This window comes from Sphingomonas phoenicis (assembly GCF_047238005.1).
In the GTDB taxonomy this organism is placed as follows: domain Bacteria; phylum Pseudomonadota; class Alphaproteobacteria; order Sphingomonadales; family Sphingomonadaceae; genus Sphingomonas.
On the sequence record NZ_JBDFMC010000002.1, the window covers coordinates 2,468,631 to 2,523,234 of the forward strand.

Annotated in this window: 60 protein-coding genes and 1 tRNA gene (2 of these 61 only partly in view); 24 read left to right on the top strand and 37 right to left on the bottom strand. The window is 69.3% G+C overall.

Features of this window, described 5'->3' with window-relative positions:
- Positions 1-237, top strand: the 3' portion of a protein-coding gene (locus ABC319_RS12940) for an HpcH/HpaI aldolase/citrate lyase family protein (protein WP_413070622.1). 624 nt of this gene lie to the left of the window's left edge; 237 of the gene's 861 nt are visible here — the last part of the coding sequence; the start codon falls outside the window, past its left edge; the stop codon is at positions 235-237.
- A gap of 8 nt (positions 238-245) precedes the next feature.
- Here the strand turns inward: ABC319_RS12940 and ABC319_RS12945 are convergent, their stop codons facing one another.
- Entirely contained in the window at positions 246-1,355 is a 1,110-nt protein-coding gene (locus ABC319_RS12945) for a helix-turn-helix transcriptional regulator (RefSeq protein ID WP_413070623.1), read from the bottom strand.
- A 269-nt stretch (positions 1,356-1,624) separates the two neighbouring features.
- On the opposite strand from ABC319_RS12945, the gene ABC319_RS12950 reads away from it, so the two are divergent.
- Positions 1,625-2,437, top strand: a complete 813-nt coding sequence (locus ABC319_RS12950; protein ID WP_413070624.1) for a DUF72 domain-containing protein — start codon at positions 1,625-1,627, stop codon at positions 2,435-2,437.
- Positions 2,438-2,442: 5 nt separating this feature from the next.
- Here the strand turns inward: ABC319_RS12950 and ABC319_RS12955 are convergent, their stop codons facing one another.
- The 3 genes from ABC319_RS12955 to hemC are packed head-to-tail and all read right to left on the bottom strand — an operon-like array spanning position 2,443 to position 5,120.
- The gene (locus tag ABC319_RS12955; protein ID WP_413070625.1) at positions 2,443-3,525 is read right to left on the bottom strand and encodes a hypothetical protein; all 1,083 of its coding nucleotides are present in this window, start codon (positions 3,523-3,525) and stop codon (positions 2,443-2,445) included.
- Between the two features lie 33 nt (positions 3,526-3,558).
- Positions 3,559-4,212 carry a uroporphyrinogen-III synthase gene (locus ABC319_RS12960; protein WP_413070626.1) on the bottom strand — a complete coding sequence of 218 codons (654 nt, stop codon included), beginning with the start codon at positions 4,210-4,212 and terminating at the stop codon, positions 3,559-3,561.
- Entirely contained in the window at positions 4,209-5,120 is a 912-nt protein-coding gene (gene hemC, locus ABC319_RS12965) for a hydroxymethylbilane synthase (protein WP_413070627.1), read from the bottom strand. The genes ABC319_RS12960 and hemC overlap by 4 nt, the downstream gene beginning before the upstream one ends.
- Before the next feature lie 53 nt (positions 5,121-5,173).
- Here hemC and tsaD point away from each other — a divergent pair, with 53 nt between their 5' ends.
- From tsaD to nth, 4 genes are read left to right on the top strand one after another with little or no spacing between them, the layout of a single operon-like run.
- Positions 5,174-6,199: a tRNA (adenosine(37)-N6)-threonylcarbamoyltransferase complex transferase subunit TsaD gene (tsaD, locus tag ABC319_RS12970; RefSeq protein WP_413070628.1), complete on the top strand. Its 1,026-nt coding sequence runs from the start codon at positions 5,174-5,176 to the stop codon at positions 6,197-6,199.
- The gene (locus ABC319_RS12975) at positions 6,196-7,173 is read left to right on the top strand and encodes an NAD(P)H-dependent glycerol-3-phosphate dehydrogenase (RefSeq protein WP_413070629.1); all 978 of its coding nucleotides are present in this window, start codon (positions 6,196-6,198) and stop codon (positions 7,171-7,173) included. Before tsaD ends, ABC319_RS12975 begins: the two co-directional genes overlap by 4 nt.
- Entirely contained in the window at positions 7,170-7,898 is a 729-nt protein-coding gene (dapB, locus tag ABC319_RS12980) for a 4-hydroxy-tetrahydrodipicolinate reductase (protein WP_413070630.1), read from the top strand. Before ABC319_RS12975 ends, dapB begins: the two co-directional genes overlap by 4 nt.
- Positions 7,895-8,563: an endonuclease III gene (nth, locus tag ABC319_RS12985; RefSeq protein ID WP_413070631.1), complete on the top strand. Its 669-nt coding sequence runs from the start codon at positions 7,895-7,897 to the stop codon at positions 8,561-8,563. Before dapB ends, nth begins: the two co-directional genes overlap by 4 nt.
- On the opposite strand, the gene ABC319_RS12990 is transcribed toward nth, so the two are convergent.
- The 8 genes from ABC319_RS12990 to ABC319_RS13025 form a co-directional block, all read right to left on the bottom strand.
- The gene (locus ABC319_RS12990) at positions 8,514-9,197 is read right to left on the bottom strand and encodes a peptidylprolyl isomerase (protein ID WP_413070632.1); all 684 of its coding nucleotides are present in this window, start codon (positions 9,195-9,197) and stop codon (positions 8,514-8,516) included. The genes nth and ABC319_RS12990 overlap by 50 nt on opposite strands.
- Positions 9,194-10,273 (bottom strand): 5-(carboxyamino)imidazole ribonucleotide synthase, encoded by a 1,080-nt coding sequence (locus ABC319_RS12995; RefSeq protein ID WP_413070633.1) that lies wholly within the window; start codon positions 10,271-10,273, stop codon positions 9,194-9,196. The genes ABC319_RS12990 and ABC319_RS12995 overlap by 4 nt, the downstream gene beginning before the upstream one ends.
- Positions 10,270-10,749: a 5-(carboxyamino)imidazole ribonucleotide mutase gene (gene purE, locus ABC319_RS13000; protein ID WP_413070634.1), complete on the bottom strand. Its 480-nt coding sequence runs from the start codon at positions 10,747-10,749 to the stop codon at positions 10,270-10,272. Before purE ends, ABC319_RS12995 begins: the two co-directional genes overlap by 4 nt.
- A 328-nt stretch (positions 10,750-11,077) precedes the next feature.
- On the bottom strand, positions 11,078-13,621 hold the full coding sequence (locus ABC319_RS13005) for a porin family protein (RefSeq protein WP_413070635.1): 2,544 nt from the start codon (positions 13,619-13,621) through the stop codon (positions 11,078-11,080).
- 130 nt (positions 13,622-13,751) lie between these two features.
- Positions 13,752-14,438, bottom strand: coding sequence for a 2,3-diphosphoglycerate-dependent phosphoglycerate mutase (gene gpmA / locus ABC319_RS13010; RefSeq protein WP_413070636.1), 687 nt, complete (start codon positions 14,436-14,438; stop codon positions 13,752-13,754).
- Positions 14,439-14,470: 32 nt separating this feature from the next.
- Positions 14,471-14,932, bottom strand: a complete 462-nt coding sequence (locus ABC319_RS13015) for a GNAT family N-acetyltransferase (RefSeq protein WP_413070637.1) — start codon at positions 14,930-14,932, stop codon at positions 14,471-14,473.
- A gap of 19 nt (positions 14,933-14,951) precedes the next feature.
- Positions 14,952-16,073, bottom strand: a complete 1,122-nt coding sequence (locus ABC319_RS13020) for a M14 family metallopeptidase (protein WP_413070638.1) — start codon at positions 16,071-16,073, stop codon at positions 14,952-14,954.
- Entirely contained in the window at positions 16,070-16,693 is a 624-nt protein-coding gene (locus ABC319_RS13025; protein WP_413070639.1) for a DUF4136 domain-containing protein, read from the bottom strand. Before ABC319_RS13025 ends, ABC319_RS13020 begins: the two co-directional genes overlap by 4 nt.
- Before the next feature lie 146 nt (positions 16,694-16,839).
- On the opposite strand from ABC319_RS13025, the gene ykgO reads away from it, so the two are divergent.
- Together ykgO and ABC319_RS13035 are read left to right on the top strand one after the other, a co-directional pair.
- The gene (gene ykgO, locus ABC319_RS13030) at positions 16,840-16,965 is read left to right on the top strand and encodes a type B 50S ribosomal protein L36 (RefSeq protein WP_003046794.1); all 126 of its coding nucleotides are present in this window, start codon (positions 16,840-16,842) and stop codon (positions 16,963-16,965) included.
- Positions 16,966-16,970: 5 nt separating this feature from the next.
- A complete protein-coding gene (locus ABC319_RS13035; protein WP_413070640.1) occupies positions 16,971-17,579 on the top strand; it encodes an HAD-IA family hydrolase in 609 nt (202 codons plus the stop codon).
- 120 nt (positions 17,580-17,699) lie between these two features.
- Here the strand turns inward: ABC319_RS13035 and ABC319_RS13040 are convergent, their stop codons facing one another.
- Positions 17,700-18,284: a L,D-transpeptidase family protein gene (locus ABC319_RS13040; RefSeq protein ID WP_413070641.1), complete on the bottom strand. Its 585-nt coding sequence runs from the start codon at positions 18,282-18,284 to the stop codon at positions 17,700-17,702.
- A gap of 208 nt (positions 18,285-18,492) precedes the next feature.
- Between ABC319_RS13040 and ABC319_RS13045 the strand changes: the two genes are divergently transcribed.
- Positions 18,493-19,173, top strand: coding sequence for a murein L,D-transpeptidase catalytic domain family protein (locus ABC319_RS13045; protein ID WP_413070642.1), 681 nt, complete (start codon positions 18,493-18,495; stop codon positions 19,171-19,173).
- Between the two features lie 10 nt (positions 19,174-19,183).
- Here the strand turns inward: ABC319_RS13045 and ABC319_RS13050 are convergent, their stop codons facing one another.
- The 5 genes from ABC319_RS13050 to hppD form a co-directional block, all read right to left on the bottom strand.
- The gene (locus tag ABC319_RS13050; protein WP_413070643.1) at positions 19,184-19,543 is read right to left on the bottom strand and encodes a Rieske (2Fe-2S) protein; all 360 of its coding nucleotides are present in this window, start codon (positions 19,541-19,543) and stop codon (positions 19,184-19,186) included.
- Positions 19,540-20,214 carry a maleylacetoacetate isomerase gene (gene maiA / locus ABC319_RS13055; protein WP_413070644.1) on the bottom strand — a complete coding sequence of 225 codons (675 nt, stop codon included), beginning with the start codon at positions 20,212-20,214 and terminating at the stop codon, positions 19,540-19,542. The genes ABC319_RS13050 and maiA overlap by 4 nt, the downstream gene beginning before the upstream one ends.
- Positions 20,181-21,470 (bottom strand): fumarylacetoacetase, encoded by a 1,290-nt coding sequence (fahA, locus tag ABC319_RS13060; protein WP_413070645.1) that lies wholly within the window; start codon positions 21,468-21,470, stop codon positions 20,181-20,183. The genes maiA and fahA overlap by 34 nt, the downstream gene beginning before the upstream one ends.
- Positions 21,467-22,747 (bottom strand): homogentisate 1,2-dioxygenase, encoded by a 1,281-nt coding sequence (gene hmgA, locus ABC319_RS13065; RefSeq protein ID WP_413070646.1) that lies wholly within the window; start codon positions 22,745-22,747, stop codon positions 21,467-21,469. Before hmgA ends, fahA begins: the two co-directional genes overlap by 4 nt.
- A gap of 164 nt (positions 22,748-22,911) precedes the next feature.
- On the bottom strand, positions 22,912-23,994 hold the full coding sequence (gene hppD, locus ABC319_RS13070; protein ID WP_413070647.1) for a 4-hydroxyphenylpyruvate dioxygenase: 1,083 nt from the start codon (positions 23,992-23,994) through the stop codon (positions 22,912-22,914).
- Between the two features lie 77 nt (positions 23,995-24,071).
- On the opposite strand from hppD, the gene ABC319_RS13075 reads away from it, so the two are divergent.
- Entirely contained in the window at positions 24,072-24,524 is a 453-nt protein-coding gene (locus tag ABC319_RS13075) for a MarR family winged helix-turn-helix transcriptional regulator (protein WP_413070648.1), read from the top strand.
- Between the two features lie 3 nt (positions 24,525-24,527).
- Here the strand turns inward: ABC319_RS13075 and ABC319_RS13080 are convergent, their stop codons facing one another.
- The 7 genes from ABC319_RS13080 to infA form a co-directional block, all read right to left on the bottom strand.
- Positions 24,528-25,295, bottom strand: a complete 768-nt coding sequence (locus ABC319_RS13080; protein WP_413070649.1) for a helix-turn-helix transcriptional regulator — start codon at positions 25,293-25,295, stop codon at positions 24,528-24,530.
- Between the two features lie 107 nt (positions 25,296-25,402).
- A complete protein-coding gene (locus ABC319_RS13085) occupies positions 25,403-26,758 on the bottom strand; it encodes a tetratricopeptide repeat protein (protein WP_413070650.1) in 1,356 nt (451 codons plus the stop codon).
- A 138-nt stretch (positions 26,759-26,896) separates the two neighbouring features.
- Positions 26,897-26,972 (bottom strand) — tRNA-Phe (locus ABC319_RS13090).
- Between the two features lie 30 nt (positions 26,973-27,002).
- Positions 27,003-27,185: a DNA gyrase inhibitor YacG gene (gene yacG, locus ABC319_RS13095; RefSeq protein WP_413070651.1), complete on the bottom strand. Its 183-nt coding sequence runs from the start codon at positions 27,183-27,185 to the stop codon at positions 27,003-27,005.
- Positions 27,185-28,135 carry a ribonuclease gene (locus tag ABC319_RS13100; protein ID WP_413070652.1) on the bottom strand — a complete coding sequence of 317 codons (951 nt, stop codon included), beginning with the start codon at positions 28,133-28,135 and terminating at the stop codon, positions 27,185-27,187. The genes yacG and ABC319_RS13100 overlap by 1 nt, the downstream gene beginning before the upstream one ends.
- Positions 28,136-28,179: 44 nt before the next feature.
- Positions 28,180-28,749, bottom strand: a complete 570-nt coding sequence (locus tag ABC319_RS13105) for a Maf family protein (protein WP_413071693.1) — start codon at positions 28,747-28,749, stop codon at positions 28,180-28,182.
- Positions 28,750-28,779: 30 nt separating this feature from the next.
- Positions 28,780-28,998, bottom strand: a complete 219-nt coding sequence (gene infA / locus ABC319_RS13110; RefSeq protein WP_007403889.1) for a translation initiation factor IF-1 — start codon at positions 28,996-28,998, stop codon at positions 28,780-28,782.
- 191 nt (positions 28,999-29,189) lie between these two features.
- Between infA and glmS the strand changes: the two genes are divergently transcribed.
- Complete coding sequence (glmS, locus tag ABC319_RS13115) at positions 29,190-31,010, top strand: glutamine--fructose-6-phosphate transaminase (isomerizing) (protein ID WP_413070653.1); 1,821 nt, start codon at positions 29,190-29,192, stop codon at positions 31,008-31,010.
- Between the two features lie 175 nt (positions 31,011-31,185).
- Here the strand turns inward: glmS and ppc are convergent, their stop codons facing one another.
- The 3 genes from ppc to ABC319_RS13130 all read right to left on the bottom strand — a co-directional run bounded on the left by ppc (position 31,186) and on the right by ABC319_RS13130 (position 34,959).
- Entirely contained in the window at positions 31,186-33,879 is a 2,694-nt protein-coding gene (ppc, locus tag ABC319_RS13120; protein ID WP_413070654.1) for a phosphoenolpyruvate carboxylase, read from the bottom strand.
- A gap of 115 nt (positions 33,880-33,994) precedes the next feature.
- Positions 33,995-34,378 carry an EF-hand domain-containing protein gene (locus tag ABC319_RS13125; RefSeq protein ID WP_413070655.1) on the bottom strand — a complete coding sequence of 128 codons (384 nt, stop codon included), beginning with the start codon at positions 34,376-34,378 and terminating at the stop codon, positions 33,995-33,997.
- Between the two features lie 14 nt (positions 34,379-34,392).
- Complete coding sequence (locus tag ABC319_RS13130) at positions 34,393-34,959, bottom strand: HNH endonuclease (protein ID WP_413070656.1); 567 nt, start codon at positions 34,957-34,959, stop codon at positions 34,393-34,395.
- Between the two features lie 68 nt (positions 34,960-35,027).
- Between ABC319_RS13130 and gluQRS the strand changes: the two genes are divergently transcribed.
- The 5 genes from gluQRS to egtD are packed head-to-tail and all read left to right on the top strand — an operon-like array spanning position 35,028 to position 39,041.
- A complete protein-coding gene (gene gluQRS / locus ABC319_RS13135) occupies positions 35,028-35,924 on the top strand; it encodes a tRNA glutamyl-Q(34) synthetase GluQRS (protein WP_413070657.1) in 897 nt (298 codons plus the stop codon).
- 10 nt (positions 35,925-35,934) lie between these two features.
- Positions 35,935-36,162: a twin transmembrane helix small protein gene (locus ABC319_RS13140; protein WP_413070658.1), complete on the top strand. Its 228-nt coding sequence runs from the start codon at positions 35,935-35,937 to the stop codon at positions 36,160-36,162.
- Positions 36,163-36,184: 22 nt separating this feature from the next.
- Positions 36,185-36,754: a cob(I)yrinic acid a,c-diamide adenosyltransferase gene (locus tag ABC319_RS13145; protein ID WP_413070659.1), complete on the top strand. Its 570-nt coding sequence runs from the start codon at positions 36,185-36,187 to the stop codon at positions 36,752-36,754.
- A 39-nt stretch (positions 36,755-36,793) separates the two neighbouring features.
- Positions 36,794-38,062: an ergothioneine biosynthesis protein EgtB gene (gene egtB / locus ABC319_RS13150; protein ID WP_413070660.1), complete on the top strand. Its 1,269-nt coding sequence runs from the start codon at positions 36,794-36,796 to the stop codon at positions 38,060-38,062.
- 1 nt (position 38,063) lies between these two features.
- Complete coding sequence (gene egtD / locus ABC319_RS13155) at positions 38,064-39,041, top strand: L-histidine N(alpha)-methyltransferase (protein ID WP_413070661.1); 978 nt, start codon at positions 38,064-38,066, stop codon at positions 39,039-39,041.
- Positions 39,042-39,050: 9 nt separating this feature from the next.
- Here egtD and ABC319_RS13160 read toward each other — a convergent pair whose 3' ends face one another.
- Positions 39,051-40,184, bottom strand: a complete 1,134-nt coding sequence (locus ABC319_RS13160; RefSeq protein WP_413070662.1) for a DUF1176 domain-containing protein — start codon at positions 40,182-40,184, stop codon at positions 39,051-39,053.
- A gap of 66 nt (positions 40,185-40,250) precedes the next feature.
- Between ABC319_RS13160 and ABC319_RS13165 the strand changes: the two genes are divergently transcribed.
- Complete coding sequence (locus tag ABC319_RS13165) at positions 40,251-41,120, top strand: 3-hydroxybutyryl-CoA dehydrogenase (protein WP_413070663.1); 870 nt, start codon at positions 40,251-40,253, stop codon at positions 41,118-41,120.
- Here ABC319_RS13165 and ABC319_RS13170 read toward each other — a convergent pair.
- The 3 genes from ABC319_RS13170 to ABC319_RS13180 are packed head-to-tail and all read right to left on the bottom strand — an operon-like array spanning position 41,087 to position 43,159.
- The gene (locus ABC319_RS13170) at positions 41,087-41,530 is read right to left on the bottom strand and encodes a type II toxin-antitoxin system VapC family toxin (RefSeq protein ID WP_413070664.1); all 444 of its coding nucleotides are present in this window, start codon (positions 41,528-41,530) and stop codon (positions 41,087-41,089) included. The two genes, ABC319_RS13165 and ABC319_RS13170, sit on opposite strands and share 34 nt — an antisense overlap.
- On the bottom strand, positions 41,527-41,781 hold the full coding sequence (locus ABC319_RS13175; protein WP_413070665.1) for a type II toxin-antitoxin system Phd/YefM family antitoxin: 255 nt from the start codon (positions 41,779-41,781) through the stop codon (positions 41,527-41,529). The genes ABC319_RS13170 and ABC319_RS13175 overlap by 4 nt, the downstream gene beginning before the upstream one ends.
- Before the next feature lie 40 nt (positions 41,782-41,821).
- Positions 41,822-43,159, bottom strand: a complete 1,338-nt coding sequence (locus ABC319_RS13180; protein WP_413070666.1) for a NupC/NupG family nucleoside CNT transporter — start codon at positions 43,157-43,159, stop codon at positions 41,822-41,824.
- Positions 43,160-43,317: 158 nt separating this feature from the next.
- Here ABC319_RS13180 and ABC319_RS13185 point away from each other — a divergent pair, with 158 nt between their 5' ends.
- On the top strand, positions 43,318-43,953 hold the full coding sequence (locus ABC319_RS13185; protein ID WP_413070667.1) for a queuosine precursor transporter: 636 nt from the start codon (positions 43,318-43,320) through the stop codon (positions 43,951-43,953).
- A gap of 37 nt (positions 43,954-43,990) precedes the next feature.
- Here ABC319_RS13185 and ABC319_RS13190 read toward each other — a convergent pair whose 3' ends face one another.
- The gene (locus tag ABC319_RS13190) at positions 43,991-46,981 is read right to left on the bottom strand and encodes a TonB-dependent receptor (RefSeq protein ID WP_413070668.1); all 2,991 of its coding nucleotides are present in this window, start codon (positions 46,979-46,981) and stop codon (positions 43,991-43,993) included.
- A gap of 149 nt (positions 46,982-47,130) precedes the next feature.
- On the opposite strand from ABC319_RS13190, the gene argB reads away from it, so the two are divergent.
- The 4 genes from argB to ABC319_RS13210 all read left to right on the top strand — a co-directional run bounded on the left by argB (position 47,131) and on the right by ABC319_RS13210 (position 49,955).
- A complete protein-coding gene (gene argB / locus ABC319_RS13195) occupies positions 47,131-48,045 on the top strand; it encodes an acetylglutamate kinase (protein WP_413070669.1) in 915 nt (304 codons plus the stop codon).
- A 74-nt stretch (positions 48,046-48,119) separates the two neighbouring features.
- Positions 48,120-48,425, top strand: coding sequence for a YggT family protein (locus ABC319_RS13200; RefSeq protein WP_413070670.1), 306 nt, complete (start codon positions 48,120-48,122; stop codon positions 48,423-48,425).
- A 25-nt stretch (positions 48,426-48,450) separates the two neighbouring features.
- Complete coding sequence (gene folD / locus ABC319_RS13205) at positions 48,451-49,335, top strand: bifunctional methylenetetrahydrofolate dehydrogenase/methenyltetrahydrofolate cyclohydrolase FolD (RefSeq protein ID WP_413070671.1); 885 nt, start codon at positions 48,451-48,453, stop codon at positions 49,333-49,335.
- Complete coding sequence (locus tag ABC319_RS13210; RefSeq protein ID WP_413070672.1) at positions 49,332-49,955, top strand: MarC family protein; 624 nt, start codon at positions 49,332-49,334, stop codon at positions 49,953-49,955. The genes folD and ABC319_RS13210 overlap by 4 nt, the downstream gene beginning before the upstream one ends.
- Before the next feature lie 208 nt (positions 49,956-50,163).
- Here ABC319_RS13210 and ABC319_RS13215 read toward each other — a convergent pair whose 3' ends face one another.
- The 3 genes from ABC319_RS13215 to ABC319_RS13225 form a co-directional block, all read right to left on the bottom strand.
- Positions 50,164-50,385 (bottom strand): helix-turn-helix transcriptional regulator, encoded by a 222-nt coding sequence (locus tag ABC319_RS13215; RefSeq protein WP_413070673.1) that lies wholly within the window; start codon positions 50,383-50,385, stop codon positions 50,164-50,166.
- Positions 50,382-50,789: a hypothetical protein gene (locus ABC319_RS13220; protein WP_413070674.1), complete on the bottom strand. Its 408-nt coding sequence runs from the start codon at positions 50,787-50,789 to the stop codon at positions 50,382-50,384. Before ABC319_RS13220 ends, ABC319_RS13215 begins: the two co-directional genes overlap by 4 nt.
- Before the next feature lie 157 nt (positions 50,790-50,946).
- Positions 50,947-52,755, bottom strand: a complete 1,809-nt coding sequence (locus ABC319_RS13225; protein WP_413070675.1) for an AcrB/AcrD/AcrF family protein — start codon at positions 52,753-52,755, stop codon at positions 50,947-50,949.
- A gap of 70 nt (positions 52,756-52,825) precedes the next feature.
- Here ABC319_RS13225 and ABC319_RS13230 point away from each other — a divergent pair, with 70 nt between their 5' ends.
- Positions 52,826-53,245 carry a GtrA family protein gene (locus ABC319_RS13230; RefSeq protein WP_413070676.1) on the top strand — a complete coding sequence of 140 codons (420 nt, stop codon included), beginning with the start codon at positions 52,826-52,828 and terminating at the stop codon, positions 53,243-53,245.
- A gap of 3 nt (positions 53,246-53,248) precedes the next feature.
- Positions 53,249-53,974 carry a class I SAM-dependent methyltransferase gene (locus tag ABC319_RS13235; RefSeq protein WP_413070677.1) on the top strand — a complete coding sequence of 242 codons (726 nt, stop codon included), beginning with the start codon at positions 53,249-53,251 and terminating at the stop codon, positions 53,972-53,974.
- On the opposite strand, the gene ABC319_RS13240 is transcribed toward ABC319_RS13235, so the two are convergent.
- On the bottom strand, positions 53,879-54,604 hold the 3' portion of the coding sequence (locus tag ABC319_RS13240) for a glycosyltransferase family 2 protein (RefSeq protein WP_413070678.1). 357 nt of this gene lie beyond the right edge of the window; the window shows 726 of its 1,083 coding nt (coding positions 358-1,083); its start codon lies off the right edge, out of view — the gene reads right to left on this strand; its stop codon occupies positions 53,879-53,881. The genes ABC319_RS13235 and ABC319_RS13240 overlap by 96 nt on opposite strands.

Here is a 54,604-nt window from a genome sequence, read left to right on the forward strand (position 1 = left end):
GCGCGCGACGGCTTCACGGGCATGATGGCGATCCATCCGGCGCAGGTGGCGGCGATCAATGCTGCCTTCACGCCCGATGCCGCGCAGATCGCACAGGCCCGCGCGATCGTCGCCGCCTTTGCCGCAGCGCCGGATGCCGGGGTACTGCAGGTCGACGGGCGGATGGTGGATGCTCCCCATCTGAAGCAGGCCCGGACCATCCTTGCTCGCGCGGGGGAGCCGCCGATGCCGCGCTGACCGTCAGGTCAGGCGGCGTGGAACAGGAAGTCACCGCGTACCGCGCGTTGGTAGCGGATGACGAGCTGGATCAGGTCCGCCTGTCGATGCGTGTCGGTCTTGGCGAAGACCTGCTTCAGATAGGCCCGCGCCGTATCGGGCTTGATCCGCATCTCGAATGCCGCCTCGCTCAGCGTCGCGCCGGCGACGAGCCGAGCGACCAGCTGGGTCTCCACCGGTGACAGGCCGTGTAGCTGGCATATCACCTCCACGCCGCGCAGCCCGCTCAGCTCGGGACGCATGACGTAGACGATCGCGGCGGCACCGCCCTCCGCGCTTTCCGCCGCGGCGGGGGCGATGACGGCGATGAGGGGGCGGTGCTGGTCCGGACGGTCGAGGAGCAGCATCATGCTGTGCCGGCTGGGTTGTCCCGCTTCTGCCGGCAAGGTCAGGACATGGTCCAGCGAGGCCTGGAAGCGGATGGCATCCTGATAGCGGGTCGGGCGCAGCTGGTCGCGGCGCAACTCGATACCGTCGCGGGTTGCCAGGATCGCCTGTGCGGCCGGGTTGCTGAACAGGACGCTATGATCCGCGCGGACGACGATGATCCCGCACTCGCTCTGGTTCATCGCGGCTGCCAGCAAGCGCTGTCGTTCCGCCGTGGCATCGCAGGCCAGCCAGGTGTCGTGCATCGCCCCGGCTGCGGCGGCCAGACCCGGCGCCATCGCCATGACCCGGTCGGTCGCATCGGCAGGCTCGATCGAACGCGCGTCGAACACCAGCATCAACTGGCGCAAGACACCGGGAACCGACGCGTCGAGTGCCAGGCAGCGATGGGCCGGGACTGCTGCATCGCGCAGCCAGGCGTGGCCGCGACTACCCGGCGCGGGCGCGGCGGCCAGCGACAGCGTCAGGGCAGCATCCGCCGCTGCGTCTGTCCAGGCCCGGCCGTGTATCCGGCGCTCACCGTCGCTCTGCTGATCTTCCACGACAAGGCAGCCGGCGACAGCCCCGATCGCGCGACAGATGCCGTCGACGAAGCGGGTCAACGCATCGTTATCGGCCGCCTTCCTCGCTGCATCCACGCGGTCCGTCATCCCCACCATCACGGGCCGCGTGGCAAGATCGATGTCTGGCATCGTCATCCTCCCGTTTCGATACCCCATCCGCCCGATTACCGGTCTACTTCCCCACGGACGGTGAAACACTAATGCAAGTCAATGTAAACAGGACGAGACGGAACACGTCGCCGCGATGCGGCGCCTACCCGGGTTAGTATGTAAGAGGCGCAAGCGCTTACCGTCCCATCGCGGCACACGGATCTGCCGAATTTTCTTCAAATCAGCTCTTTCGCCTACCTGTATCGATGCCACTTTCGGGCCGGCCCGAGCGGTCGTACACCGGGCGGATGACGGAGTCCGAACAGCAGCATGGCACCATCCGCGTCGGCATCGGCGGCTGGACCTATGAACCGTGGCGCGGCACCTTCTATCCCGAAGGGCTGACCCAGAAGCGGGAGCTGGAATATGCCGCCGGCCACCTGACTGCGATCGAGGTCAACGGCACCTATTATTCCAGCTTCAAGCCCGCAACGTTCGCCGGCTGGGCGAAGCAGGTACCAGACGATTTCGTCTTCACGCTGAAGGCGGCACGCTATTGCACGAACCGCAAGGTGCTGGCCGAGGCGGGCGAGTCGATCGCGCGGTTCGTCGGTCAGGGTATTGTCGAGCTGGGTGACCGGCTGGGACCCATCCTGTGGCAGTTCGTGGCAACGAAGCGGTTCGAGGCGGACGATTTCGCCGCTTTCCTCCGCCTGCTGCCTGCGGCGCAGGACGGGGTGTCGCTGCGCCATGCCGTGCAGGTGAGACACGACAGCTTCGCCGATCCGGCCTTCGTCACGCTGTGCCGTGCGGCGGGTGTGGCGATCGTATTCGCCGACTCGACCGACTATCCCGCGATCGCCGACATCGCCGGCGATTTCGTCTATGCGCGTCTGGAAGCGGGCGTCGAGGAGGAGCCAGCCGGCTACGCCGCCGCCGCACTGGACGACTGGACCCAGCGGGCGCGGGAGTGGGCTGCCGGCGGCTCACCCGACGGACTGCCCTATGTCGCGGATGCGGCGGACCGGAAGCCGCGCGATACCTTCGTCTTCTTCATCAACGGCGCCAAGGTTCGGGCGCCGCACGGCGCACAGGCACTGATCGAGCGGCTGAAACGCTGATCGCGTCAGGGGTGCAGCATCGCCCCCACCCCGCGCATCGCGGACCACAGTGTCGCGATCCTCGCCACATACGGCACGCGGGCGAGCGAGACGTCGACCGGGCCGAGCGAGACCGACAGCGGATCGGCTACAGTCCGGCCGGTCCGCTCGCGATCGTCGGCGTCGCCGTCGATCACCGCGGACGGATCGTCGGACGTCGGTGTGGTCGTGATCGGCGGTGTGCTGCGTGCCGGCTGCTGCGTGCCTTGCGCCTGACCCAGGATCGCCGCGGTCTCGATCATGTCGAGTGCCTGATGCGCCAGCGAATAGCGTCTCGCCGCTGCCAGCCAGGCGTTCGCCTGCCCGGCACCGGGTAGCCGCGCCACCTCCGCCCGGGCCGCATCGACGCGACCATCGTCGAGCAGCCGGCGGGCACGCGCGAGCCGGTCGACCGGGGCGGTGGAGGGGGTGCCCTCCTCCCGCAGCACGACCAGATGGCCGAGTTCGCGACGTACCTGGGTCAGCCAGCCACTCTCACCGCCTGCCTGCAGGGCCGGGGCGATGGCATCCAGCCCCTGACGCAGGTCCTCGGTCGTCACCGGGGTACGCGCGGCCTGGATCACCACCGCGACGGCACGGGGTTGCGCGGTCACGAAGCGGGTGCGCAGCTGTTCCTCCAGATACCCCAGCCCGGTTCCGCGATCGATCGCGCGGCGCGCGGCGAAGGCGACCATCAGCGCCTCCGCCCGTGTCGCCTGCGTTCCCGCTGCCGCGGCATCGGTCGCGACGGCCGCGGCGCGCGCCTCGAGCGCGGCCAGCTGCGCCGCGAGCGCCGCCTCCCGCGTGACGAGCGCCGCCGGATCGACGGCAGGCGCGTCGCCGCCGACACCGAGGGGCTGGGCGGGCGTGAAGCCGGGTGCCTCGCTGCCGGCGGGCGACTTGGCCGAACGGTCGGTCAGGTGAAGCGCGCCGCCCCAGTCGTAACCCTGCCGCATAGCATAGGCCACCACCATGCCGCCGACGACAAAGGCCAGGACCAGCATGAGCGCGACGATCGCCCAGCGGCGAGGGCGCGGCGGCTGGGTGCTGTAAGGCGCGTGACTGCTCATCGGCGGCGTTTATCCTCGCACCGGCGGGCGCGGTCAATCGGCCAGCTGCACTGCCACCATGATGAGCGCCGAGTCGTCCGGTTTGGCGACGGCGGCGACCCGCTGCCAACCGCCGCCGGCTGCCGCCGCGATCGCCGGGGACAGCGCCGCCAGCCGCATCGTCGCTCGTGTGTCTGCGGCGACCAACGCGGCCAGTCGGTGGGCTGCGCGTGCGGAATGGAGCAGTGCGACGCTGCCCGCCAGCCGGTCGATCGTGGCCGGATCGACCGGCAGCACCTCGGCGGCATAGACCGCCACCGATGCCACGCCGGCGATCGACAGCCGCTCGCGCCCGCCGAGATGGAGCAGGCGGATGCCGGGCGGGATCGTCGCGACGAGCGTTGCAGCATCGGCGGATCCGACCGTCGCGACGTCGAATCCCGCGCGCCGCGCCGCGACCGCGGTCGCCTCACCCACGGCATGGACGGGAAGCGAGGCCAGCCCGGTCAGGCGCTCGCCGCCTTGCCGGAACGTGTTGGCGCTTGTCACCAGCAGAGCGTCGATCCCGTCGAGTGGCGGCGGTGTCCATGGCACCGGGCCTACCGCGAACAGCGGCAGGCGGATCGCCGTGCTGCCCGTCGCCTCGATCGCCGCGGCGGTGCGCGCGTTGCCCGGTTCGGGCCGCAGCACCGTCAGCGGACGGCTCACGCGCCGAACAGCTGCCGCACCGACGCCGGTGCTCGCGCGAGCAGATCGGCCGCGAGACGTGCACCGAGCTCGTCGGTGACCACGCCCTCGACCAGACCCTCCACCCGCGCCGACCCATCCTCCGCCAGCAGCTCGCCGCGCAGCACCAGCGTCTCGCCGGCAAGGCTGGCCAGCGCGGCGACGGGAGAGTGACAGTCCGCCTGCAACGCCGCGAGGAGCGATCGCTCCACCGAAACGCAGGCATGGGTCGGCGCGTCGTCGATCGCGGCGATCAGCGTGCCGGTGCCCGCATCGTCCGCCCGCACCTCGATCCCGACTGCTCCCTGTGCCGGCGCCGGCAGCATCACGTCGGTGGCGAGGGGATGACCGACGTCGCCGCGGCCGAGGCGATCGAGCCCGGCAGCCGCCAGTAGCGTCGCATCGACATCGCCGGCCGCCAGCTTCGCGAGCCGCGTTTCCACATTGCCGCGCAACAGCACGATACGCAGATCAGGCCGCGCCGCGAGCAGTTGCGCGCGGCGACGGGGGCTGCTGGTGCCGATCACCGCGTCTGGTTTCAGCGCCGCGACACTGCTGGCGCCGATCAGCCGGTCGCGCACATCCGCGCGCGGCAGCATCGCTGCGATGCGGATCGCCGCGGGGCGCACCGTCTCGACATCCTTCATCGAGTGGACCGCCGCATCGATCTCGCCCGACAGCAGCGCGCGATCGAGTTCCTTGGTCCAGAGTGCCTTGCCGCCGATTTCCGTCAGCGCGCGGTCCTGCACCCGGTCGCCGGTGGTGCGGATCACGACGAGATCGACCGAATCATCCGTCCAGCCATGCGCCGCGCACAATGCCGCCCGCACCATATTCGCCTGCGTCAGCGCCAGTGGCGATCCGCGCGTTCCCAACCTCATCACAGCCATGCCGCTGCCTAGCGCGTCTTGGACAAGGCGAGCAACCGGCCTACAAGCCGGGGATGCTGATCCTGGGTCTCGAATCCTCGTGCGACGAAACGGCTGCGGCGTTGGTAACCGGCGACCGGCAGGTGCTGGCGCACCGCCTGGCCGGGCAGGAGGCGGCGCACGCACCCTTTGGCGGGGTAGTGCCGGAAATCGCCGCGCGCGCGCATGTCGAGGTGCTGGCTCCGCTGGTCGAGGCCGCTTTGGCCGATGCGGGCGTGAGTTTGGGGCAGGTGGATGCGATCGCGGCGACGGCAGGGCCGGGGCTGATCGGCGGCGTCATGGTCGGTCTGGTCACCGGCAAGGCGCTGGCGCATGCGGCGGGCAAGCCGCTGATCGCGGTCAACCATCTGGAAGGGCACGCGCTCAGCCCGCGTCTGTCCGATCCCGATCTCGATGTCCCCTATCTGCTGCTGCTGGTGTCCGGCGGTCACTGTCAGTTGCTGCTGGTCGAGGGGGTCGGCCGCTATCGCCGGCTGGCGACGACGATCGACGACGCGGCGGGCGAGGCGTTCGACAAGACCGCCAAGCTGCTGGGCCTAGGCTTTCCCGGCGGGCCCGCGGTGGAGCGTGCGGCCGCGGCCGGCGATCCGTTTGCCGTGGCGCTGCCCCGCCCGTTGAAAGGGTCGACTGAGCCGCATTTCTCCTTCGCCGGATTGAAGAGCGCGGTGGCGCGGGCGGTGGACAGCCATTCCGCCGAGGATCTGTCGGCCTCGTTCCAGCAGGCGGTGATCGATTGCCTGGTCGATCGCACGGCGCGGGCGCTGGCCGCCGCACCTCAAGCAGCGACGCTGGTGGTTGCCGGTGGGGTGGCCGCGAATGCCGCTGTCCGGGGCGCGTTGCGGTCGTTGGCGACGGCGCACGGTCGCCGGTTCGTCGCGCCGCCCCTGTGGCTTTGCACCGACAACGCCGCGATGATCGCCTGGGCGGGCGTCGAGCGGTTCGGCGCGGGTTTGACCGATCCGCTCGATGTCGCCGCGCGTCCGCGCTGGCCACTCGATCCGGCTGCGGAAGCGGTCCGTGGCGCGGGGGTGAAGGCATGAAGATCGGGGTCCTCGGCGGCGGTGCCTGGGGTACGGCGCTGGCGCAGGTCGCGGCGTTCGGCGGACGCGACGTCATGCTGTGGGCGCGCGAGCCGGAAGTCGTCGACGCGATCAACCGGGACCACGTCAACACGCTCTACCTGCCGGACATCGCACTGTCGCCGACGATCCACGCCACGGCCGACACGCGCGATCTTCGCGACGTGGCGGCGTTGCTGGTGGTGGTGCCGGCGCAGCATGTCGGCACCGTCCTCGCGCAGATGGATCTGGGCACCCAGCCGCTGGTGCTGTGCGCCAAGGGGATCGAGGCGGGCACCCGCCGCCTGATGGGAGAGGTGGCGCAGGCGATCCATCCGGCCGCGCCGATCGCGGTGCTGTCGGGGCCGACCTTCGCGTTCGAGGTAGCGCGGGGACTGCCGACCGCGGTCACCCTGGCCTGTGCCGACGATGCGATCCGTGCCGCGCTGGCCGAGCGCCTCGCGGCCCCGCATTTCCGCCCCTATGCCAGCAACGACGTGATCGGCGCGGAGATCGGCGGAGCGGTGAAGAACGTGCTGGCGATCGGTTGTGGTGTCGTCGAGGGGGCGGGACTGGGACAGAATGCGCGCGCCGCACTGATCGCGCGCGGGTTCGCCGAAATGACCCGGTTCGGACTGGCACGCGGCGCGCGGGCGGAGACGCTGGCGGGGTTGTCTGGGCTGGGCGACCTGGTGCTGACCTGCTCGTCGACCAGCAGCCGCAACTTCTCGCTGGGCGTCGGGCTGGGCCGCGGCGAGTCCGCGACGACCCTGATGGCCGATCGGCGCACGGTGGCGGAGGGCGCGTTCACCGCGCCGGTCCTGCGCCAGGCCGCGGCCGACGCTGGCGTCGACATGCCGGTGTGCGAGGCGGTGTGCCGGCTGCTGGAGGGAGCGGCGGTGACAGAGGTGATCGGCGCCCTGCTGGCGCGACCGCTGAGGGAAGAGGGCGCATGACCGCGATCGGCATCTATGGCAGCAGCGGGCGGATGGGGCGCGCCATCGCCGACGCGATCGCGGTCGCGGGCGGTACCCTGGCGGGTGGCGCCGACGCGCGGGACGATCCGGCGCCGCTCGCACGGTCCGCCGACGTGCTTCTCGACTTCTCCACCGCGTCGGGTGTCGAGGCCCATCTGGCCGCGGCACGTGCCGCCGGAACGCCGATCGTGATCGGCACCACCGGCCTGTCGGCGGCGCAGCACGCGCTGATCGACGCGGCGGCGGCGGATATCGCGGTCCTGCAGACCGGCAATACCTCGCTGGGCGTCACGTTGCTCGCGACGCTGGTGCGCGAGGCAGCGGCACGGCTGGGGACGGACTGGGACATCGAGATCGTCGAGATGCATCACCGCCACAAGCTGGACGCGCCGTCCGGCACCGCATTGCTGCTGGGCGAAGCGGCGGCGGCAGGGCGGGGATCCGCCCTGTCCGAACTGCGCGTCGACGAACGGTTCGGACTGGTCGGCGCACGGTGCGAGGGGACGATCGGCATGGCGGCGCTGCGCGGGGGATCGGTGGTGGGCGACCACACCGTCATCCTGGCGGGCGAGGGGGAGCGGATCGAACTGGGTCATTATGCCCAGGACCGGTCGATCTTCGCACGCGGGGCGGTGAAGGCGGCGCTCTGGCTGGCCGGGCAGCCGGTGGGGCGGTACCGGATGGGCGACGTGTTGGGCCTGTGAAGAAGGCGGACGTCTTCGAATTCTATCGCCGGCTGGCCGAAGCGAACCCGCATCCGGAAACCGAGCTGGCGTATCGCAACCCGTACACGCTGGTCGTCGCGGTGGCGCTGTCGGCGCAGGCGACGGATGCGTCGGTGAACAAGGCGACGCGGGCGCTGTTCGACGAGGTCGATACGCCCGCCAAGATGATCGCGCTGGGGGAGGAGGGGCTGAAGCGGCATATCCGCACGATCGGCCTGTTCAACAGCAAGGCGAAGAACGTCATCGCGCTGAGCCGCATGCTGATCGACGACCATGGCGGCGAGGTGCCGCCGGAGCGGGCGGCGCTGGAGCGGTTGCCGGGGGTGGGGCGGAAGACGGCGAACGTGGTGATGAACGTCGCGTTCGGGGCGGAGACGTTCGCGGTCGACACCCACATCTTCCGCGTCGGCAACCGGACCGGGCTGGCGCGGGGCAAGACGCCGCTGGCGGTCGAGCTGAAGCTGGACAAGGCGACGCCGCAGCCGTTCCGGCTGCATGCCCACCACTGGCTGATCCTGCACGGCCGCTACATCTGCAAGGCGCGGCGACCGGAGTGCTGGCGCTGCCCGGTCGTCGACCTGTGCGCCTACAAGCTCAAGACGCCCGCACCCGCCGTGCCGTCAGGATCTTCACCGGCGCCGTGAGGATCTGCCCGCGCATCGCCGCGCCACCGGCGGTCGGCGAGGTGGGGGCGGCAAGGATGCGGCGGACGATATCCATCCCACTGATAACATGACCGAAAACCGCGTAGCCCAGCTTGTCGCCGGTGGCCGCGGTGTTGGCGTCGAGCGTCGGGACCGAGCCGATGACGATGAAGAAATCGCCGCGGCCGCTGCCCGGTTCGGCCCGCGCGAGCGAGATGGCGCCGTCGTCATGGGTGAGGCCGGTCTTCGCGGTCGATTCGTGCGGGATCGGCGGGAAGATCAGGTTCGTTCTGTTGCGCACACCGCCCTGGACCAGCCCGGCCGTCTCGCCCAGCTTCATCGCGCGGTAGAAGGCGGTGTTGTCGAACCGCTTCGCATCGACATAGCGCAGGAAATTGGCGACCGTGACGGGCGCCTTGTCACGTTCCAGTTCGATCAGCACCGGACCGAGCGCGGTGACGATCGTCACCCGCACCGTGCCGGGCCGCGGTGCCGGCGGGACCACCGGCGCGGGCGTGGCCGCGGGCGCAGGGGCAGCAGGCACAGGGACAGCAGGCGCGGCGGCGGGTGCCGCATCGGGCGCCTGCGCCGGCGCGGCGAGGATGGCGAGCGCGAGGGCGGCGAGGTGGATCATGCGGACACCGTGCGTTCGATGGTGGTGACATGGCCCATCTTGCGACCGGGACGTGCGGTGCCCTTGCCATAGAGATGGAGATGCGCGCCCGGCTGCGTCAGTGCGGGCGTGCCGTCGTCGTCGCCGATCAGGTTGCGCATCGTCGCGCGGTCGCCGGTGAGCGCGGTGGAGCCGAGCGGCAGGCCGCAGATCGCGCGGACATGGTTCTCGAACTGCGACGTCTGCGCACCCTCGATCGTCCAGTGGCCGGAATTGTGGACGCGCGGCGCCATCTCGTTGAACACCGGTCCGTCGGCGGTCGCGAAGAATTCGCAGGCGAGGACGCCGACATAATCCAGCTCAGCGACGATGCGTGCGGCGAGATCGGCGGCGGCGGCGACCTGGGCCAGTACCGGTGCCGGCGCGGGGACGGTGGAGGTGCGCAGGATCGCGTCGCGGTGGACGTTCAGCGGCGCGTCGTAGCGGAGGGTGGCGCCGTCGATCCCGCGCGCGGTGAGGATCGAGAATTCATGTTCGAACGCGACGAACGCCTCCAGCACGGCGGGGCCGCCGATCGCCTCCCACGCCGCATCGGCATCGGCGGGGGTGTGGAGCCGCACCTGACCCTTGCCGTCGTAACCAAAGCGGGCGGTCTTGAGCACCGCCGGCGTGCCGACATGCGCCAGCGCGGCATCAAGGCTGGCGCGATCGTGGACCGGCGCCCAGCGGGCGGGACGGCCGCCCAGCCCCTCGACGAAGCGCTTCTCGGCCGCGCGGTCCTGCGCGACGGCGAGGGCGCGGGGGTGCGGGTGGACCGGCACGCGCTCGGCCAGCCACTCGACCGGCTCGCACGCCACATTCTCGAACTCGTAGGTGACGACGTCGCACGCCTCGGCGAAATCGGCGAGGACGATGCGGTTGTGGTAATCGGCGCGGGTCATCACCGAGGCGGTCTGCGCGGCCACGCTCTCCCGGTCGGGGGCCAGGACATGGGTGCGGTAGCCGAGCTGCGCGGCGGCGACGCCCAGCATGCGGCCGAGCTGGCCGCCGCCGAGGATGCCGATGGTCGAGCCGGGGGGCAGCGGCGAGCGTGTCATCCGGCGGGGTCCGTCGCCACGCCGTCGGTCTGTGCGGCGCGCCATGCCTTCAGCCGGTCGGCCAGCGCATCGTCGGCCGTCGCGAGGATCGCGGCGGCGAGCAGGCCGGCGTTGATCGCCCCCGCCTTGCCGATGGCGAGCGTGCCGACGGGCACGCCGCCGGGCATCTGGACGATGGAGAGCAGGCTATCCATGCCCTTCAGCGCCTTCGATTCGACGGGGACGCCCAGCACCGGCAGGTGGGTCATCGATGCGGCCATGCCGGGCAGGTGAGCGGCACCGCCGGCCCCGGCCACGATCACCTTCAGCCCGCGATCGGCGGCACCGGTGGCGTAGTCGTAGAGGCGCTGCGGCGTGCGGTGGGCGGAGACCACTTTGGTCTCGTAGCCGACACCCAGCGCGTCCAGCGTCGCGGCGGCGTGCCGCATCGTGTCCCAATCGGACGTCGAGCCCATGATGATGCCGACCTGCGTCATGGCCGGCGGTTAGCGAGGGTAACGCGGCGTGGCAATCGGGAGAGGGCGGCTGCCGGCGAATGTTGAGGAAGTTGCGACATGCGAGCGTCTCCGGCCGATCGCCGCCGATCGGCGGATCGGGGTGGGATGCCAGCGTTCGCCGTGGCTTGCACGGGATCGCTGGCGCGAGAGTCGAGGTGTCGTCCGGCGCGTGGCGAACGGCAAAGTTTCGACAGTGAAGCTGTCGCAATCATCCCGGTCGGGCGGCGGTGGGCGGTGACGTGCATGGGTGCCGGATTACCCCGGGAGCGGCAGCGTAGGACAGGGGAAACCCGTTGCCGGTGCCGGATCAGAACATCTTGCGCACGCCGAGGCGGATGGAGCGGCCGACCGGATCGAGCAGCGCGGGCTGGAAGCGGTTGGGCGTGGCGCCGGTGCGGTCGCGCACCTCGATGCGATCGTTCAGCAGGTTGTCGATCGTCACCTGGAATGTCAGCCGCTTCGCCCACGGGGCAGGCGTCAATCGCTCCGCATCGAATCCGCCGAACAGCGCGAGCGACGTCCGGCCGGAGAAACGCAGGTCGGACGCCGCCAGTTCGCTGCGGATGCGGGTCGGCCCCTGCAGGTGGGCGAAGATGCTGATGTTCAGCCCGCCGATGCCGATGCCGAGATTGCCCTCCCACTCCCAGCGCGGTCGTCCGCCCGATCCATCCAGCGTCGATCCGTCGAGCAGATCGAGGGGTGCGATGCCGCGACGCAGGGTGACGTGGTTGTCGAGCCGGACGGTGGTGGTCATCGATGCGAACAGGACAGGACGCGGCTTGGGCGGCGGCGGTGGCGGTGTGTCCCTGCCGGGCTGGCCGGGCGCGACGGGAAGAGCGGCCGGTTCCGGGCCCAGCTGCATGAAGATGTTGGTGGAAAGGAGCAGCTTGCGCTCGCGTTCGGCGGCGATGTTGATCGAGCGGAGATCGACGCGGGTCAGGGTGCCGGCGGCATCGCGGACGAAGCGGCCGGGAAAGGCGGACTGGATGATCGGCAGCGCGCCCGACAGGATCGCGGACTGGTTGCGGATGCGCGTATCGACATAGGAGAGGTTGAGGCGCAGCTCCTTGCCCTTGATCGGGGCGACGCCCAGCCCGACCGTGGTGACCCGCCGCCGTTCGGGATCGAGTGCGGGATTGCCGCCGACGACGGTGGTGACGAGCAGGCTGGTGCCGGTCGCGAAATCGAAGAACGGCGTGTTGGGATAGATCAGCGTGGGCGCCGTCAGGAGCGTGATGGCGGGCGGCGTCTGGGTGCGATTGATCGATCCGGTGACGTCGAGCCAGCGCAGCGGCACCCAGTTCAGGCCCAGGTTGGAGCTGAGCAGCCGCCCGTAATCCGACACGTCGGAGATGCCGAGCATGCCGGTCGCGCTGACCTGGCCGAGCGCGGTCAGGATGCCGCGGTCGGGCGAGGCGATCGGCAGGGTCGCGTTGACGCTGGCACCGCCGGTCGACCGATGCAGGTCGAGCGCGGCGTCGCCGCCCGACCCCGGCAAGCGGCCGGTGCTGGTCGACCGTGCGTAGTCGGCGGTGACGGTGAGTTCGGCGGGACCGGCGGGCAGCTGCACGAGCGGGCCGGTCGCCACCGCCTTGCCGACCAGCGTGCCGGTATCGGTCCGGCTGCGCACCGTCAGCCGCCGGGCGCCGGCATCGACGGGCGCGAGCGGGTCGCCGCCGGCGGCGATCGCCGCCTGCAACGCGTCGATGGCCACGCCCTGGTCCGACGTGCCGCGGTCGCGTGCCTGGTCGTAGGTGCCGCTGACGTTCCAGTTCCAGCGGCCGATGCGGCCGTTGACCGTGCCGCCGCCGCGCAGCGCCAGCCGGTTGCCGCGCTGGCGAAGCACGGCGCCGGGCAGGTAGCGATAGAGGACGACGTCGTCGGCGAACGGCAGGAACCCGCCGGGTGCGATCGGCAGGACCGCGGTGGCCAGGCCGTTCAGCCCGGCACTGCGCGATCCCTCCACCGAGAGGTTGAGCGACAGGTCGAGCGCGCCGGAGAGCGGCCTGGCGTGCGTACCCTCTACCCGGATCGTGTCGCTGCGCCCGACGAGCGTGCGAAACGGACCGATGTCGCTGACCGCCCCGGCGCCCCCGGCATAATCCGAAAGCGTCCGGCGTACCGCGGCCTGGCCCGGGACCGCCGCGATCGTGACCGTACGGCCGGCGAGTGCGTCGAGCCGCGGATCGATGCTGCCCCCCGCCGCACCGGTGACATTGCCGCCGATCGCGAACGGCGTCGCGGGATCGGGGGCGATGGCACGCTGGCTTTGCAGGATCGGATTCTGGCGATTGTGTGTGACGCCGAACGTGGTGCGGCGGGCGCCGTCGATCGCGGCCGATCCCAGCTCGACGTAGTTGCTCGAGCCGCTACCCTCGGACGTGATGCCGGCGAGCTGCTGTACCGTCACCGCGCGAAAGTTCTTCCGGGTGACGAAGTTCATCACCCGTACGGTCGGTGGGAAGCCGAAGCGGGCGGCATCCGCCTCCGACAGGATCTCGGTCCGCTCCATCGCCTCGGGCGGGATGCCGCGCAGGTCGTCGAAGCCCGAGATGCGCCGCCCGTTCAGGAGCAGCGCGGGCTCCGCCCCCGTCGCCGATCGGGCGAGCGGGCCGAGGCGGGTCATCAGATCGTTCATCGTCGTGGCGCCGAGGGCGCGCAGCGCATCCGCATCGAGCACCGCGATCGGCTGCGTCTCGCCGATCGCGGAGCCATAGGGGCGCCGGCCGGTGACGACGATCTCGTCCGGCGATGCCGCCGCCGGGGCGGGCGGCGGGACGGGGCGCGGCGAAGCGGGAGGCGTTGCCTGCACCGCGACAGCGGCCATCGACACCAGGCAGGCGAACACCATCGACGGGCACCGATCCGATACGGGGAACGATCCCGTCCGTCGCCACCCTGCACCGACAAGGCAAGCACCGTGTCGCCGGTGCTAAAAACACCGCTGTTTCGGCCGGTTGGCAGGCGGGCGCCCGCTGCCCCTACCGCTCGGACAGATAATAGCGGTCGGTGGGGGTCAGATCGGCGTCGAGCTCGTAGACGATCGGCTGGCCGGTCGGGATCTCCAGCCCGGTGATCTCGTCGTCGGGGATGTTCGACAGGTGCTTGACCAGCGCGCGCAGCGAATTGCCGTGGGCGGAGATGAGGACGCGCTGGCCGTCCTTCAGCGCCGGCGCGATGCGCCGGTCCCAATAGGGCAGGACGCGGTCGATCGTGTCCTTCAGGCTCTCGGTCGCGGGGATGGCGATGCCGGCGTAGCGACGGTCGCTGGTCAGGTCGAACGCGCCGCCCGGCTCCGCGACCGGCGGGGGCACGTCGAAGCTGCGGCGCCAGATCTTCACCTGCTCCTCGCCGTGCTTCGCCACCGTCTCCGCCTTGTCGAGGCCGGTCAGGCCGCCATAGTGACGCTCGTTCAGGTGCCAGCTCTTCTCGGTCGGCAGCCACAGGCGGCCCATCGCCTCGAGCGCGAGGTTCAGCGTCTTGATCGCGCGCAGCTGGAGGCTGGTGAAGGTCAGGTCGAAGTCGAGGCCCTTCGCCGCCATCAGCTCGCCGGCCGCCTTCGCCTCTGCCGCGCCCTGCTCGGTCACATCGACGTCCCACCAGCCGGTGAAGCGGTTCTCGAGGTTCCAGGCGGACTGGCCGTGGCGGATCAGGACGAGCTGGGGCATCGGGGTTCCTTCGTTCGCGGGCGGCGTCGCCCTTACAGGTGGAGCACCATGAAGCGGTTGTGCGGGCTCGGCGCATAGTCGGCGAACGCGTCGCCGTCCACGAAGCCTTCGCTGTGGTACAGGCCCACCGCGGCGGCGTGGGTATCGGCGGTGCCGGTCTCGAGATGGAGGCGGCGATGGCCGGCGGCGCGGGCGGCCGCGACGACGTGGCGGATCAGCGCGCGGCCGACGCCGGTGCCGCGGGCGGCGGGGGTGGCGCGCATCGACTTCACCTCGCCCGCATCGTCGTCCAGCCGCTTCAGCGCGGCCATGCCGACCAGCACGCCGTCGCGCCAGGCCGAGAAGAAGGCGATGCCGGGGGCGGCAAGCTCGTCGGCATCGAGGGCAAAGGCGAATTCGGGCGTCATCACGCCGCGCAATTCGGCGAGATGGAGGGCGAGCAGCGGGGCGATGGCCGGGGAGCGCGGATCGTCCGCCCTGATGTCGATCGTCATGCGCTCGCCCGCCCCCTCGTCACATCTCGTCGATCATGTCCGCCAGCGTTTCCAGCATCGCATGGGCGAGGCGCCTGGAGCGTTCGGGGCTCCAGCCGAACTCGTGATCGGGGTTCGGATCATGATCCTTGAACGGCATCTCCAGCGTCATCGACACCGCGCCGAACCGCTCGGCGAGCTGGTTGGTGGACATCGACAGGTTGGCATTGCCGGCCGACGCCTTGGTATAGCCCTGCTCGGTCTGGAAATCAGGGGTGTGGGCGGCGAGGCGGCGGCCATATTCGTAGAATTTGGCGCCGTGATCGTCGGTCCAGGACGGAATGCCCTCGTATCCGGCGAGGAAGTTGGCGGGGATCGCCTCGTCGCCGTGGATGTCCATCGCGACGGCGCAGCCGGTCTCGTCCATCGCGTTGCGGACGCACAGGACCTCCGGGCTGCGTTCCGCGGTGGGCGTGTGCCACTCGCGGTTGAGGTTCACGCCGGCGGCGTTGGTGCGCAGATGGCCGCGGCGGGTGCCGTCGGGGTTCATGTTGGGGACGACATGCACGGTCGCCTTGGCCAGCAGGTCGCGGGTGACCGGATCGCCGGCATCGCCGAGCCGCTCCAGCGCGCCTTCCATCCACCACTCGGTCATCGATTCGCCGGGGTGCTGGCGGCCGTAGATCCAGACCTGTTTGGGCCCGGTGCCGACGGTGAAGCAGTCGATCGCCTGCCCGTCGAGGCTCTGGCCCAGCTCGCGGTGGCGCATGCCGGGGAGGAGCGCGGTGCGCGCCACCAGCGCTTCGTGCTGCTCCATCGTGTACGGCGCGAAATAGGCGAACCAGCCGAGCGCCGAATCGGCGGTCCAGCGCCATTCGAGCACGCCGTCGGCATAGCCGGTGTCGATCATCCGCCACGCCGCCCGGTCGGTCGAGCCGCGGACCTTGTAGCCCGGCCAGCCGAACGGATAGGCCGATTGCCCCGCATTCAGGATGCGGAAGGTGAGCGTCCGCCCCGCCTCCGCCCCGGCGACGCGGAAGTAGAACCACTGGAAGAAGTCCGACCGGTGGTCGGCGACGATTTCCAGGTCGATGCGATCGCCGTCGATGGCGACCAGGTGGATGTTGCCGCTGTCGAAGGCGGCGTTGATGCTGAGGGTCATCGTACCTCGATAGTCCGGCCCGATTCGCCGGGGAAGCCCGTGAAGAGCGCGGCGGCCAGCTTCGCCGCCTGGGCGGGAACGTCGGCATCCGGCTTGCGCGCGTCGGTGATGGTGTGGGCGCGACCCTCCCACACGGGCGACAGGTCGACCCGGCGCTTGATCGTCACCGCCAGTTCCGATTCGACCAGAGCGCTGTTGCGGGTGCCGCCCAGCGGGAAGCCGATGCCGCCGCCCAGCCCGACGCCGCCGCCACGCCGCCCCCCGCTGAAGCCGCCGCCGCCCAGCCCGATCGACACGCCCGACGAGCGCGGCGGACCGACGCGATTGGCGCGGTTGAAGCCGACGGTGGCGAGCAGCTGCGGCTGCGCGCCGGCCGCCGGCAGGGTGTAGCCGTTGCGCAGCAGCTGCGTCTCCACCGCGGCGGCATAGGTCTTGAACTCGATGCTGGGCGTCGCCCCCTCGGTCGTCAGCGGCTCGACGCGGATCGTGCCCCGCTCCAGCGGTTCGCCCAGGTGATAGCGGATCACATCGGTCGGCGGCAGCGAGGGGCCGGTCGCACAGGCGGACAGCCCGGTCATGGCGGCGAGAGGAAGAACGACAGCGAACAGGCGCGACGGCATGGTGACCTCATCTACGTTACGGGCGATGGTACGGGCAGTATGTTTCAGGTTCGAAACGCTCGGCGCGGCGGTCCGTTGCTTGACTTCGTACCCCCTTGGCCCTAGGCGCCGGCGCTTTCCAGACACCCGAACGAAAAGCCGTCATCATGAAGATCCGCAATTCGCTGAAGTCGCTCAAGGATCGCCATCGCGACAATCGCGTGATCCGTCGCCGCGGCCGCACCTACGTCATCAACAAGACCAACCGCCGCTTCAAGGCCCGCCAGGGCTGAAGCAGGTGGCGACCGCCGTCGTCTTCGACGTCGGTCGTGTTCTGTACGACTGGGACCCACGGTTCCTGTACGAGCGCCTGATCCCCGAGGATCAGGCGCTCGACGCGTTCCTGCGCGACGTGCTGACGCATGACTGGCATTTCCAGCACGACGCCGGACGCGACTTCGCCGAGACATCGGCGGAGCTGATCGCGCTCCACCCGCAGCATGCCGGGCTGATCGCCGCATGGGGGCCACGCTTCCTCGAATCGATCCCGGGGCCGGTCGCCGGCATGCACGCACTGGTCGAGCGGCTGGACGCAGCCGGGGTGCCGTTGTTCGCGATCACCAATTTCAGCCACGAGTTCTGGCCGCCGTTCCGCGCGCAGGAGGCGGCGCTGTTCGACCGTTTCCGCGAGATCGTCGTGTCGGGAGCGGAGAAGCTGGTGAAGCCCGATGCCGCGATCTACCGCTTGGCGCTGGCGCGATTCGGGCTGGCGGCGGAGGACGCGGTGTTCATCGACGACAATGCCGCGAACGTGGCGGGTGCAGCGGCAGTGGGAATGCACGCGATCCTGTTCACCGGCGTCGACGATCTGGTGTCGCGGCTGCGCGAACTGGGGCTGCCGGTCTAGAGCCGCGGCACGGCCGCCGGTGCATGGCCCTCGACTTCGCTCAGGCCGAACGGCAGTGGTAGGTCAGGCATCGGGCGCGATGCTCCGGAAGGCAGGTCCTCCCGAAGCGTCGTTCGAGCATTACGGCAGCATCGCCAGCTGGGCCTGGTTGGCGCGCATCTCCTCGGTGATCAGCAGTTCGCGGTCGAGCTTCTGGCCCTCGACGATGCCATGCGTGACGACCACCGTGGTGCCGAGATCGGTGATGCCGAACAGGCGCTTGGCGAACTGCGTCGGCATGCGGATGCAGCCGTGCGAGGCGGGGAAGCCGGGGTTGCGACCGGCGTGGAGGGCGATGCCGTCCCAGGTCAGGCGCTGCATGAAGGGCATCGGGGCCGAGTCGTAGAGGTTCGACTTGTGCTTCTCGTTCTTCTGCAGAATCGGATAGATGCCGATGGGCGTGTCGTTGCCGTCCTTGCCGGTCGAGACGCTGGAGGCGGCGACCAACGCGTCGCCGCGATAGACGAAGGCGCGCTGCTGGGTCAGGCTGACGACGATGGTGACGGGGTCGGTATTGGCCGGGTCGCTCCAGACGAAGGCGTTGGGGGCCAGCGTGTCGGCCGCCTCCTCGATACTGACGGCGACCTCGTTCGCCATCGCCGGCGCGGGAGTGATGGCGAGCATCGGTGCCGTCATGGCCGCGATGGCGAGGATCAGCTGCTTCATCGTCGTCGTCCCTTTCGTCCCAACCCCCTCTCTGCGACCATCAACGCGCGACGCGCCGGATCGTGCCGCGCTGCGGTGTCGACCAGTCGTGGCGCGGTCGGGGCAGGATGAGCCGGGGCCCGTGCAACCAATTCGGATTGCAGCAGAATATTCACCCGAATCATGCTATCGAGAGGCTCTGCGGGGTTAACTGTAATCCGGGATGTCGATGCACGATCACGATGTCGCGCGCGGTCGCCGCGCGCTGTTGAAGAATGGCCTGATACTGGCGGGGGTGGTGGCGATGCCGGGAACGGTGTCGTCGGCGACGCGGCGGTTGTCGACGGCGCAGCTGACGCCGGCGGCCAAGGTGCCGGCGGCGCCGATGGTTTCGCCCAATGTGGTGCGGCCCGAGCTGATGCGCCGCGCGCTCGCCTCGCTGAGCCAGCAGGGATCGCGCGTCGCGATGCGCGACCGGATGGCGATCGTCGACTTCACCGCCGGTTCGTCGCAGCCGCGGTTCCACTTCGTCGACCTGGCGAGCGGGCGCAGCACGTCGCTGCTGGTGTCGCACGGCAGCGGATCGGATCCGTCGCACACCGGCTATCTGAAGCGCTTCTCGAACGATTTCGGGTCGAACGCCTCGTCGGAGGGCGCGTTCGCGACGTCGGACTATTATGTCGGCAAGCATGGCAAGTCGCAGCGGCTGATCGGGCTGGACCCGACCAACTGCAACGCGCTGGGCCGCGCGATCGTGATCCACGGCGCGTGGTACGCGAACCCCGACATGATCCGCACGCACGGCATGCTGGGCCGCAGCCAGGGTTGCTTCGCGGTCGGCGAGCGCGATCTGGAGCAGGTGTTCGCGCGACTGGGGCCGGGCCGGATGATCTACGCCGCCAAGGTTTGACCGGTGCCGGTCAGGCGGTCACGATCCTGCCGTCCGCGATCGCGACCGGCCAGGGGGTGAGCGACTGGCCCATGCACGGGCCGCCGACGCAGGTGCCGGTATCGATCGCGAACAGGGCCGAGTGCCAGCTGCATGCGATGAGGCCGCCATCGGGCGTCAGATAGTCGTCGAGCGTCTGCGCCAGCGGCAGGCCGGCGTGCGGGCAGCGATCGACATAGCCATGAACCCTGTCACCATGGCGGACGACGAAACCGTGGAAGCGCCCCGCCTTCATCTGCAACACGAACGCGCGGGCGGTGCCGTCGGCGATCAGGTCCAGCGGGCCGAGCGTGACCCCTGCCGGCGTGGCATGGACGCGCGTATCGCTCATGCCGGATCGGCGTCTGGCTGGGCCTGCGGATGCGCTGCGGCGACATGCGGTAGGGCGGCGAGCGCCGCGGCGGCACGGGTCAGGGCGGGATAGGGCAACAGGTCGACCGCGAACCGCTCGGCCGAATAGACCTGCGGCACCAGATAGCAGTCGGCGAGGGTCGGCGTGTCGCCGAAGGCGAAGCCGTCGCCGTGGCGGGCGATCATGACCTCCAGCGCGGCGAACCCCGTGGCGATCCAGTGGCCGATCCACGCATTCACCTGCGCCTCGTCCGCGGTCAGGTCGCCGCGCAGCCGTTTTAGCACGCGCAGGTTGTTCAGCGGGTGGATGTCGCAACCGATCGCCGCGGCCATCGCGCGGACGACGGCGCGGTCGCCGGCACCGGCGGGGAGCAGCGGCGGATGCGGGTGGCGCTCCTCCAGCCATTCGAGGATGGCGGGACTCTGGGTCAGCACGCCGTCGTCCGTCTCCAGCGCCGGGACGAGGCCCTGCGGGGCGAGCCCGAGGTAGTCGGCATCCGTCTGCGCGCCGGTACGCAGGTCGTGCGGCTGCTGGTCGTAGGCGAGACCCTTCAACGCCAGCGCGAGGCGGACGCGATAGGCGGCGCTGGACCGCCAGTAGCCATGGAGGCGCAGCGTCACGGGCGCGCGGGCAGGATGATCGCGCTGCACGTGCCGAAGCCGATCGGGACATGCCCGTCGGCGACGGCGCGAGCGGTCAGCGTCACCTCGTCGCCATCCTCGAGGAAGGAGCGGGTCTCGCCACCGGGCAGCGTCACCGGCTGGCTGCCGCCGCGCGAGATCTCGAGCAGGCTGCCATAGCCGCTGTCGTCGGGGGCGGAGATGGTACCGGTGCCGAGCAGGTCGCCGGGTGCGAGGTTGCAGCCGTTCGATGCGTGGTGCGTCACGATCTGCGCGATCGTCCAGTACATGTTGCTGGCCACGCCGCGGCTGAGCCGGTGCGGCGCGGTGCCGGCCGCCTGCATCGCGGCGGTCGACAGATGGACTTCCAGTTCGATGGCGAATGCGCCCGACGCCTGGTCCGCCTCGTCCCACAGATAGGGGAGCGGGCGGGGATCGCCCTCCGGCCGGGCGGGCTGGGCGATGCGGAACGGGGCCAGCGCCTCGGCGGTGACGACCCACGGACTGACGCTGGTGTGGAAGTTCTTGGCGAGGAAGGGGCCGAGCGGCTGATACTCCCATGCCTGGAAGTCGCGTGCCGACCAGTCGTTCAGGAGCGAGAGGCCGGCGACGTGCGCGCCCGCATCGGCGATGGCGATCGGATCGCCCAGCGCGTTGCCGCGGCCGATCCACACGCCCATCTCCAGCTCGTAATCGAGGCGGCGGCTGGGACCGTAATCGGGCACATCGGCCTGGGGCGGCTTGCGCTGCCCCTTCGGACGGATCACCGGCACGCCGCCCGGGCGGACCGAGGAGGCGCGGCCGTGATAGCCGATCGGCACCCATTTGTAGTTGGGGAGCAGCGGCTGATCCGGGCGGAACTGGCGGCCGACATTGTTGGCGTGATGGATGCCGACATAGAAGTCGGTGTAGTCGCCGATCGCGGCGGGCAGGTGCATGGTGCAATCGGCGGCGGCGTGGAGCATCGGTTCGACCGCCGCGCGGTGCGCGGGATCGGACAGCAGCTGCGACAGGCGCCGGCGCAGCGCCACCCGCTCGGCGGCGGGCAGCGCGAACAGCGCGTTCAGCGTAGTGGCGGTGAGCGTCGGCGCCACCGCGTCCGGCAGCAGCGCGACAATCCCGCCGAGATCGAGGATATGGTCGCCGATCGCGGTGCCCGGCCGCGGCGCGCCGCCCGCCGGCGAGAAGATGCCGAGCGGCAGGTTCTGCACGGGAAAGTCGGCATGGCCCTCCGCGCCCGCCACCCAGCTGTTCAGCGCGGGGTCGTGCGTATGGTCGATCGTCATGGCAGGCGGGCTTTCGGGAAATCGGCCCAGACCGCGTCGTAATCGGGCTGGCCGTGGTCGAGGGCATGAGCGGTCGGGCGATAGGGCCAGCAGCTTTCCAGCATGAACGCCATCGTCCCGTCGATCCGGTGGGGCTTCAGATCGGCGGCCGACGCGCCCTGCCAGCTGGCGAGATCGGGGCCGTGGCCGGCCATCAGGTTGTGCAGCGACAGGCCGCCGGGCGCGAAACCCTCCGCCTTGGCGTCATAGGCGCCGGTGATCAGGCCCATCGCCTCCGACATCACGTTGCGGTGGAACCAGGGCGGGCGGAACGTGTCCTCAGCCACCATCCAGCGCGGCGGGAAGACGACGAAATCGGCATTGGCGCGGCCGGGCACGTCGCTGGGGCTGGTCAGGACGGTGAAGATCGACGGGTCGGGATGATCGAACGACACGGTGTTGATCGCGTTGAAGCGCGACAGGTCGTAGCGCCAGGGCGCGAGATTGCCGTGCCACGCGACCACGTCCAGCGGGCTGTGGTCGAGCGTGGTCGTCCAGAGCGATCCCATGAACTTCTGGATCACTTCGGTCGGCGTGTCGCGATCCTCGAACCAGGCGACCGGCGTTTCGAAATCGCGCGGGTTGGCGAGGCCGTTGGCGCCGATCGGACCCAGATCGGGCAGGCGGAACAGGGCACCGTGATTCTCGCAGACATAGCCGCGGGCGGTACCGTCGGGCAGCAGCGCGCGGAAGCGGACGCCGCGTGGGACGAGCGCGATCTGGCCGGGCGCGACCATGATCCGCCCGAGTTCGGTCAGCAGCTCCAGCCGGCCCGCCTGCGGCACGAACAGCAGCTCGCCATCGGCGTTCATGAACACGCGATCGTTCATGTCGCGGCCGGCGGCGTAGAGATGGATCGCGACGCCCTCCAGATCGGCCGGATCGCGGTTGGCGAGCATCGTCGTCATGCCGTCGATCAGGTCGGTCCCGGGCGCGGCATCGCCGATCGGGTCCCAGCGGAGGCGATTGGGGGCGAGCGGCGCGTCGGCGGTGCCGGGGGCGAAGCGGGGTGCGCCGGTGTAGCGCACATAGGCCGGATGCTCGGCCGTGGGGCGCATGCGGTAGAGCCAGCTGCGCCGGTTCTCGTGGCGCGGCGCGGTGAAGGCGGTGCCGCTGAGCTGTTCGGCGTAGAGGCCGAAGGCGGGGCGCTGCGGCGAATTGCGGCCGACCGGCAGCGCGCCGGGCACCGCCTCGGTCGAGACGTGGTTGCCGAAGCCGGGGATATAGTCGGTGCTCACGGCGCTCTCCTTCTATCCCGGCGAGGGCCGGGGCTCGGTTGGGGGACGTGCGTTGCCCTGCCACACCGCCGGCCCGTCAGTCGCGGCGAAGTCGCGCCTCATGGGCCGGCTTCGTCGCGCTGGCCGGGCGCGGGCCGCACCTTCGTGCGGCATCCGGTCGGCGCTTACGCGTCGACCTGGATCACACCGCGCCGGATCTGGTCCAGCTCGATCGACTCGAACAACGCCTGGAAGTTCCCGTTCCCGAACCCCTGGTTGCCCTTGCGCTGGATGATCTCGAAGAAGATCGGGCCGACCATGTTCTCGGTGAAGATCTGGAGCAGCAGCCCCTCGTCGCCGACATTGCCGTCGATCAGGATGCGGTTGCGGCGCAGGCGCTCCAGATCCTCGCCGTGGCAGGGCACGCGCTTGTCGACCAATTCGTAATAGGTCTCGATCGTGTCCTGAAGGCGGACCCCGCGGGCGCGCAGCTTTTCCACGGTGTCGAAGATGTCCGGCGTGGTGAGGGCGAGGTGCTGGATCCCCTCTCCCTGATATTCGCGGATGAACTCCTCGATCTGGCTGTTCTCGTCCTGGCTCTCGTTCAGGGGGATGCGGATCGCGCCGTCGGGCGCGATCATCGCCTGGCTGAACAGGCCGGTCGCCTTACCCTTGATGTCGAAATATTTCTGCTCCTGGAAGCCGAAGAGCCGGCCGTAGAAGCTGGACCAGGTGCGCATCTCGCCGCGGCGGACATTGTGGGTCAGGTGATCGAGCAGGTCGAGCCCGACATTGTTCGCCGCCTCCGCCTCGGCGGCGCCGGGTACCGGCTGCCAATCGGCATAGAGGTCGGCGCCCGCCTGGACGAGGTAGAGGTAGCTGCCGCCGATCCCCTCGATGACGCTGGCCGCGTCGCCCAGCGTGCCGCGCGCGGCGTCGACGGGGGTCGCGCCCTCCTCGATCGCATGCGCGTAGGCCGCGCGGGGGTCAGCGACGCGGAACGCCATGCCGCTGGCCGAGGGGCCGTGGGCGGCGCGGAAATCGGCGGCCTGCCCGGTCGCCTCGCGGTTCAGCAGCAGGTTGATGCGACCCTGCTTGTACCGGACCACGTCCCTGGTCGGATGGCGATGCGCCGCGACGAAGCCCATCGCCTCGAACTGGCGGGCGAGCGCGTCGGGATCGGGCGAGGTGAACTCGCAGAACTCGAACCCGTCGAGGCCCAGCGGGTTGTCGGTCGCCGGTGCCGCCTGATCCATCGTCGTCGCCATGGCATCCTCCTGATCCAGTATCATCTGATACTTTATCGCATGGTTGCCGAGTTGGTGTCAAATGCTACCATCCGCCGATGAGCGATGTCCTGCTGCGCCTCGACGACTTCCTGCCGTATCGGCTGTCGTTCACATCCAATCTGGTCAGCGACACGGTGGCGGGCACGTACATCGCGCTGTTCGACCTGCGGATCCCGGAATGGCGCCTGATCACCGTCGTCGCGGAAGAGGACGGCGCGACGCAGCAGGGCATCGGCCAGCGCACCCGGATGGACAAGGTGACCGTGAGCCGGGCGGCGATCGCGCTGGTCGAGCGCGGGCTGATGGCGCGGGTGCCGCATCCCGACGACAAGCGCTCGCACCTGTTGCGCCTGACAGAAGCGGGGTGGGAGCTGTACCGTCAGGTCGCGCCCAAGGCGCTGGAGCTGGAGCGGCGCATCTTCTCGACCTTCGATGCCGCCGAGCTGGCCGCCTTTACCGCGACGCTGCGCAAGATCGACGCGGCGATCCTGGCGGCGGAGCGGAAATAGGGTTCAGCGCAGGAACGGCCCCAGAATGAACGACAGGCGCGTCGCCTTCGACACCTCGAGCTTCTGGAAGATCGCCTGGGTCTGCTTGCGGACGGTGTCGCTGCTGGCCGAGCGGCGGGCGGCGATGTCGCGGGCGCCGAGGCCGTGGGCGAGATCGATGGCGACCTCCGCCTCGGCACGGGTGAGGCCGAAGGCCGAGACGAGCTGCTGCACCGCCTGCCGGCCATGATGGTTCGGGGTGATCAGGATCAGGCAGCAGCCGCCACCCGCCTGACGCAACGGCGCGATGTCGAGGCGAGCGGGCAGGCCTTCCGTGCCGACCAGCGCCAGGGTGATCTGCTCGACCTCGTCCTCTTCGGCCGTGCCGCAGCGGATGATCGCGGCGCGCAGCCGGGCATGGCATTGTGGATCGATGGCGACCAGCCGGTCGGCGGATGCCGCGAGGATCTCTGCCATGTGGAGGACCGCAGTGGCGGCGCGCGAGCAGGCGAGCATCCGTCCGGTCGCGTCGCAGACTATCGCCGCCAGGCCCAGATCGTCGAATGCGGCGATCCGTGCCGCCGCCTCGGTCTGGCGCTGGCGCAACGCCGGCACCAGACGGGCGATCGGGCGTACGACCGGTGGAGTGGCCGGAAGGCCGGGAGCGGCGAAGGGTCGATCGAGCCAGATGGTGGCGCGCCGCGGCTCGGCGACATGCGGCGGCACAGGCACATGGGGCGGCTGCCCCGTCGATGGATGATGCGGTGCTGCCCCGGCTGCGTGTTCCATCATGACCCCCGTCAATCGTCCGTTCCCTGAGCGGACTATCCACCGGGAGGTCCGGGATGCGCGTGTGGCAAATTGCGGCATTCGGCGGTTTTGCGGGGCGCGGGCCGGGATCAGGCCTGAGGGGCGTAGAGCCGATCGATCAACGGTCCGATCGCGGGATCGTCGCCGTAGCGGGCGGCGAGGCGATGGCGGACGCCATAGCCGTACCAGTGCTCGCCGGCCGCGACCGCCTCGGTCATCAGCGCCAGCGTCTCGTCACGCGCGCCCATCGAGGCGGCGAACAGGGCCGGCGACTGGCGGGTGGAGCCGGAGTCGCGCATCGCCGCTGCCCGGCGCTGTTGCAGCAGCAGGGTCAAGGCGGCGGCCGGATCGCGCGCATAGGCAGCCGTCAGCGCCGCCGCCTCCCGGATCGCGCCCGGTTCGTTGCGGAACCTGGCGACCAGGGCATTTTCCCGAACGAAGGCACCGAAGTCGCCCAGCGAGATATATACCCAGGACAGGCACAGGTGCAGGTTGGGATCGGTCGGGAAACGCGCGGCAAGGGCGGTCAATTCCTCCAGCGCCTGACGGTCACGACCGGCGAGCCAGTGCGAATATGCATGCTCCACCTCGATCGCGGACGATCCCGGCAGCAGCAGGCGGGCGCGGGCATATTCCATCTGCGCCTGCTGGTCGTACCCCGCATCGGCGAGGACATTGGCGAACCAGAAGTGCGTCTGGCCGTCCCGGTCGTCCAACGCCATCGCCCGCCGGTACGCGGCCATGCCGCTGTCCCGGCGATTCTCGCCCCAATAGGCGACGAAGCCCAGCGCGCGGTGGGCCGCGGCCAGGTTGGGATCGAGCGCGATCGCCTGCCGTGCCGCGCGCTTGGCATTGGCGAAGGCGGTCTGGTCGGTCGCGGCACCGTACTCCCGCTCCAGCAGCCACACATCGGCAAGCGCGGCGTAGGCGGGGGCGAAATCGGGCGCGCGGGCGATCACGCGCCCGAGCAGGCGGATCGCCTCGTCCAGATCGGCCTCGGTCCGCAGCGCCCAGTGATCGCGGGCGGCGACGAAGTCGGCGGCGGCCTGGCGATCGGCGGGCAGCGCGATGGCGGCGGTCACCGGGCGGGCGAGCGGCGCCGGATCGCGCCACATCATCACCGCCGCAGCGGTCGCGCCCAGGCCGCCGAGCGCCAGCGCGACCGGAAGCCAGCGGAACGCGCGGGGCGCTACGGTCGCTGCGGGCGAGGCTGGAAGAGGCGGGGCAGGCTCCACGCTGTCGAGGTCGTCGTAGCGCAGCGCCCAGGCGGCCAGTTCGTCCTCGAGCGCGAAGACCGAGCCGTGCTTGCCGCCCGGCATCCGCCGCACGGGCAGGTGCCGGTCGCGGGCCCAGCGCATGACAGTCGAGCGATCGCGGCGGAAATAGCCGGCGATCGCCTTCCATCCATCGAGACGCCTGGTCGTGTCGGACTCGACCCGCTGCATCGGCTCGGCACATCCTGCAAACTGGTTACGAGGCCGATCCGATACGTGCCGGGCGCCGGTGTCAATCGCATCATGGCTGCAAACAGGACTTTTAAGTGCCCATTTGCAGATTGAAGGGGAGCGGGATCACCGGAAAAATGGTGCCCGAGGGCGGATTCGAACCACCGACACTGCGATTTTCAGTCGCATGCTCTACCAACTGAGCTACTCGGGCATCGCCGATCCAGCGATCGGAAGCGCGTCCCTAATCGCGCGCGTCGGGCTTGTCCACCCCGTCGCGCTCGTCATCCTCCGCCGGGCCGGCGGGCATGCGATATCCCTCGCCCAGCCATTGCAGCAGATCGCGGTCGCGGTGGCGGGACGAGCAGAACGGAGCGTGGTCGGGGTCGGCGGGTTCGCCGCAGATCGGGCAGCCGGAACGGGCCATCACATGCTCTCCAGTTCGTGGACGACACCGGTACGCCGCGCGAGTTCCGCCAGCCAGTCCGGCCGTGCGGTCAATGCCCGCCACACCGGCGCGGGCAGGCGGTGCCGGCGGGAAGCACCCGGGGGGCTGCGTTCCAGCAGGCGGAGCGCGGCGCGGGCGGCGGCAGCGACGGGATCGGCGCGCAACCGCTCCGGCAACGACGGCCGCGGCCGCGGGCGGACGATCTGGAGAAAGCCGAAGCCGTTGACCGCGGTTCGCTCGAATGGCGCGGGAAGGCCTGCGTCGATCGCCGCCGCCACCGCCTGGCGGATCGCCTTGCCCTCCACCGTGGGGAAGTCGATGCCGATCGACCCGCCGATACCGTGCCGGACGATCGCCGCCGCGACGGCCGTCGCCGCGGCCAGCGCGAGCGTATCCGCCGGTGGCGAGCCATCGACATCGAACACCGTCATCGCCGGCGTCGGGCAGAGGAGCAGGGTGCCGCCCGCGAAGCCGATCGTGCCGCCGGTCGCCTCCTCCAGCACCTCCGACCAGCCGGCCCGTTCCAGCCGGTCGGGCTCGTGCGCGCGCATCGTCGTGACCGGATCGCCGGTCGCGACGATGCGGGCGAGCAGGTCCGGCCCGGCCGCGGGGGCGGCGTCGGTGGCGACGCAGCGCGCCGGCTTGTGGCGGCCGGGCTCGACGATCGGCTCGCGCGTGATTGCGACGGTCACCCCGGCCCCCTGCGTCATGCCGGGCGGTACCGCATCCAGCATCGCATCGACGCCATCCGCCAGCGTCACCCGCCCACGCCGGGCCGGCAACAGTTCGACCAGGCGCGCCGGCATCACCGTTCCGACCAGCGGCCCGGCATCGTCCGGCTCGATCGCGGCGATCAGGATGCGGTCGTCGGCGTCGACCAGCGCGGCACGCCGCTCGCCGATGCCGGCCTCGAACAGCCACTCAGCCATGGACGTGTCGTTCCGTCATCCCGCCTGCACGCCGGGGCGCCGCGTCAGCCAAGATCCAGCCCTGCCGCCTTCAGCAGTGCGCGCGTCTCGAACAGCGGCAGGCCGATCACGCCGGAATGGCTGCCCGCCAGGAAGCGCACGAACGCCTCGGCCCGCCCCTGAATGGCGTATCCGCCCGCCTTGCCCAACCCCTCGCCACAGGCGACGTACCCGTCGACCTCGGCCGGGGAGAGCGGCTTGAACGCGACGATGGTGTCGGCCAGCCGGGTGCGCGCGGTGCCATCGGCGTCGATCACGCACACCGCCGACAGGGCGTGGTGACGGCGACCCGACAGGAGGCCGAGCAGCTTGCGCTGTACCACCTCGTCCGTGGCGGGGGGCAGGATGCGGCGGCCGACGGCGATGGTGGTGTCCCCGGCGACGACGATCTCGCCGGGCGCGCGGGCCACCGCCTGCGCCTTCTCCACCGCGAGCCGCAGCGCATAGTCGCGCGGCAATTCCGCCGGACGCGGGCTCTCGTCGATGTCGGGGGATGCCACGCGCACGGGCACGGCACCGATCCGCGCGAGCAGATCGCGGCGGCGGGGAGAGGAGGAGGCGAGAACGAGGAACACGGTCATCGCCGGCGGCTTACCGCCGAAGCGTCACTTGAAGCGATAGGTGATCCGACCCTTGGTCAGGTCGTACGGGGTCAGCTCGACGAGCACCTCGTCGCCCACCAGCACGCGGATGCGGTTCTTGCGCATCTTGCCCGCGGTGTGGCCCAGTATCTCGTGATCGTTCTCGAGCTGTACGCGGAACATCGCATTGGGGAGCAATTCCACCACGCGGCCGCGCATCTCGAGCAATTCTTCCTTGGCCAAACAAAATCCTCTGGTTGTCGTAAAGGCGCGTCGCCTTAGCGAAAACCGCGCATGAAAGAAAGGTAGGGTTCGCGTCATCGGCCGGCAAGATCGCCGCGGGCAACAGGGTCCTCGCCGCCGTGCCGGTGCTTGCCCCCGTTCCGCCCGCCTGTCATGGCGCGCGCGATCCCTCGTTCAGGAGTTTTCGTCTCATGTGCGGCATCGTCGCCTTCGCGTCCGGCCAGCCGGTCCAGGACCTGACCGTTCATGCGCTGGAGAAGCTGGAGTATCGCGGTTACGATTCCTACGGCTTCGCCTTCGTCACGCCGGGCAGTTTCGAGATCGTGCGGGGCGTCGGGCCGCTGTCGGAGCAGGCCAAGGCGCTGATCGCCGGCGGACTGCCGCGGGTGCATGCCGCGATCGGCCATACCCGCTGGGCGACGCATGGCGGCGTGACGGTACCCAACGCGCATCCCCACCGCTCGTACGACGGCAAGTTCGCGGTGGTCCATAACGGCGTGATCGACAATTTCCTGGAGCTGAAGCGGGACCTGATCGCCGGCGGCGTCACCTTCTCGTCGCAGACCGATACCGAGGTGATCGCCCACCTGCTGGCGCGCAACTACGCCACCTCCGCCGACTTGAACGCGGCGGTGCACGCCACGCTGTCGGTGCTGTCGGGCGAGTTCGGGCTCGCGATCACCTGTATCGACCGGCCCGAACTGCTGATCGGGGTACGCCGGCTGAGCCCGATCGCGGTCGGCATCGCCGACGGGGCGGGCTTCATCTGCTCCGATCCGGTCGCGGTGGCCGGGCAGGACGGCTGGATCGCCTATCTGGAAGAGGACCAGATCGCCTTCGTCACGCGCGACGAGGTGCGCGTGGCCTCGTTCCAGAGCGCCGACTTCCCCGACGCCGAGGTGGAGCGGATCCCGCTGACCACGGTGGCCGAGGTCGCGGAGCTGGGCGATCATCCGCACTACATGATCAAGGAGATCACCGAGACGTCGGAGGCGGTGCGGACCGTCGCGGCGATGCCGCACGCGGTCTTCGCTCCGGCGGCGGCGCGGCTGGCCGATGCGGACGCCGCCTTCTGCGGGGCGGGCAGCTCGCATTACGTCTGCATGCTGGGGCAGTATTTCTTCCACCAGATCGCCGGGTGTCGTGCCGTCTGCCACTCGGCGGACGAGTTCATGAACCTGGCGTCACTGGGCGAAGACGGCGCGCTGATCTCTGTGTCGCAGTCGGGCGAGACGTACGACACGCTGCGCGTGATGGAGCAGGCGCAGGCGGACGGCGCCGCGCTGGTCTCGATCAACAACGTCGCTGGATCGACGGCGCAGCGTATGTCGGACTTCCCGATTCTGCAGCGTGCCGGGCGCGAGGTGTGCGTGCTGTCGACCAAGTCGGTGATCAGCCAGACCGCGATCGTGTGGCGACTGGCGGCCGAGGTGGCGGCGCTGGCGGCGGGCGACGAGGGTGCCGACATGGCCGACCTGTCGGCACTGGCCGCACAGCTGGACGTACTGGTCCAGTCGCTGTCGCCCGAGATCAAGGCGGTGGCGGAGCGCTATCGCTGGATCGAGCACTGGTTCTTCCTGGGCCGCGGCATCCACTGGCCGGTGGCGGCGGAATCGGCGCTGAAGTTCAAGGAGGTGTCGTACATCCATGCCGAGGCGATGCCGGCAGGTTTCCTGAAGCACGGCACCATCTCACTGATCGACGAGAAGTTCTTCACCGTCGCCTTCATCCCGAACTCGGCGCACGATCCCGACAGCTTCGCGCACGTCGTCTCGAGCCTGCACGAGATCCGCGCGCGCGGCGGAAACGTCATCGGCTTCGGCCACGACCTGCCCTCGACGTTCCAAGACGGGATGTTCGAGGCGTATGTCGAGTTGCCGAGCGTATCGAAGTTCATGGATCCGATGATTCAGCTCGTCGCCGGGCAGCTGTTCGCCTATCACTGCGCGGTGAAGCTGGGCCGCAACATCGATCGTCCGCGGGCACTGGCGAAGGCGGTGACGGTGCGCTGACCGCGGATTGCCGCAGGATCGACACAGTTGGACACAATCCGGCAAGATTTACCGGATAAGGCGTGCTTGCGGCCGGCGACGGCTGCTGTACACATTCACTTGTGTCACTACGGGCTGAGGGCGGCGTTCCATCCGGGAACGCCGCCCTTGGTTTTTGTGGCGGAGCTTTCCGCCATCACCCCGAGTTGCGCAGCGCCGTCGCGATCGCGTTGATCGACAGCAGGATGCCCTCGCCGATCCGCGCATCGGTGTCACCGGCGCGGTGACGCTTCATCAGCTCGATCTGGAGCAGGTTCAGCGGCTCGATATAGGGCAGGCGCAGGCGGATCGACGCATCGAGCGCCGGGTGCTTCTCCAGCAGGCGCGACTGGCCGGTGGCGGCGAGCAGACCGTCATGGGTCAGCTGCCAGCCGTCGCGGATCCGGTCGAAGAAGGGGTGCAGTTCCGCATCGACCAGCCCGGCATAGCGGGCGGCGATCGCCATGTCGGATTTCGCCAGCACCATCTCCATGTTCGCCAGCGTCGCGGCGAACAGCGGCCAGCCCTCCGCCATCTCGGCCAGCAGCCCTTTGTCGGCGAAGCGGTCGATCGCCTGGCCGACGCCGTACCAGCCGGGCAGCATGACCCGCGACTGCGCCCAGCTGAACACCCACGGAATGGCGCGCAGATCCTCGATCCGGTCGGACTTGGTGCGGCTGGCCGGGCGACTGCCGATCTTGAGGTTCGCGATCTCCGCGATGGGGGTCATCTGGCGGAAGAAGGTGCGGAAGGCGTCGTCGCCATAGACGAGGTCGCGATAGGTGCGGAAGGCATCGGCCGACAGCGTGTCCATCGCATCGGCGAAGGCGCGGTTCTCGGCATTGGACAGGCGCACCGGTTCCAGGCTGGCGAGGAGGGCGGCGGAGGCCATCGCCTCCAGATTGGTCGCCGCGGTTTCGCGCGTGCCGTATTTGGCGGCGATCACCTCGCCCTGCTCGGTGATGCGGATGCGGCCCTGCACGGTGCCGGGCGGCTGCGCGCGGATCGCCGCAAACGCCGAGCCGCCCCCGCGCCCCACCGCGCCGCCACGGCCGTGGAACAGCTGCATGCCGACGCCGGCCTGTTCGAACACCGGGGCGAGCGCGGTCGATCCCTTCGACAGGCCCCAGGTGGAGGTGAGATAGCCGCCGTCCTTGTTCGAATCGGAATAGCCGATCATCACCTCCTGATGCCCGCGCGCGCGGGCGATCGCGGCGATTTCGGGCAGGGCGAGCCACCGCGCCATGATCGCGGGCGCGGCATCGAGATCCTCGATCGTCTCGAACAGCGGCACGGCCATGATCGCGGCATGGGCATCGTCGTCGCCGGCACCGGGGCGGTAGAGGCCGGCTTCCTTCAGGAGCAGGTTGACCTCGAGCAGGTCCGACACCGACTTGGCCATCGAGACGATGTAGACGCGGATCGCGGCGGGGCCGTAGCGGTCGTGCGCGGCGGCGGCGGCGTCGATGATCGCCAGCTCGGACGCGGTCTCGTCCGAATAGGCGTGGAAGCGGCTGACCAGCGGGCGGGCATTGGCCAGCTCGCGGCGGAGCAGCGCGATCCGCCCTTCCTCGTCGAGCGCGGCATAGTCCGCCTCCACCCCGGCCGCGGCGAGCAGCTCGGCGACCACCCGTTCGTGCACCGCCGAGTTCTGCCGCAGGTCGAGCGTGGCGAGATGGAAGCCGAACACGTCGACCGCGCGGATCAGCCGGCCGAGCGCGCCGCTGGAGCCCAGCGCGCCGCCGCCGCCCGCCGCCAATCCGCGCGCGATCGTGACCAGGTCGGCGCGGAACGCCTGCGGATCGGGATAGGGCTCGCCGCGCAGCCGGCCGGGACGGGGCGGCGTCTTGCCGGTCAGCGCCTGATAGGTGGCGGCGACGCGGGCGTAGATGCCGGAGATCGCGCGGCGGAACGGCTCGTCGCGGCGACTGGCGGCATCGTCGCCGCTGGCAGCGGCGAGCGCCTCCACCCCGGCGTCCACCGGCGTGCGGTCGGAGGATATCGACAGTTCTGCGCCCAGTGCGTGCAGGGTGTCGCAGTAATGCGCCAGCACCGCCTCTGCCGAGCGCGACAGCGCGAAGGTGAGCGATGCGGCATCGACATGCGGGTTGCCGTCGCGATCGCCGCCGATCCAGCTGCCCGGGCGCAGGAAACTGGGGCAGCGGCGACCCAGCGCCCGGTCCCAGCGCTGGTAGAGCGCGGGGATGGTAGGCAGGAACACGTCGTGGAAATAGGACAGGGCGGTCTCGACCTCGTCGGCGACGCCCAGCCGCTCCTGACGGAGCACGCGGGTCTGCCAGAGCAGGGCGATCTGGCGGCGGATCGCCTCGTCCACGTCGTCGCCGTCGTCGGTCTCGGCCTGCCCCGCGTCGCGGCACGCCATCAGCGTGGCGATCCGGTTGCGATGGTCGATCATGCTCTTGCGCCGCACCTCGGTAGGGTGGGCGGTGAGGACCGGGGCGACGAGCGCATGGTCGAGCAGCCGGGCGACGGCGTCGCGGTCGATCCCCTCAGCCGCCAGCCGGTCCAGCGCGGCAGCGAGATCGGCGCCCTCTTCCGCGGCGATGCCCTGGCGATCCTCGGCCAGGTTCGCGAGCATGGAGAACAGCATGAAGCCGCGAACGAAGTCGATCGTCTCGTCGAGATCGAGCTTTTCCAACTGGAGATCGACGGTGCTGCCGTCGCCGCGACCGCGGTGCCGCTCGACCGAGGCACTGCGGATCGTCTCGGTCGCCTCGAACAGTGCCTGGCCGCCATAGTCGCGGATGACGTCGCCGAGCAGCGTGCCGAGGAAGCGGATGTCCGGATTATTGGCGATCGGCGGAAGCGAGGCGGGAGACTGTGTGGCCATGCCGCCGATGCTGCGCTGCGGCGCCGGCCGCGTCAATGTCGTGGGGATTGCGGATACGTATGTCGCTTGCCGGCCGGGAAACGATCGACGCCGGCAGGACGGCGACGGTTACGCCCTACCGCTCCTGCCGGCGTTCCCGCGCGGTCCGGCGCTCCTCAGAGGTCACCGTGCCGTCCTGGTTCAGGTCCATCTGGTCGAACCGCTTGAGCATGCCCTCCGAGAACTCGCTCTCGGTGATCTGGCCATCCTTGTTCCGGTCCAGCTCCAGCAGGCGGGAATCGGCGCGGGGCAGTTCCTCGGCGGTCAGCACGTCATCGCCGTCGCGATCGAGGTTGCGGAAGCGGCGTGAGGCGCTGCTGCCGAAATCGAGGCGCGAGGTGACGGAGGGCGGGGTGAAGGCGGCGGCACGGGCATCGGCGGCCTTCTGCTTTTCCGTCCCGTCCGGTCCGCATGAGGCGACCGCCAGGCCGATCACCACCACTGCCACGCCTGCCTTCATCGTCGACCCCTGTTTCACGCTTCCAGTACAACGTCCCAGTAGAGCCAGTCGTGCCACGTGTCGTGCAGGTAGTTGGGCGGGAAGGAACGGCCATGTTCCTGGAGATGCCAGTTGGTCGGCCGGATCGGTTCGACATGCAGCGGCATCGCCGCCTGTCTGGGCGTCCGCCCGCCCTTGCGCAGGTTGCACGGGGCGCAGGCGGTGACGACATTCTCCCACGTGGTCCGCCCGCCCTGGGCGCGGGGCACGACGTGATCGAAGGTCAGGTCGCGCGACACGCCGCAATACTGGCACGCGAAGCGATCGCGCAGGAACAGGTTGAACCGGGTGAAGGCAGGAAATTGCGAGGGCTTCACATACTGCTTCAGCGCGATGACCGAGGGCAGCTTCAGCGCGAAATTGGCGCTGCGCACCTCGCGTTCGTAATGCGCGACGATGTCCACCCGGTCGAGGAACACCGCCTTGACCGCGGTCTGCCACGGCCACAGGCTGAGCGGGTAATAGGACAGCGGCGTATAGTCCGCGTTCAGGACGAGCGTCGGGCAGCTGTCGGGATGTCGGATCAAATCGGGATGAAACACGCGCTTCCCCAATCAAGGCCGGTGGCGCTGTCGCCCATCGACGTGACGGCAGCATGACAGCACGGGCGATGATTCGCGGTCAAGAGGCTGGCGGTGAAGCGGGTGCTGACCGGTCGGTGGTGAGCCGGTTCGCGCCGAGCCCGACGGGACGGTTGCACCTGGGCCATGCCTTCTCCGCGATCCGGGCACACGACCTAGCCGAGGCAGCGGGCGGCCGCTTCCTGCTGAGGATCGAGGACATCGACGGCACGCGCAGCCGGGCGGAGCATGTCGAGACGATCCTCGACGATCTGGCATGGCTGGAGCTGGCCCACGAGCCGCCGGTGTTCCAGTCGCAGCGACTGCCGCTGTACGACGCTGCGCTGGCGGATCTGCGGCAGGCCGGGCTGGTCTATCCCTGTTTCTGTACGCGGGCGGAGATCGCGGCGAGCCTTTCGGCGCCGCACGGTCCCGTCGCTGCATATCCGGGGACTTGCCGGCGATTGTCGCGGCGGGAAGCGGCGGCGCGGATGACCGAGCCGCATTGCTGGCGACTGGATATGGCGGCGGCGCTGGGCGCAGTCGCGGGCGCTCCGCTCGCATGGCATGATGCGGATGCCGGCCGGGTTCTGGCGGAGCCCGCGGGACAGGGCGATGTCGTCCTGTCCCGCAAGGATGCGCCGGCCAGCTATCACCTGGCGGTGACCGTCGACGATGCCGCGCAGAGGGTAACCGACGTCGTGCGCGGGATCGACCTGTTCGACGCGACGCACGTCCACCGCCTGCTCCAGGCGCTGCTCGGCCTGCCGACGCCGCGGTATCGCCACCATGCGCTGCTGACCGATGCCGCCGGCCACCGTCTGGCAAAGCGGCACGGCAGCCCGACGCTGGCGTCGATGCGCGCGGCCGGGATCGATGGACGCGCCGTCGCCGATGCGCTGCGTGAGGGGCGCCTGCCCACTGGTTTTTCGGCGAGCGCACCCTAGATTGGCGTACATGAACACGTTCCTCGTCATCCTGCTGATCGCCGCGATGATCGCGACCGTCGTCGCTCTCGTCCGCGGCATCATCGCGTTCCTCCAGGAATCGACCGCGGAGGTGAAGGGCGACGGGCCCAGCCAGGGGGCGTTGAAATCCAACCGGATGATGCAGCAGCGCATCTTCTTTCAGGCCGGCGCGATCCTGATCGTCGTGCTGATCCTGTTCGCCGCCGGCCGTACCTGATCCGCTGCTTCGGCAAGGCGACGTGGTTCGGCTGACCAAGATATACACGCGGACCGGCGACGACGGCTCGACCGGGCTTGTCGACGGATCTCGCGTGTCGAAGGCCACGCCCTGGATGGCGGCGATCGGCGATGTCGATGAGGCGAACAGCGCGCTGGGCGTCGCCCTCACCTCGATCGGCGAGGGCCCGATCCGCGATGCCCTGCTGGCGGTGCAGAACGACCTGTTCGATCTGGGCGCGGACCTGGCCACGCCGGGCGACGATTTCGCGCCGGGGGAACTGGTCCTGCGCATCGTCGCAGCGCAGGTGGAGCGGCTGGAACGCGAGATCGACCGGGTGAACGCCGATCTGTCGCCGCTCCGCAGCTTCATCCTGCCCGGCGGTTCCGCCGGCGCCGCGCAGCTCCATCTGGCACGCGCGATCGTCCGCCGTGCCGAGCGCGCGATGGTGGCGGCGGCAGGCGACAACATGCTCAACCCCGAAGCATTATCCTATATCAACCGGCTTTCCGATTTCCTGTTCGTCGCGGCGCGAGCGCTGAACCAAAACGGGGCCGGCGACGTTCTTTGGGTTCCGGGGGGAACGCGCTGAGCCGGTCGGCTCCTTCGCGATCGGGCACAAGGAGCGGGCATGGCAAGCAAGGTATCGGACCAGCCGGCCGATTTCGGACCGGTACAGGCCGATTGGTTGACCGATCGCTTCGTCGCCGTCCGCACCCTGACCGAGGCGATCGCGGAACCGTTGTCCGATGCCGACGCCACCGTCCAGTCGATGCCGGATGCCTCCCCGGCGAAGTGGCATCTGGCGCATACCACCTGGTTCTTCGAGACGTTCGTCCTGCGTGACCATGTGCCTGGATACACGCTGCACGATGCGCGCTTTCCGTTCCTGTTCAACAGCTATTACGAGGCCGAGGGCCGCCGCCATGCACGCGACCGGCGCGGGATGATCACGCGACCGTCGCTGGACGAGGTGCGGGCGTATCGCAGGCACGTCGACGCGGCGTTGACCGCGATGTTGCCGGACCTGCCCGACGCCGCACGCGAGCTGGTGCTGCTGGGCTGCCATCATGAAGAGCAGCATCAGGAACTGCTCGTCACCGATCTGATCCATCTGTTTGCCGAGAACCCGTTGGAGCCTGCGATGGTCGCGGCAGAGCGCGGTGGTCCGTCGGCGTTGCCGGCGCCGATCGGCTGGATCGATCATCCCGGTGGCATCGTCCGCATCGGTCACGACGGTGACGGCTTCGCCTTCGATTGCGAGGGGCCACGGCACGACGTGCTGCTCCATCCGCACGCGATCGCCGACCGGACGATCACCAATGGCGAATGGGCCGCGTTCATCGCCGATGGCGGGTATCGCGAGCCGCGCTGGTGGCTGGCCGACGGCTGGGCATGGGTGAAGGCGGAGTCGATCGTCGCGCCGCTGTACTGGGAAGAGCGGGACGGCGGCTGGACCCGGTTCGGGCTCGACGGACGCCGCCCCGTCGCTTCCGCCGCGCCGGTGACGCATGTCAGCTTCTTCGAGGCGGATGCCTATGCCGCCTGGGCCGGTTGCCGCCTGCCGACCGAAATGGAGTGGGAGGCCGCGGCGGCGGGCAGCGATCCGGCGGGCGGCAACCAGCTGGACCGGGCCGGCGCGACGGAGCCGCAGCCGGGCGGCGGTTTCTTCGGCGACGGATGGGAATGGACCGGCAGCGCGTACCGCCCCTATCCCGGTTTCCGCGCTGCCGAGGGTGCGGTGGGCGAGTATAACGGCAAGTTCATGAGCGGCCAGTTCGTGCTGCGCGGCGGCAGCTGCGCGACGCCGCGCGGCCATGTCCGGCCCAGCTACCGCAACTTCTTCTATCCCCACCAGCGCTGGCAGTTCACCGGCGTCCGCCTCGCGAAAGATCTGTAGCATGCTGAAGCAGGAAGAGGCGGACGGCACGCGCAGCTTCGCCGACCCGCAGTTCCGCGCCGACGTGCTGGCCGGGCTGGAGCGCCGCCCGCGCGCGATTCCGGCACGCTGGTTCTACGACCGGCGCGGGTCGGAGCTGTTCGAGCAGATCACCGATCTGCCCGAATATTACCCGACCCGGACCGAGGTGGGCATCCTGGAACGGATCGGCCCGGAGGTTAGGTCGCTGGTCGGCGAGGGGCGGGCCGTGGTCGAGTTCGGCTCGGGCTCCTCGGCCAAGACGCCGCTGCTGCTTCGACAGGTAGCGCCGTCGGCCTATGTGCCGATCGACATCTCCGGCGACTTCCTGCGCCATTCGTCGAAGACATTGTCGGCGGCGTTTCCCGATCTGCTGGTCCTGCCGTTCGAGGCGGATTTCATGCGCCCGCTGACCTTGCCGCGGACGATCGCGGAGGCGCCGAAGCTGGGCTTCTTTCCCGGATCGACGATCGGCAACATGACGCCGCTGATGGCGACCGACCTGCTCCGTGCGATGCGTGCCTCGCTGGGCGAACGGGCCATGCTGCTGATCGGCATGGACCGGATCAAGGGCGCCGAGGTGCTGGTCCCGGCGTACGACGATGCCGCCGGGGTGACGGCGGCGTTCAACATAAACCTGCTCGATCGCATCAACCGCGAACTGACGGGGACCGTGCCGACCGATGCGTTCCGCCATGTCGCGCGCTGGAACGACGATCGCGCGCGGATCGAGATGCATCTGGAGGCGGTGCGGGACGTCGATTTCACGATCGACGGTCGCCCCTTCGCAATGGCTGCGGGCGAGACGATCCACACCGAGAACAGCCACAAATACGGTGCCCGCGACGCACGCATCCTGCTGCGTGCCGGCGGGTGGACCCCGGTGGCCGAATGGACCGATCCCGACGGGCTGTTCGCGGTGTACCTGGCCGAGGCGCAGGCGGAGCGGCCGGCGCCGTAACCGGCGGCGCTATTGCCGCACCACCTGCGTCCGCCACGTCGTGATGTAGTGGGGGTTGCCGCGACACTCGCCCATCTCGGCCTGCTCGGTCAGGCGCAGGCTGCTGCCGTCCCACACCATCGTCTGGTTGACACCGCAGTCGCCCAGCCCGCGGCCCTTGGCGAAGCTGGTCAGCTCGCCATCCTTCCAGCTGCCGTTGACGACGCTGGCGAGGCGGTCGGTCCCGCGTGCGGGGGTCGGGCCGAACCCGGTTGGCGCGTCGGTGGGCGCAGGCTCGACCCGTCCGTCTCGCAGCACGAACAGCGCCGATGACAGGTTGTACGCGCCGGCCGAGCAGGGCAGCAGCACCAGCGTCGCGCCGCCGCCGAGCGGGTGCGCCTCCGGCCGCCAGATGTCGCCGCTCGCCATCCGCTCGTCCTCGCAACCGGCCAGCCGCCGCATCTCCGCCAGCTGGCCTGCGGTCGGGGTGGCGGCCGTACCGGTCGCGACCAGCGCCCGGACGACCGGCGCGGGCTGGCGCTCGGGAACGATCGAGGCAGGCCGGGGCCCGGTCGCGACCACCGCGCTGACGGTACCGGCACGGCCCTGCTGCGCATCGATCCAGCGGAGCGCCGCCGACGCGCCGGCGAGCGAGATCGTCGCGCGCCGGCGACCGCCAGCCTCCAGCACCCCCAGCGACCGGCCGTTCGCCATCACGCGCACCGTATCGGCAGCGGCGGGGCCGGTCAGCGACGGCAGCGCCAGCCGCCTGCCGTCGACCATGACCGCTACCGGGGACAGCGGTGGCCGATCGTCGACCAGATCGAACGAGAGGTCGAACCCGCCCTCCGGCCCCGGCTGGCGCAGGACGGCCATCGTCACGCCGGACGGCACGGCGTTGTCCGGTCCCAGCGAGGCCATGGTGCACAGCCGGGTATTGTCGCAGCCGACCGCCCAGTCGCCGAAGGTCTTCAGGTCACCAGGCCGCACCGGTGCGGCGGCGGGAACCGGGGCAGGGGTAGTTGCCGTGGCAGGCGCGGCGACGGCGGGCGTTGCGGCCGGAGAAGGCGATGGCCCGGCGGCCTGGTCCGGAGCGGCGGGGCCCGAGCAGGCGACGAGGGCGAGCAGGGGAGCGGCGGGCAAAGCGATACGCATCATCGGCATGAACGGCGATGCTGGCAGGCGCGTTCCGGCATCGCTACAGCACCGGCCGACAAGGAGAGACGAGCGATGCAGACCGTGGGCGTGATCGGGGCGGGGCAGATGGGCGCGGGGATCGCGCAGGTGTCGGCACAGGCGGGCTTCCGCGTGTTGCTCGCCGACGTGTCGCGCGACCAGGCGGAGAAGGGCAAGGCGGGCATCGCCCGCCAGCTGGATCGGCTGGTAACCAAGGAGAAGATCGCCGCCGACGCGCGCGATGCCGCCCTGGCGCTGATCGAGCCGGTCGACGGCGTCGCCGCGATGGGCGACTGCACGCTGGTGATCGAGGCGGCGACCGAGCGGGAAGCGATCAAACGCCAGATCTTCGCCGATGTCGGCAAGGTGCTGGGCACCGACGCGATCCTGGCGTCGAACACCTCGTCGATCCCGATCACCCGGCTGGCGCAGGCGGCGCCCGATGCGGCGCGGTTCGTCGGCGTGCACTTCTTCAACCCCGTGCCGGTGATGGGGCTGATCGAGCTGATCCGTGGGCTCGCGACCAGCGATGCCACCGTCGCAAAGGTGGAGGAATACGCGCAGGCGCTGGGCAAGCGGGTCGTGCGGGCCAACGACGCGCCCGGCTTCATCGTCAACCGCGTGCTGATGCCGATGCTGAACGAGGCGTGCTTCGCCCTGGGTGAGGGGGTGGCGACGATTCCCGACATCGATGCCGCCTGCCAGCTGGGACTGAACCATCCGATGGGGCCGCTGACCCTGGCCGATTTCATCGGCCTCGACACCTGTCTGGAGATCACGCGCGTGCTGTTCGAGGGGACCGGCGACCCCAAGTTCCGGCCGGCACCGCTGCTGGTCAAGTATGTCGAGGCGGGCTGGTACGGCCGCAAGACCGGCCGTGGCTTCTACGACTATTCGGGCGCGGAGCCGGTGCCGACGCGGTAGGTGAAGGGATCGACCAGCCGCACGCCCATGCCGGCGAAGTCGCGGGTGTTGCGGGTGGCGAGCGTCATGTCGTGCACCAGCGCCGTGGCGGCGATCAGCGCGTCCCGATCCGGTACCGAGACGGGCACGTGCAGCGCCGCACAGCGTCTGGCCACCGCGGAGTCGACCGGCAGGATACGGCCGTGAAATCCCGGCAGCACCGATCCCTCGAACCAGTCGCGCAGATGCGCGGCCTGCACCGGATCGTAGCGATGGAGGCGGAGGATACCGATCTCGACCTCCATGATCGTCACCGCCGACAGGCCGGCGCGGGTGAAATCCTGCTCGCCCGCCCATGCCGCCACGGCGGGATGGGCCCGCCCGGCCTTGATCTTGCGCAGCTCGGACAGGATGTTGGTATCGAGGATCAATCGACGTCCAGCGGCTTCAACGATGACGGCTGGCGCCGGTCTGTTTCGAAGTCGATATCCACTGTGTCGCGCGAGCCGAACAGCCCGGCGATCTGGCCGATGTCCCCCGACAATCGCCGGTATTCGTCGTAGCTGAGCAGCACATGCGCGGGGTGGCCGCGATCGGTGATGATGACCGGGCCTTCGGATGTCGCCCGCTTGGCACGGGCGACATCCTGATTGAACTCGCGGGCGGTGAAGTGGCGGGTCATGCCGGGATATGTAGCAACAATGCTACGCCCAGGCAATCCGTCAGCCGATCAGCAGCCCCGCCAGTGCCGCGGACATCAGGTTGGCGAGGCTTCCTGCGATCAGCGCACGGATGCCGAGCTTGGCGATCATCGGGCGCTGGTTGGGGGCCAGACTGCCCGTCACCGCCATCTGGATGGCGATCGACGAGAAATTGGCGAAGCCGCACAGGGCGAAGGTGATGACCGCGACGGTGCGCGGGCTGAGCACCGCCGCCTGCTTGCCGAGATCGATATAGGCGACGAATTCGTTCAGGACGATCTTCTGCCCGAACAGGCCGCCGGCGATCCCCGCCTCGCTCCACGGGATGTTGAGCAGGAACATGACGGGCGCGAAGACGTAGCCGAGCAGTCCCTGGAACGACAGATCGACGATCCCGAACCAGCGGCCGACCCCGCCCAGCAGTCCGTTGGCCAGCGCCACCAGCGCGACGAACGCCAGCACCATCGCGCCGACCGCCACCGCCAGCCGCACGCCGGTCTGCGCGCCCTGCGCGGCGGCCATGATGAGGTTGGCGGGCTTTTCCTCGTCGTGCGTCGCCTCCGGCATCGGCTCGCCCGGCGTTCCGCCCTCCGGCAACAGCGCGGCGGGGCCCTGGCCGCTGACCCGGTGTTCGGCGAGGTGGATCACCCGGTTCTCGTCGGGCAGGTCGCCCAGCGGCAGCTCTCCCTCGGGCGGGACGGAGCGGTCGGGCATGACGATCTTCGCCATCAGGATGCCGCCCGGCGCCGCCATGAAGCTGGCCGCGAGCAGATAATCGATGCGGATACCCATCGAGGCGTAGGCCGCCAGGATCGTGCCGGCGACCCCCGCCATGCCGCTGGTCATCACCGTGAACAGCTGCGGCGGTGTCAGCCCGGCGAGATAGGGGCGGATCACCAGCGGCGATTCGGACTGGCCGACGAAGATGTTGGCGGCCGCGCAGAGCGATTCGACCTTCGACGTGCCGATCACCCACTCGATCGCGCCGCCGACCCAGCGCACGACCAGCTGCATGACGCCCAGATAATAGAGGATCGACACCAGGCTGGCGAAGAAGATGATGACGGGCAACGCGGCGATCGCGAAGCTGGTGCCGCCGACCGCCGGACTGGCGAGATTGCCGAACAGGAATTCGGTGCCGCGCTGCGAGTAGCCGAGCAGCGCCGCGACCCCTTCGGACGCGGTCGCCAGCGCGGCGCGACCGGGACCCCAGTACAGCACGATGACGGCGATCAGCGCCTGGAGCGCGAACGCCGCGCCGACGACGCGCAGCCGGATCGCGCGCCGGTCGGTCGAGATCAGCACCGCGATGCCCAGGATCACGGCGATGCCGGCGATGCCGACGAAAAACCGGTTCATGCGCTGCCCTCAGCCCGGAAGGTCACAGAAAGTCACACCCAACACCCTTTTTCCGGGTCACACACGCATCGCCCCCAAGCGATCCGCCGGTAACACCACAAATTCGCCGCGTAGGACAGTCGATTGTACGGGCGCGCCGCTGTCGATAGGGATGGCCGATGGACCAGACGCGCGCGCCCATCCCGCCTTCGCTCTTCGCCTTCGCGATCTTCTATGGCGGCATGGTGTGCATCGCCGGGGTGCTGGGCAACAAGCAGGTCGCGCTCGGACCGCTCGCCGTGGAGGCGGGCATCTTCGCGTTCCTGCTGCTGGTCGTCACCTCCAGCGCGGTGGCCGAACTGCATGGGCCGCGAACGGCGACGCGGCTGGTGCGGGTGGGCTTCGTGCCGCTGATCGTGTCGATCCTGCTGGCGGTGGTCGTGCTCGCCGTACCCGCCAGTCCGCAGATGGATCCGGCGCGCGCCGGCGCGTTCGAGCTGATGATGGGCGGCACGCCGCGAATCTGGGCGGGCGGCATCGTCGCCTATGGCATCTCGCAGACGCTGAACGTCACCATCTTCTCGTGGCTGAAGGGGCGCGAGGGGGCCAGGCTGCTGTGGCTGCGCGCGGGCGTGGCGAGCATCCTGAGCCAGATCGTCGACACGCTGCTGTTCGTGACGATCGCGTTCGCGGGCATCTTCCCGATCGGCGAGCTGCTGCTGGGCCAGATGCTGGCGAAGGTGGTGCTGTCCGCGGTGCTGGTGCCGCCGGCGATCTACGTCTTCGTGGCGCTGGGGCGGCGGCTGGATCGGTAGGGCGGGCGGCACGCCGAGGTGCCACCCGCCTCTTCACTCAGAACCGTACGCGGGCGCTGGCGGTGAAGGTGCGACCCATCGCGCGCAGGCCGACGGGCAGTTCAGGGAAGCTGTAATAGTAGAAGCGGTCGACATTGCGCAGCAAGTTCTGCGCCTCGATGCTGAGCGTCAGATACTTGACCGGTGTGAGATTGATCGCTGCGTCCAGACGCTTGGTTGGATAGGATGATATGATCCGCTCCTGATTAATCGCATCGACATCCGTCTGATACTTGGAGCGCCAGTTATAGGCCAAGCGCGCGCTGAATACCGGCGTCTCGTAATAGCCGATCAGATTGTACGACCAGCGCGACGCAAATGGTGCCCGTCGGCGGATCAATTCGTAGATGAAGGGATCGCCCTCTTCTCGATCCAGCAGATTGGGAAGGGAGATGTCGGCGGTCGGGATCCAAGTCGCGTTGACCGTCGCACCAAGGTTGCGGAGAAAGCCGGGCATGAACCGGAAAAAGCCTGTCGCCTGTGCCTCCAACCCTTCCGTTCGGCCGGGGCCTGCGTTGCGGGGCTGGACGACGACGCGGGTCTGGCCCCCCAATTCGGGGACCGCTTCGACCTGCGCCGTTTCGTAGATGAAGCCGGTCTGGTCTTTGCGGAAAGCCGCCAAAGACACGACCGATCCGGCTGCCGGATACCATTCCAACGAAAGGTTGTAGTCGTCGGTCCGGGTGGGCTTGAGGCCCGGATTGCCTGCGTAGAGGCGATCGTTCGGATCGCGATAGTTGATGACCCGCGAGTTGCGCAGAAGGAAGAGGCTGGGGCGCTGGACATTGCGGCTGTAGCTGGCACGCAGTTGCAGCTTGTCGCTGAAGTGAACGACGCCAAATACGCTGGGCAGTAGATCGACATAGTTGACCCTGACTGCGGTGACGTCCGTAGAATCAGGACCGAATTCGCCCGTAAGTAGACCAGTCGTGGGATCGCGAAGGGGAGTGCCCAAACGGATGCCCGCGCCATTGATGCTGGCCCATGTGTTGACATAACGAAGGCCGACATTGCCCTCGATCGGGAACAAGGCCTTGAATGCATAATCCAGGGTACCGTAAGCTGCGAAGGAGTTTTCGGTCGACGCGCTGGTGTAGATCGCGTTGCCAGCCGATGGTTTTTCCGTCGCGAAGAGAGCGGCTGCTCCGGCATCGCGGCCCGGGCCGTCGAGGAACTCATATTCACTGCCGGCGATGAACTTAATGACCTGACCCCAATTGTCGTACAGCTGGCGGTTGTTCAATTGAACCCAAGACAGGGGCGACCCGCCGGGCAATTCGGGCGTAACGCTGATCGTCGATACGCCGGGGATCGCGGAAGTCGGAAGCGACAACTCAGGCGGGAAGTAACCAGCGAAGCGGTAGCTGTCGCGAAAGAAGGTATCGATTTTCGAGTAGCGTCCACCAAATCTTCCGGCGCGAAGAAATCCGTCTGCGTCGAGTTCTTTCCAGACATCAACTTGCGCTGAGAATTGCGAATTGTCGCCATGGCCCAGATTGTCGCTTAGGTATTGAACACGGGCGAGTCCGGGATCGGTCGGGCTGACGTTGAACTGGAAGAACGGCCCGCCTCCCAGCACCTTGGGCGAGTCCAGATCGACGCGAACACTCGATAGTCCTAGATAGCTGCCGCCATGGCCAATCCGGTGATAATCGTTATCGCTCCACTGGTATTGGACCGATCCGTCGATGCGCAAGCCGTCATCGGCATAATGCGCTTCGAAATTGGTACGGTAATTCTCGGTTTCGCCCCGATTTTCACCCCCATCGAAGCCGGCGGCGATGTTGCCAAAGTTTGGCCGGGTACCATTGGCCAGCGGCGGGTTACTGATGTCGAACCCCAGCAACACGCCACTTGGCGCAATGCGAACGTTTTGAAGAACATAATAATCTTCACGCAAGCGAACGTAAAGCGAACTATCCTGATCGGAGTAATCCTCGCCGGAGTAGGAGCCTTCCAGTACGAAGTTCAGCTTATCTGCAGCTTGCCACTGTAAGGCGCCGCTCAGCGACTTCTGCTCGCGGCTGCCGTCATTCGTGCCATAACTCGCCCGATATGGCGTCACTAATGTGTCGCGTGTGTCAGCCGGGAGGCTGAGGCGGATACGGCTGCCGGGCGCACCAACGGAGAAAGGAGACTCGCTGTTGTTGTTCGCTTCGGCGTAGCGCTGCTTCACATAGGCGCCATTGAGCAGGAACCCCACTTCGCCGATGCCGGTTTCAAAGCGGTTCGCGATGAGCACGCTACCGGATGGGCTCCACAGGTTGCCTTGTTCCGCATAGGTGTTGCGATAGCTCGCGGCCGTCGTCCAGCCCTTGCGCAGATCTAGCGGGCGGCGCAATTCGATGTTGACCGAGCCGCCGATGCCACCCTCGATCTGGTCGGCAGTGCGGGTCTTGTAGACCTCGATCGACTTGACCAGCTCAGCGGGCACGCTTTCCAAGTTCAGCGTGCGCCCTTCCCCGAATGGAAGCGGAGCGGTCGCGCCTTCGGTTCCGTTGATGGTCGTCTGCACGCCAGCCAGGCCGCGGATGTTGAATCCGTCGGCCCGTCCGCCACTGCGCGTCACGGTGATGCCGGTAATCCGCGCCATCGCCTCCACGACATTATTATCAGGCAATTTTCCGGCGTCCTCTGCGGTGACGACGTCGACGATCTGCCGTGCGCGGCGCTTGGTGGCGATCGACTTTCCGACGCTTTCGCGCAGGCCGGTGACGACGATGTCGCCGCCCTCGACCGTGGCCGATCCCTCGCGATCAGGCGCTGTTACTCCCGAAGCGGCGGCCAGCGCGCGACGGCGGGCCTCGCGGCGTTCGGCGCGACGTGCCTCTCGCGCGGCGCGACGGACGGCCAGGCGCTCTGCCCGCGTCGGAGCGGTTCGTGCCTCCGCTTGAGCGGCGATTGCCGGTGCGGCGATGACCGCAGGACAGACCAGTATCGCGATCATCGAAGCCGTCATGCCGGCGCGCAAGCAGATTTGAGTCTTCATTCCCCCGAACTCCCCCTCCTATTAGAATATCGTATACAATGTCAAAACAATATGTCTGTCAAGTTGCGTGGCTGAACCGATAGTTGCGCCCGTGCGCTGCCGTTCGTCACCGCTTTCGTTCGTCCCCGCCCGTCGCTAAAGGCGCGGGCATGACCAGCCATGCTCCCGATCCCGCCCTGCTCGCCAAGGCGGAGACGCTGACCGAGGCGCTGCCGTATCTGCAGCGCTACGCCGGCAAGACGTTCGTGGTGAAATATGGCGGCCATGCGATGGGCGACCCGGAGCTGCAGCGCGATTTCGCCGAGGACGTGGTGCTGCTGAAGGCGGTGGGCATCAACCCGGTCGTCGTCCATGGCGGCGGGCCGCAGATCGGCGCGATGCTGAAGCGGCTGGGCGTCGAGTCGCAGTTCGTGAACGGGCTGCGCGTGACCGATGCCGAGACCGCGAAGATCGCCGAGATGGTGCTGGCGGGATCGATCAACAAGGACATCGTCGGCTGGATCGGGCAGGCGGGCGGCCGCGCCGTCGGCATTTCCGGCAAGGACGCCGGGCTGGTGCTGGCCGAGAAGGTCGGGCGGATGGACGCCGATCCGTTGCAGGGGATCGAGCGGCACGTCGACCTCGGTTTCGTCGGCGAGCCGATCGCGGTCGACCGGCGGATCATCGACACGCTGTCGGCCGCCGACATCATCCCGGTGGTGGCGCCGGTCGGGATCGGCGCGGACGGCCACACCTACAACATCAACGCCGACACGATGGCGGGGGCGATCGCGGCGGCGCTGGGCGCGGCGCGGTTCTTCCTGCTGACCGATGTCGCCGGGGTGCTGGACAAGGAGGGGCAGCTGCTGACCTCGCTCGACCCGGCGCGGGTGGCCGAGCTGCGCGCCGATGGCACGATCACCGGGGGCATGATCCCCAAGATCGAGACGTGCGTCGCCGCCGTCCAGTCCGGCGTCGACGCCGCGGTCATCCTGGACGGGCGCGTGCCCCATGCGATGCTGCTGGAGATCTTCACCCGCGCCGGCGCGGGCACGCTGGTGAGCGCGAAAGGATCGACGCGGTAGGCCGCCTGCGCCACGGCCCTTCTCGGATCGTGGCGCCGCCCCTATAGGACAGTCACCTTCATCGGAGCCCCGCCTTGATCGCCCTTCTCCAGATCGTCCAGCTGCTGCTCAACATCATTTGGTGGATCATCGTCGTGCAGGCGATCCTGTCGTGGCTGATCGCCTTCAACGTGATCAACACGCACAGCGATTTCGTGCGGACGGTGTGGACGGCGCTGGGCCGGATGACCGAGCCGATGTACCGGCCGATCCGCCGCATCCTGCCCGATTTCGGCGCGCTCGACTTGTCGCCGCTGGTCGTGCTGCTGCTGATCTACATCCTGTCGAACATCGTGCTGCCCAACATCGCCGCGAGCTATCTGGCTGCCAACCCCTATTGATCGCCGCCCGCAGGAGGGACGCGCCATGACTGCCCGGATCATCGACGGCAAGGCGATCGCCGCCGACCTGCGCGCCCGGATCGGGCGCGAGGTGGTGCCGTTCCGCGCCGCCGCCGGCCGCGCGCCGGGGCTGGCGGTGGTGCTGGTCGGCGAGGATCCGGCCTCGTCGGTCTATGTCCGCTCCAAGGGGCGGGCGACGCGCGAGGCGGGGATGGAGAGCGTCGAGCATCGCCTGCCCGCCGATACCGACACCGCGACGCTGCTGGTGATGGTCGCGCAGCTGAACGCCGATCCGGCGATCGACGGCATCCTGGTCCAGCTGCCGCTGCCGCCGCATGTCGATACGCAGGCGGTGCTGCTGGCGATCGACCCGGACAAGGATGTCGACGGGTTCCACCCGGTCAATGCCGGACGGCTGGCGACGGGGATGCCGGGCTTCGTGCCGTGCACGCCGCTGGGCTGCACCATCCTGCTGAAGACGGTGCATCCGCATCTGGCCGGGCTGGACGCGGTCGTCGTCGGCCGTTCGACGATCGTCGGCAAGCCGATGGCGCAACTGCTGATCGCCGAGAGCTGCACGGTGACGGTGGCGCACAGCCGCACCCGCGACCTGTTCGCCCGGGTGCGCGAGGCCGACATCGTCGTCGCGGCGGTGGGCATCCCCGGCCTGATCGAGGGATCGTGGATCAAGCCGGGCGCGACGGTGATCGACGTCGGCATCAACCGGACCGAGGCCGGGCTGGTCGGCGACGTCGACTTCGCCGGTGCGGTGCAGGTGGCCGGCGCGATCACGCCGGTGCCGGGCGGCGTCGGGCCGATGACAATCGCGTGCCTGCTGTCGAACACGCTCGACTCCGCGCGCAGGCGGATGGGCGTTGCCGCCCCGGAGCGGACGGACGTGCCGGCGTGATCGAGCTGTTCGTCTCGTCGCTGATCACCTTCTTCGTGGTGATCGATCCGCCGGGATGTGCGCCGATCTATGCCGGGTTGTCGGCGGGGGCGAGCGCGGCGCACCGGCGGGCGATGGCGGTTCGCGCGGTGGGTGTCGCGTCGGCGATCCTGCTGGTCTTCGCGCTGTTTGGCGAGGACCTGCTGCGCGGGCTGGGGATCGAGCTGGCCAGCTTCCGCATCGCCGGCGGCATCATGCTGTTCCTGATCGCGCTGGAGATGGTGTTCGAGAAGCGCACCCAGCGCCGCGAGGACCGCGCCGCCAAGGTTGCCGAGCACCCGGAAGAGGCGGAGGACGTGTCGATCTTCCCGATGGCCATGCCGATGATCGCCGGGCCGGGATCGATCGCGTCGGTGATGCTGCTGATGGCGCGCAACGACGGGCTGGAGCGGACGCTGGTGGTGCTGGCGGCGCTGGCGACGATCCTGCTGCTGACGCTGGTTGCGCTGCTGGCGGCGGGGCCGCTGATGCGGCTGCTGGGCGCGAAGATCGAGGCGGTGATCACCCGCCTGCTGGGCGTGCTGCTGGCGGCGCTGGCGGTGCAGTTCGTGATCGACGGTATCGAGGTCGGACTGCGCTGATAAAGCGGCATTTTCCGGCAGCGGCGGATCGGAAGGTAAGGCTAAGGTAAGGCCTGGAACGAGTTCGCTGCGGGTGCGGCCGGTGGTGGATGTCGCGAAGAGAAAGAGCCGGAGCGGCGTTGTACAGGCGGCGCGGCGTGTAGGACAGGCGGGCCGCATCGGGCAGGTCGAGGAGACGGGCTGAGAAGACGGGCCGGGGGACGGGCCGTCAGCCCGATGACGCCTCGTTCCGTGCCCCGGAGGGACGGACGAACACCTGCTCGATCGAGGTGCCGAACAGATCGGCGATCCTGAAGGCGAGCGGAAGCGAGGGATCGTACCGGCCGGTCTCGATCGCATTGATACTCTGGCGGCTGACCGCGAGCAGTTCGCCGAGATGCTGCTGGCTCCAGCCGCGCTCGGCCCGGAGGGCGCGCAGGCGGTTGTTCATGCCGCCATGCGCCGCGCGAGCAGCGCGTTGACCGCCGATCCCATGCCGAGCCCGACGAACCACAGCGCGGCCCAGTAGAAGCCGGGCAGGCGGGGAAGGAGTTCGAACCCCTCCAGAAAGCCCCAGACGGTCGCGGCCGTCATCGCGATGCCTGTCGCGATCAACGACTGGCGGATGACCAGCATCCGCAGATACTCGTCCGTCTCCTCGACCAGATAGGCCGCGATGGCCGCGAAGAAGCCGATGACGGGCAGCGCCGGCAGGACCCCGAGCGCATAGGCGGCGGGGCCGGCCACCATGTGCCGCGACAACAGATAGACCGCAGGCAGCAGCACGACGACATAGGCGAGTGCGAGAAGGAGAACCCGGCGGTTGTACCGGCGTCCGGCAGGAGAGTGGCGCAAGGCGAGCTTCCTTTCAATGCGATGCTAAGGAAGCTTGTCATGTAAAGTGGGCTTTACGTCAAGTATGCTTTCCACATGGTGGTGGGACCCCTGCATCTCACCTCGACGCCTGTCCCGGAAGACAGGCGTTATCGGGTCCGTGTGCCGTCACCCCCCGTCACGAGATCCGGTACAGCCGGTACGGCGACCTCGCCGGCAGCGGCAGGGGCGTCAGCCAGGGGAATTTCGCGCCATGCGCCATGCGGTCGTAGAAGCCGCCGGGATTGCGGCTGCGGTAGATGGTCGACTCGGCCATGTTGGGGCACAGCAGCAGCAACGTGGCGCGGTGGCGCTTCATGATGGCGCGGGCCTGATCGGGCGAGCGGCTGAAGGCGTGCTGCACGTCGAGGATCGCGTCGCCGTTGCGATGATAGGGACCGGCGATGGCGCTGTGGCGGGTGACGGTGATCAGGCGCGGGCCCAGGTCGACGAAGGTGAAGACGGTGGCCGGCGGATAGCGGTTGAGCGTCAGGAGGCGGCTGGTGCGCATGCACTCGCCGGTCGCAGCGTTGACGCGGCGGGTATAGGCGCTGGGCGGATCGATCCCGAACAGCCGGATCGACAGGTTGGCGAAGGCGCCCGACACCACGACGAAGGCGGTGACGGTGCCGAGCACGCGGACCGGCATCAGCCGGTGGCCGAGCAGCCACGGGAAGACCAGCACCGCCAGCGCCACCGCGCCCGGCACCGCCAGCAGCTGCGCCGCAGGACCGGCGCGGGTCTGCCACAGCAGCATCGCCGCGGCGAAGGCGGTGAACATCGCCACTGCGACCCAGCCGATCGCGGCCGGCGTCCGCCGGGCACGCCACGCGCCGACCAGCGCGCCGACCAGGCCGATGACGGGCAGGGTGGCGATGGGGAAGGCGAGGCGGAACGGATGGGCGTAGAGCGGCTTGGCCTCGCGCACATTGTTCAGCCAGGTGCGGGCCAGTTCGGACGACACCTGTTCCGGCCGGCCCAGGCATTGCGGGAAGAAGGCGGCGAAGCCGATCGCGATCGTGGCGCCCGCCGCCACCGCCAGCGCGAGGCGGACGATCAGCGCGCGCGGGCTGAGGAAGGCGAGGATGTAGAGTGCCAGCCCGGATGCGGCGACCACCGCCAGCCACACCGGCGTGAACGCGTCGCAGCGCATCGCCCAGTTAGCCGTCGAGGCGAAGGCGGCGAACATCGCCGCGCCGCCCAGCCCCAGGCTGACGGCATAGGCGTCGAGCCGGCGCTCCTCGCCCGCGTCCCACACCCAGCGCAGGGCGGTGATCGCCCCGGCCATCGCGATGTAGGGCAGCATCTCCAGCCCGATCGCGAGCGACACGACGCTGGCCAGACCGACCAGCGCGCCGCCGCGAGCGCCGCGCGGATCGCACAGCCCCGCCACGGTCACCGCCAGGCAGGCGAGCTGCCAGCCGTGATGGTCGATCCGCATCGGCATGAACATCAGCAGCGTCTGCGTGGCGCTGACGAGGAGGAACAGGATCGCGATCGGCCAGCTGACCGGGCCGACCAGCCGGCGTGCGGTGGCGGCGAGCGCGACCAGTGCGATGCCCAGCGGCAGAAGCGGGGCGATGCCGCAGGCCAGCCGTTCCGCCAGCGACGGCCCGGTGAACTGGCGGAAGAGCAGGATCAGCCCGGCCAGCGGCAGGTCGACCACCCGGCTCCAGTGAATGTCGAAGCCGGCCGGCGGATTCATCCGGTACTGGCGCAGATCGTACCAGCCCTGGCCGGCCATCCAGGCGCGCACCTGCATCAGGCGCATATTGTCGTCGGTATCGCCCAGCGACAGCCAGCGGATGCCGGTCCACCGATCCCACACGAACCAGGCGGACATGGCGATCCACGCGACGATCACGAGCGCCAGCCAGTGACGATCGAGATTGCGGCGCAATTCCTGCGGCAATTGCGGTGCCCGATTCGACGAACCGTCCAGGATCAAAACGCTTTCCCCCCGCCAGCACTGGCTCTACAGCCCCCGCTCTAGTCGGGACGGGGCAAAGAACAAGCGCGTGGCGATAGCAGCGAAGATCGATGCATGGCGCACCAGCGGCGTTCTGGGCCAGCTGATCCGCTTCGCGATCGCGGGCGGGATCACGACGGCGCTGTACACGGTCGTCTATTCACCGCTGGCAGCGCACCGGATCACCTCCGAGCAGGTGGCCAATTTGTGCGGGTACCTGGTGGCGGTGGTCGCCGGCTATCTGATCCACAGCCGCTGGAGCTTTCGCGGGCACGGCGCCGACATGCGCCAGACGACGATCCGTTTCTTCGTCGTCTCGCTGATCAGTTACGGCATGAACACGGCGTGGGTGTGGCTGCTGACCGACGATGCGATGCTGGCGGGCCCGTGGTGGTGGCCGCTGATCCCGGTGCTGTTCGTCACGCCGCTGGCGATCTTCGCGCTCAACCGCCTTTGGGTGTTTGCCTGAGCGATGGACCGGATCGTCTATGACCGGATGGCGGCGCATGATTCCACCCACTGGTGGTACCGGGCGCGGCGCGACATCCTGGCCGATTACCTGACCCGGTACGGCGAGCTGCCGACGGACGCGCGGATCCTGGAGATCGGCTGCGGCACCGGGCACAACCTGCCGATGCTGGCGCGGTTCGGCCATGTCGAGGCGATCGAGATCGATCCCGCCGCGCGCGCGATCGCGGGCGAGCGGCTGGGCCGGCCGATCGGCGCCGCGCCGCTGCCGGGGCTGCCCGGCGTCGAGCGGGGCGCGTACGATCTGGTCGCGGTGCTGGACGTGGTGGAGCATATCGAGGACGACGTCGCGGCGCTGGCGGCGATGAAGACGCTGTTGCGGCCGGGGGGCAAGATCCTGATCGCCGTGCCGGCGCACCAGTGGCTGTGGAGCGCGCACGACGTGGTGAACCATCACCATCGCCGCTATTCGAAGAAGACGCTGCGTGCCGCGATCGGAGCGGCAGGGCTCGTCCCGGACAAGCTGGGGTATTTCAACAGCCTGTTGTTCCCGCTGGCCGCGGGGGCGCGGCTGCTGGGGCGGCTGACCGGGCGCGACGACAGCGACGATTCGCCGCCGCCGCCGCTGGTCAACTCATTGTTCGAGGGGATCTTTCGGCTGGAGCGCCACATGGTCGGCCGGATGCCGATGGCCCCCGGCGTGTCGATCGTCACGCTCGCCCGCCCCTGATTTCGGCCCCGATCCCGGCTCGGCCTGAAACCCCAGCGTGGCGTGGCCCAGCACCGGGCCGGCGACATCGGCGATCAGGTAGAGCGGGCGCCGCTTCGATTCGATGTAGAGCCGGCCGAGATACTCGCCGATCATGCCGAGCACGAACATCTGCACCGCGCCCAGCACGACGGTAACCAGCATCGTCGAGGTCCAGCCCTGCACCGCCGTGCCCGACAGCCAACCCGCGGCGATGTAGACGATCAGGAGCAGCGACACCGCGGTGAGCGCCAGCCCGGCATGGCTGGCGAAGCGCAGCGGCGCGGTGGAGAAGCCGGTGACCGCGTCGAACGCCAGCCGCACCATCTTGCCCAGCGGATAGTTGGTCTCGCCGGCCAGCCGCTCCGCCCGGTCATAGGGGAAGGGGACCTGGCGAAAGCCGATCCAGGCGACCATGCCGCGGATGAAGCGCGCCTGTTCGGGCAGCGACAGCAAGGCGTCGAGCGCCCGCCTGCTCATCAGCCGGAAATCGCCGGTATCGAGCGGGATCGGCGTGTCGGTGACCCGGTCGAGGACGCGGTAGAAGGCGGCGGCGGTCGCCTTCTTGAACAGCGTCTCCCCCTCGCGCCGACGGCGGACGGCATAGACCAC

Bases quoted from the DNA above. Each gene is read 5' to 3' on its own strand.
- ABC319_RS13180 (WP_413070666.1), bottom strand. From the start codon at position 43,159: ATGAACCGGTTTTTCGTCGGCATCGCCGGCATCGCCGTGATCCTGGGC.
- ABC319_RS13020 (WP_413070638.1), bottom strand. From the start codon at position 16,073: ATGACCCTCAGCATCAACGCCGCCTTCGACAGCGGCAACATCCACCTG.
- ABC319_RS12950 (WP_413070624.1), top strand. From the start codon at position 1,625: ATGACGGAGTCCGAACAGCAGCATGGCACCATCCGCGTCGGCATCGGC.
- ABC319_RS13125 (WP_413070655.1), bottom strand. From the start codon at position 34,378: ATGAAGGCAGGCGTGGCAGTGGTGGTGATCGGCCTGGCGGTCGCCTCA.
- ABC319_RS13160 (WP_413070662.1), bottom strand. From the start codon at position 40,184: ATGCCGATGATGCGTATCGCTTTGCCCGCCGCTCCCCTGCTCGCCCTC.
- hemC (WP_413070627.1), bottom strand. From the start codon at position 5,120: ATGGCTGTGATGAGGTTGGGAACGCGCGGATCGCCACTGGCGCTGACG.
- folD (WP_413070671.1), top strand. From the start codon at position 48,451: ATGACTGCCCGGATCATCGACGGCAAGGCGATCGCCGCCGACCTGCGC.
- ABC319_RS13085 (WP_413070650.1), bottom strand. From the start codon at position 26,758: ATGCAGCGGGTCGAGTCCGACACGACCAGGCGTCTCGATGGATGGAAG.
- ABC319_RS13075 (WP_413070648.1), top strand. From the start codon at position 24,072: ATGAGCGATGTCCTGCTGCGCCTCGACGACTTCCTGCCGTATCGGCTG.
- ABC319_RS12975 (WP_413070629.1), top strand. From the start codon at position 6,196: ATGAAGATCGGGGTCCTCGGCGGCGGTGCCTGGGGTACGGCGCTGGCG.
- ABC319_RS13005 (WP_413070635.1), bottom strand. From the start codon at position 13,621: ATGGTGTTCGCCTGCCTGGTGTCGATGGCCGCTGTCGCGGTGCAGGCA.
- fahA (WP_413070645.1), bottom strand. From the start codon at position 21,470: ATGACGATCGACCATACGCACGACCCCGCGCTGAACAGCTGGGTGGCG.
- ABC319_RS12995 (WP_413070633.1), bottom strand. From the start codon at position 10,273: ATGACACGCTCGCCGCTGCCCCCCGGCTCGACCATCGGCATCCTCGGC.
- yacG (WP_413070651.1), bottom strand. From the start codon at position 27,185: ATGGCCCGTTCCGGCTGCCCGATCTGCGGCGAACCCGCCGACCCCGAC.
- ABC319_RS13175 (WP_413070665.1), bottom strand. From the start codon at position 41,781: ATGACCCGCCACTTCACCGCCCGCGAGTTCAATCAGGATGTCGCCCGT.
- ABC319_RS13215 (WP_413070673.1), bottom strand. From the start codon at position 50,385: ATGAACAACCGCCTGCGCGCCCTCCGGGCCGAGCGCGGCTGGAGCCAG.
- ABC319_RS13015 (WP_413070637.1), bottom strand. From the start codon at position 14,932: ATGACGATCGACATCAGGGCGGACGATCCGCGCTCCCCGGCCATCGCC.
- hppD (WP_413070647.1), bottom strand. From the start codon at position 23,994: ATGGCGACGACGATGGATCAGGCGGCACCGGCGACCGACAACCCGCTG.
- ABC319_RS13235 (WP_413070677.1), top strand. From the start codon at position 53,249: ATGGACCGGATCGTCTATGACCGGATGGCGGCGCATGATTCCACCCAC.
- purE (WP_413070634.1), bottom strand. From the start codon at position 10,749: ATGACGCAGGTCGGCATCATCATGGGCTCGACGTCCGATTGGGACACG.
- ABC319_RS13040 (WP_413070641.1), bottom strand. From the start codon at position 18,284: ATGAAGCAGCTGATCCTCGCCATCGCGGCCATGACGGCACCGATGCTC.
- ppc (WP_413070654.1), bottom strand. From the start codon at position 33,879: ATGGCCACACAGTCTCCCGCCTCGCTTCCGCCGATCGCCAATAATCCG.
- egtD (WP_413070661.1), top strand. From the start codon at position 38,064: ATGCTGAAGCAGGAAGAGGCGGACGGCACGCGCAGCTTCGCCGACCCG.
- ABC319_RS13045 (WP_413070642.1), top strand. From the start codon at position 18,493: ATGCACGATCACGATGTCGCGCGCGGTCGCCGCGCGCTGTTGAAGAAT.
- ABC319_RS13185 (WP_413070667.1), top strand. From the start codon at position 43,318: ATGGACCAGACGCGCGCGCCCATCCCGCCTTCGCTCTTCGCCTTCGCG.
- ABC319_RS13080 (WP_413070649.1), bottom strand. From the start codon at position 25,295: ATGATGGAACACGCAGCCGGGGCAGCACCGCATCATCCATCGACGGGG.
- ABC319_RS13165 (WP_413070663.1), top strand. From the start codon at position 40,251: ATGCAGACCGTGGGCGTGATCGGGGCGGGGCAGATGGGCGCGGGGATC.
- glmS (WP_413070653.1), top strand. From the start codon at position 29,190: ATGTGCGGCATCGTCGCCTTCGCGTCCGGCCAGCCGGTCCAGGACCTG.
- gluQRS (WP_413070657.1), top strand. From the start codon at position 35,028: ATGATTCGCGGTCAAGAGGCTGGCGGTGAAGCGGGTGCTGACCGGTCG.
- ABC319_RS12990 (WP_413070632.1), bottom strand. From the start codon at position 9,197: ATGATCCACCTCGCCGCCCTCGCGCTCGCCATCCTCGCCGCGCCGGCG.
- argB (WP_413070669.1), top strand. From the start codon at position 47,131: ATGACCAGCCATGCTCCCGATCCCGCCCTGCTCGCCAAGGCGGAGACG.
- gpmA (WP_413070636.1), bottom strand. From the start codon at position 14,438: ATGCCCCAGCTCGTCCTGATCCGCCACGGCCAGTCCGCCTGGAACCTC.
- ABC319_RS13025 (WP_413070639.1), bottom strand. From the start codon at position 16,693: ATGCCGTCGCGCCTGTTCGCTGTCGTTCTTCCTCTCGCCGCCATGACC.
- ABC319_RS13050 (WP_413070643.1), bottom strand. From the start codon at position 19,543: ATGAGCGATACGCGCGTCCATGCCACGCCGGCAGGGGTCACGCTCGGC.
- ABC319_RS12945 (WP_413070623.1), bottom strand. From the start codon at position 1,355: ATGCCAGACATCGATCTTGCCACGCGGCCCGTGATGGTGGGGATGACG.
- egtB (WP_413070660.1), top strand. From the start codon at position 36,794: ATGGCAAGCAAGGTATCGGACCAGCCGGCCGATTTCGGACCGGTACAG.
- tsaD (WP_413070628.1), top strand. From the start codon at position 5,174: ATGCTGATCCTGGGTCTCGAATCCTCGTGCGACGAAACGGCTGCGGCG.
- ABC319_RS13140 (WP_413070658.1), top strand. From the start codon at position 35,935: ATGAACACGTTCCTCGTCATCCTGCTGATCGCCGCGATGATCGCGACC.
- ykgO (WP_003046794.1), top strand. From the start codon at position 16,840: ATGAAGATCCGCAATTCGCTGAAGTCGCTCAAGGATCGCCATCGCGAC.
- ABC319_RS13190 (WP_413070668.1), bottom strand. From the start codon at position 46,981: ATGAAGACTCAAATCTGCTTGCGCGCCGGCATGACGGCTTCGATGATC.
- ABC319_RS13100 (WP_413070652.1), bottom strand. From the start codon at position 28,135: ATGGCTGAGTGGCTGTTCGAGGCCGGCATCGGCGAGCGGCGTGCCGCG.
- dapB (WP_413070630.1), top strand. From the start codon at position 7,170: ATGACCGCGATCGGCATCTATGGCAGCAGCGGGCGGATGGGGCGCGCC.
- ABC319_RS12955 (WP_413070625.1), bottom strand. From the start codon at position 3,525: ATGAGCAGTCACGCGCCTTACAGCACCCAGCCGCCGCGCCCTCGCCGC.